The sequence below is a fragment of the Dyella sp. AtDHG13 genome, assembly GCF_003201105.1.
In the GTDB taxonomy this organism is placed as follows: domain Bacteria; phylum Pseudomonadota; class Gammaproteobacteria; order Xanthomonadales; family Rhodanobacteraceae; genus Dyella; species Dyella jiangningensis_B.
The window spans coordinates 57,672-114,388 of the sequence record NZ_QICJ01000003.1 but is presented as its reverse complement, the minus strand read 5'-3'; the positions used below and the strand labels follow the sequence as shown (position 1 = coordinate 114,388).

Below are 56,717 nucleotides of genomic sequence, written 5' to 3'. Positions count from 1 at the left end.
CCTGAACTCATGCGCAAGCTCACGTCCCTGTTTGCCAGCCTCCTGCTCACGGCAGGGCTTGTCCACGCCAAGGACACCACCGCCGACGTCGATGCCCTGATGGCCCGCTATCAAGGTGACGTGCCTGGCGCGTCGCTGCTGGTGATCAAGGACGGCAAGCCGCTGGTCGAACGCGGCTACGGCTACGCACACCTGGAAACGCACGAGGCCGCGACGCCGCAAACCAACTATCGGCTCGCCTCCGTGAGCAAGCAGTTCACCGCGGCCGCGATTCTCCTGCTGGCCGAACGCGGCAAGCTGAGCCTGGACGACCACGTGCGCCACTGGCTGCCGGAACTGCCCGCGGCTCATGAGCAGATCACCATCCGCCAGCTGCTCAGCCACGGCGGCGGCCTGATCGACTACGAAGACCTGATGCCCGCCGACCAGACCGCGCAGATCAGCGATGCGGATGTGCTGCGCATGCTGGCCGCCGAGCCGCGCAGCTATTTCGCGCCGGGCAGCTCGTATCGCTACAGCAACGGCGGCTACGTGCTGCTGGGCCTGATCGTGGAACGCGCGTCGGGGCAGACGCTGCAGGACTTCATGGCGAAGAACATCTTCCAGCCCCTGGGCATGGCGCACACCCTGCTCTACGTGCACGACCAGCACGAGGTCGCGCACCGCGCCTACGGCTACAGCGAAGAGAACGGCCATTGGGTGCGGACCGACCAGAGCCCCACCAGCGCCACGCGCGGAGACGGCGGCATCTACTCGTCCATCGATGACCTGGCCAAGTGGGATGCCGCGCTGTACGACCACCGCCTGCTGTCGGATGCCTCCCGCCAGCTCGCCTTCAGCCCGCAGAACAAGGTGAGTGGCGAAACCGACGTCGACAGCTACGGCTTCGGCTGGCGCATCCACGGCGACGTGCGGTGGCACTCCGGCGAAAGCATGGGCTTTCGCAACGTCATCATCCGCTGGCCCAAGCAGCACCTCACGGTGATCCTGCTCAGCAACCGCAACGATCCAGAGCCTTACCCCACCGCACTCGCCATCGGCCAGCTGTTTCTGCCGAAGTGAATCACGCCGCCCGGCGCCAGGGACGAAAGCCCGGCAACCGGTGCGTGTCCTGGCGATCCATCACCACGCGGGTGCCTTGCCCACTGCGGGACGCCTCGCGTTCGGCCAGATGCGTGGCGAGTTCCAGCGCGCTCACCAGCACGTAACGACGGCCGATCGGCGCGCCGTTGCGCAACACGTTCCAGCCCTCGCCCTGCTTGCGGGCCACGGCGTATTCGACGACAACAGCGGCAACCATGTGCGACCTCCGTGCCGGGCGTTGGCCAACGGCGTTGATTCGGAATGCCGACAAGGTAGTGAGCGAGGACTCGCCAAAGCATGGGAGAAATCTGAAATACAAAAGGGGGCCAACCGAGGGCCGCGATCGCTGACTCAGGGCCGATGCGGCGAGGCTGCGGGAAAGGCGAGCACCTGCGAGGTGTAGCTCTCCACCACCAGGCTGAAGGGCTGGTTCGACTGATCGAACAACACCGCGCGGTGCTGCAGCACATGGTGCGGGATGGCAAGCGCGGTGCCCGTAGCGGCAGTCAGGCTGGGCTCGTTCTCCCAGCCCTGCGGCAGCGGCGGCCACAGCAGCTCCGCCGACAGCGTCTGCCGGCGGAAGTGCAGCGCCTGCACCACCTTGCCGAACGGCGTGTCGGTGGTGTCGAGTTCGCGGTTCATCGCCTCGGTGAGGCGCGCGGGCACGTACCAGTTGTCCGCTTCGGACAGCACGTGATTGCCGCAGGCGAGCTGCACGCGGCGATAGCGCACGGGTTCGTCGGCGCCGATCTGCAACTGGCTGCGCCCGTCGGCGGGCAGCGGCTTGTCTTCGCCCTTGACGCGTTCGGCGACGATCTTCGCTTCCGGCGCCAGGTGGTGTTCGCCGCACCAGCGCTCCAAGGTCAGCGTGGCGCTGGGATGGCTGAGCAGTTCGGCGTTGAGCGTCTGCAGCAGGGCCAGGGCCTCGAGCCGGGAGGTAGCATCGTCGCGCCACGCCGGCGCCGTCTCGGGCTCGCGCGCATGCAGCGGCGTCAGCAGCAGCGTGCTGCCCAGGCCCAGGGCACAGGTCCACGTCGCGCGCCGCCGCATGCCGCCCATGTCAAAGCCCCTTGGCGGCCTGGGCTACGGCGCGGAACAGCGCGCGGCCCTTGTTCATGGTCTCTTCCCACTCCGACGCCGGATCGGAGTCGTAGACGATGCCCGCGCCCGCCTGCACGTGCAGACGTCCATCCTGGATCACGGCCGTGCGGATGGCGATGGCCGTGTCCGCGTCGCCCCACCAGCCGATCCAGCCGATGGCGCCGGCGTAGATGTTGCGCTTGTACGGCTCCAGCTCCTGGATGATCTCCAGCGCACGGATCTTGGGCGCGCCGCTGAGCGTGCCCGCCGGAAACGTGGCCTTGAGCACGTCCATGTAGCCGACGTCGGGGCGAACCTTGCCCTGCACCTGCGAGACGATGTGCATGACGTGCGAATAGCGCTCGACCACGAACGATTCGCTCACTTCCACGCTGCCGGTTTCGCTGATGCGGCCGATGTCGTTGCGGCCCAGATCGATCAGCATCACGTGCTCGGCGCGCTCCTTCGGGTCGGCCAGCAGTTCGGCTTCCAGCGCCTGGTCTTCCTCTTCGGTGGCGCCGCGCTTGCGCGTGCCGGCCAGCGGGCGCACGACGACCTTGCCGTCTTTCAGGCGCGCCAGGATCTCCGGCGAGGAACCGACGATCTGCGTCTGGCCCAGGTCCACGAAATACATGTATGGCGAAGGGTTGAGCGCACGCAACGCGCGGTACACGTCCACCGGCCGCGCATTGAAGCCCACGCTCAGGCGCTGCGAGGGCACCACCTGGAAGATGTCGCCGGCGCGGATGTATTCCTTCGCGCGCTCCACCATCGCCTCGAATTCCTCCTTGGTGAAGGAGGACTTGAAGTCGCCCTCGTCCAGCGCCGTGCCCTGGTTGAGCTGCGGGTACGACACGCCGCTCTGGCGCAGGCGGTAGACCAGCGCGTCAAGCCGGCGCTGGGCCTGGGCATAGGCGTGCGGCTGCGAGGGGTCGGCATGCACGATCAGGTAGAGGCGGCCCTTGAGGTTGTCGAACACGGCGACTTCCTCGGCCAGCATCAGCAGCACGTCGGGCGTGCCCAGCTCGTCGGGGCGATCCCACTTCGCCAGGCGCGGCTCGATGTAACCGATGGTCTCGAAGCCGAAGTAACCCACCAGGCCACCGCTGAAGGCCGGCAGTTGCGGCAGGCGCGGCACGTCGTACTGCTTGCGCAGGTTTTCGATCTCGGCCAGCGGATCGGCCACGTGGCGGCGCTCGGTCACCTCGCCGGCATCTTCCACTTCCAGCTCATGGCCGCGCAGGCGGTACACGCGCTTCGCCGGCAGGCCGATGATGGAGTAACGGCCCCAGGTCGCGCCGCCCTCGACCGATTCGAACAGGAAGGTGTACGGGCCGTCGGCCAGCTTCAGGTACACCGACAGCGGCGTGTCGAGGTCGGAAAACACCTCGCGCACCAGCGGGATGCGGGTATGACCCTGCGCTGCCAGCGCGTCGAAATCGTCTCGGGAAATCACGTGGGGGATCCGGATGGCCAAGCTTGAACGGCCATTGTAGGCGCAGGGGGCCGGCGAACCGAAGCCCAAGGCCGGCCGGCGCTAAGAAAGAGTCCGCTTGTTCGCCCGCGCCGGCGCGCCTAACCTTGCGGCATCGATGCAGTGACGGCATCCGCAGGGGAAATCGATGGGTATGGACCACCGTTGCCTGGTACTTTCCGGCCGCCTGCTCGAAGGCCAGGACGCGGCCGCCGTGCACGAGCGCATGGCCGCGGCCTTCGGCATGGAGATGGCAGGGTTCCGCGAGCGCGTGTTCGCGCGGGCGCCGCTAATCATCCGGCGCGGCCTGGATGACGCAACCGCCGACATGCAAGCCGCCCAGCTGCGCGGCATGGGCGCGGAAGCGGACGTATGGCCGGACAGCGATCGCCTGATCTGGCTGCGGCGCGACAACCAGGTGCGCGGCCCCTTGCCGGAGGACTCGCTGAGCCGCTACGCCGAAGCCGGCGACCAGTGGTGCCACGACGGCGGGCAGACCTGGTTCGCCTGGACACCCGAGCCCGATGCGGAGGAACCACCGCCGTTGCCGCCACAGGCGCACGGCACGGCCGCCGATGCAGGAACGACGGAGCCGCGAACCCACGCGCCCGCATCCCATGAACCGCCGCCGCTGCCCGTCGCTCCGGCGGCCGCGCCAGCGAAGAAATCCTTCTCCTTCGCCGCCATCTTCGCGGCCCTGGTCGCCGTGCTGGCCTTGGCGTGGCATCCCGTGGCGCCCTTCGCCCTGCTGCTGGCCGTGTGCGCGCTGGTCTACCTGAAGCCGCGTCCGGCCCTGCAGGGCCGGGCGGTGGCCGTGCTCGCGGTGATCCTCAGCGCCACGGCCCTGCTGATGTGGATGCACCGCCCGGCCCCGGCTCCCGTGGCGCAGGCCTATGTTCCCCGGCCGCTGAAGCCGTTGTCGCAAAACGCGCCCGGAGCGGCCACCGGCACCCAGTGCCTTGCCCGCACTGCCACGCCGAAGAACGACGAGGATCGCTTCCTGCTCACCGGCGAGCGCCTGCTGACCGGCCGCGCGCAGCGCAAGGGCGACACCTATGTGGCCGAAGCCGCCGTGGCTGTCGACGAGCAATGCCAGCCCAGCGCGATGCAGCTGTACGTGTTCCACAACGGCGTATTCATCGGCACCGTGCTCGACACCGCCGCCAGCATGGCCAACACGAAACTCGCGGATTTCGACCTGGTCGACGACCAGCACCTGCGCGTCACCTACGCCGCCTGCACCGACAAACCCGCCGCCTGCGCCGCAACCACCGTGCGGCAGTTCGCCGTAATGCCCGGCGGCGGTGGCTGGACGCTGGGTGAAATGAAATAGCCAGAAGTGAGTGAAGAGGAGTGAGAAGTGAGAGAAGAGCCGGCAAGCCCGACGCTCTCTCTCACTTCTCACTCCTCTTTACTCACTCCTCGCTCTAAAGCCGTTGGCGCGGCATGCCGTGCAGTTGCAGGGTGAAGGCCACGCCGCTGCCGTCTTCCAGGTTGCGCGCCATCGCCACGCCGCCGTGGCGTTCGGCAACCAGACGCACCACATACAAGCCCAGGCCAAGGTGCGGCGCATCGCCGGGCGTGGCCTTGTCGCGCAGGCTCACCAGTGAATCGAACAGGCGGCCCTGCATCGCCGCGGGTAGCGGCGGGCCCTGGTTCGCCAGTTCGATTTCCGCGCCAAAACCGGTGGCGCGCAAGGTCAGCCGCAGCCAGCCGCCGTCGGGCGTGAACGACAGGGCGTTGTCGAACAGCTTGTCCAGCGCCTGCGCGATGAGTTCCGGCGCGCAGTGCATGGTCATCGGCTCATCGGGCAGCACGGTTTCCATCCGCCGCGTGCCGGCCAGCGGGCGATACGCATCGCTGCAGCCGCGCACCACCGCGACCAGATCCACGTCTTCCGGCTCGGCGGCGGCAATGGCGCGCTCCATGCGGCTCGCCTCGCTCATCGCGCGCACCAGCATGCCCAGCCGCGCCACGCCGTCGCGCGCGCGCAGCAGGTAAGGCTGCGCGTCGGGCGGGATGGGCCGCTCGGCCTGCAAGGCGTGCTCCAGGTTGTCGAGCGAGGATTTCACGATGGCCAGCGGCGTATTGAGCTCATGCGACAGCTTGGACGCCAGCGTGCGCAGGTAGTCGGTATAGCCGCCCACTACCTCGAACAGGCGCTCGAAGCTGCGGGCCAGGTCGCCGATCTCGTCTTCGGAAGAGGTCATCGGGAACGGGCCGTCCAGACGTCCATCGTTCAATTGCGCGCGCTCGGCCGCATCGCGCAGGCGACCGAGGCGAATGCTCAGGCGAGTGGCGAAGGTCAGCAGGATCGCACCCGCCACCAGCAGTACGCCGAAGCTCGTCAGCAGCAGGCCCAGCAAGGCGCGATTGGCCAACAGCGGCACCGCGCGGCTAGCCTGCTCTAGCAGCAGCACGCCGCGCACCTGGCCATCGCGCTCGATCGGCACCGCCGCCGCGAGCACCACGCTGCCGCGCGCCTCGCCCTGCCGCCACAAGGTGGCCGGCTTGCCGGCGCTGGCTTCGCGCACTTCGGCCACATCCAGGCGAGGCACGTCCTGTGTCCACAGCTCCGCGTCGTCGACCTGGTTGGCCAGCAGCGAGCGATAGACGAGGGACGCAAACCAGCCCGGCTGATCGCCCGGCGCCGTGGCAGGCGTCGCCAGATGGCCGGTCTGTGCCAGCAGCCAGCCCTGCGGCGCGAGCACGCGCGCCTGCACGCCATCCAGCGCCAGCAGGCCCAGTTCTTTCGACAAGGCCTTCGAATACGTCACCAGCGGATGACTCTGCACCGCCTCGGGATCGCCGCCCGTCGCCGGATCGAACACGGCCAGCCCCAGGGCGTCGATCCCCTTGCGCGGCACGCGGAGCTCCACGCGATAACCGCTGCCGTCCTCCTGCCATTGCGCGGTGACGCGCGTGGGCAGGCCGTCCACCGGCGGATCGAGCGGACGAGGCGTGACCGGCCCCGGCGCCGCGCTGGCGATCAGGAAGCGGCGCGATTGCGCGCCGTTGCCCAGGCTCAGCACGAGATGATCCGCGCGCAAGGCGCCGGGGTCATCCACCTCGGCGCGGGTGCGCTGCGCGCCGCGCACCTCGGCGTACACGTAGAGCCAGTCCGCGTCGGCGGCGAGCAGCAGCTTGCCGCGCTTGTCCAGCGGCTGGCTCCACGGCGTCATCGGCGCCCAGTCGTCGCCGTAGCCGTCGATGGTGATGGGGTTGGTCGCCTCCTGCACGTACCACACGGGCCCCGCGGGCGGCAGCGGCGCATCGGTGACCACCAGGCTGCGCGCCATCGCGCGCGCGGAGGCGGTGAGCGCCTGTGCCTGCCCTTCGCGCAGCAGGGTTTCCATCTGACGCACGTACAGCCAGCCGGCCACCGGCAGGGCCAGCGTGCAGAGGGCGACGAGCAGGAGTTTGCGGCGGAGGGTCATGCGGCGACGATACCGAAAACGCGGCTCAATGCTGCGCCTTGGCGACGCCTGATTTTGCGGATTCCTGCTTGAGGTAGCGCGTTTGTTCGGAGACGTGCCGGAACAGCGCAAGCAGCTCCTGCTTCTGCGCGTCGTCGTGCGCCAACGTCATCGACCAGCTCAAGCGGATGCCGGTGGCGAGGCCAGGATCGCAGAACACCACCGCGTCGTCCTTGCGGTCGGCGCCTTCGTACAGCACGCCGCGACAAGGCATCCCCTTGTTGTCCAGCACGAAGTCGCTGACCTTGCCCTTCGCGTCGCGGTCGAGATAGTGGTGACGATCCTCCTGCATCTCGGCTTCCAGCGAGGACAGTTTGGACGGCCATACGTTGAGCACCATCACGCGATCAGGCTCGCCCGTCCACTCGCCCTTGTAAAGCACGAGGTTCACGCCGATCGCCTTGGCGTACATGCAGCAATCCTGGGTCCAACCGTCGGGCACATCCGTGCGCACCGTCCAGGCAGGAATATCGCGATCGGCTGGCCCCGAGACCGAGGCCGCCTTTTCTCCGCTTGCCGCCTGCGCGGCCGACATCACCAGCAACAGCAGCAAGCCCCAACACCAACGCTTCATCAAGGCTTCCACCGATAACCCACGCCATGCACCGTCTCGATGGCGTCGAACTCCGGCGCCACGGCGATGAACTTCTTGCGGATGCGCTTGATGTGCGAGGTGATGGTGGCGTCGTCCACCACCAGTTCCGCTTCGCGCATCAGCTGGTCGCGGTTCTTCACGTGACCGGGGAAGCGCACCAGCGTGTGCACCATCCAGAACTCGGTGACGGTGAGCGGGATCTCCTCGTTGTTCCAAGTGATGCGCATGCGCTCGGATTCGAGCTTGAGCGGGCCATGCTCGATCACCGTCTCGCTGCTGGCGGGCACCTTGAGCGATTCGATGCGGCGGAACAGGGCCGCGATGCGCGCGGCCAGCTGGTGCAGGCTGGTGTCCTTGCTGAGGTAGTCGTCCGCGCCCAGGCGCAGGCCGGAGATCACGTCGAAGTCGGAATCGCGCGCGGTGAGGAAGATGATCGGCAGCGTGGCCGACTTGGCGCGCAGTTCGCGGCACAGGTCGAAACCGCCCTCGGGCTCGTCGCCCAGGCCGATGTCGATGATGACCAGTTCGGGCAGGCGCATGGCGAAGGCGCTGGAGGCTTCCTGCCGCGAGCCGTAGCCGCGCGTTTCATAGCCGAAGCGGGTCAGTGCTTCGACGTAGTTCGCGCGGATCAGCGGTTCGTCTTCGACGATGGCGATACTGCGGCCCATGGTTCACTCCGAGTTGGCGACGGCGCAGCGTGCAGCCTGAGCCCACGCGGCGCAAGCCGTCCGCGCGCACTGCCCGCGTTTCGCCATGCCGGATCGGCGCGGCGCCACACCCGGACGTGCATGGTTCACAGGCCTGGCCGCCCGCCCGTGGACGGGCCGATCTTGCCCGCGTTTTGCCACATTCGGGCCCGGCACCCTGCCCGCCGGGCGTCGCCCAATGGAGCGGTCCAATCAGGAAACTTCGTCCATGCGTCCCACCGGCCAGCCCAACGTCGACCCCAATGCCGAACTGCGCGGCTTCGAGCCCCTGCGCGTGGTGCTGGCCCTGGGCGGTCTGCTGCTGGGGCTGGTCATGAGCCTGCACTGAGGAGACCGCACATGAACGACATCGACCTGAACGATCCTTTCCTCTCTTCCGCCGTGGAAGCCTTGGAAGCGGCCGGCGCGCACGGAAGCGTGCCGGCCGCCGGGGCGGATGAACCCGACCCCGACTGGCAGCCCGTCTGAAACAACCGCTTCATTCCTCCAGGCACGTTCCTTCCCCGCCCTTCGTGGCGGGGATTTTTTTGCGCGTTAACAAAGCGCTATCGCAAGGTGACGACGCAATAACGGGAACCATTCCGTAATTTTTCGGTCTGTTTTCCTGACGGTCGATGGTTCTTGCCGTGGATCACCGGCCGTCGTGTGGTCTCCTCACACGTCGTTCCGACGAAACTTGTCCCGGCGCTCGCGCGCCGGGATTTTCTTGTCCGGGTTTGATCAGCCGCCCACCGCGGCCAGCTGTTTGTGCATGGCCTCGATCACGGCCTGGTAGTCCGGCGCGTTGAAGATGGCGGAGCCCGCCACGAAGGTGTCCGCGCCCGCGGCGGAGATCTCGCCGATATTCGCCGCGGTGACGCCGCCGTCGATCTCCAGGCGAATGGGGCGGCCGCTCTCGTCGATGCGGCGGCGCACTTCGCGCAGCTTGTCCAGCGCGGAGGGGATGAACTTCTGCCCGCCGAAGCCCGGGTTCACCGACATCAGCAGGATCAGGTCCAGCTTGTCCATCACGTAGTCGAGCCAGGACAGCGGCGTGGCCGGGTTGAACACCAGGCCGGCCTGGCAGCCCGAATCCTTGATCAGGCCGATGGTGCGGTCCACATGTTCGCTGGCTTCCGGGTGAAAGCTGATCACGCTGGCGCCCGCCTTGGCGAAGTCCGGCACGATGCGGTCCACCGGCTTCACCATCAGGTGCACGTCGATGGGCGCGGTGATGCCGTAATCGCGCAATGCCTTGAGCACCATCGGCCCCATGGTGAGGTTGGGCACGTAGTGGTTGTCCATCACGTCGAAATGCACCCAGTCCGCGCCGGCGGCCAGAGCCTTGGCGGTGTCCTCGCCCAGGCGCGCGAAGTCGGCGGAGAGGATGGAGGGGGCGATGACGTTGGATTGCTTGCTCATGGGCGGAGGGAATCGGGAATGGAGAATAGGGAATAGCGAAAGCGTAGCACCTCGCCCTATTCCCCATTCTCGATTCCCTATTCCCTGCTCATTTGAACCCGCGCTCGGCCTTGATGCGCTCGTAGGCGGCATTGATCTCGCTGGCGCGCGCCTCGGCCTGCTTGCGCATGGCTTCGGGCAGGTCGCCCAGGCGGTCGGGATGGTGTTCGGAAATCAGCTTGCGGTAGGCGCGCTTGACCGCGCGGTCGTCGACGTCGCGCGCGATGCCCAGCACCGTGTACGGGTCGGGCCCCTGCGTGTTGCGCTGGGGCGGCACGTAGCCGCCGTTGCCGCGCGAACCATAGCCGCGCGAGCCGCCGGTGGCGTTCCAGGCGTAGCCCTTCATGGCCATCAGCGCCATCAGTTCCATGTCGCTCACGCGCAGCGCGAAGGCGAGCTGGCGCAGGATGGCCATCTTTTCCGGCGGTGGGTTGCCTTCGGCCAGCACGGTTTCGATCACCACGTCCAGCACGGGGAAGGCGTGGTCGCGGCGCAGGCCCACCCAGCGGCGCAGTTCCTCGATGGCCGGGGTCACGTTGAATTCCGGCTGCTTGCCCGCGTTGAAGGCGGTGATGGCCTGCTTGCGCTGATCGTGCTCCAGGCCCATGCGCTGCATGAGGCGCTCGGCGACGGCGATTTCCGCCTCCGACACGCGGCCATCGGATTTCGCCACTGCGCCCAGCAGGGCGAACAGCGGGCTGATGTACCCGCCCGCTTCCGGCGTGGCGCGGCGGCGCTGGCCCTGGCGCAGGCTGTCGATGATGAAGCCGGAGATGCCGCCCACCACGGCGCCGGGCAGGCCGTGGCCGAAGATCAGGCCGAGCAGGGCGAGCCAGATGGTCCAGGTGAAATTCATGGGTTGCCTTGGTTGGAGGGCACGGACAGCGTTTGCGCGCTGTACCAGCGCGCCAGTTCATCGAGGTCGGCGTCGCTCACGGGGCCGATCGCCGCGCGCATCAACGGCACGTTGCGGCGGCCATCGCGGTATTGCTTGAGCGCCTCGCGCAGGTAATCCAGCTTCTGGCCGGCGAGATTGGGCGCGCCGGGAATCTGCGCCATGCCGGTTTCGCCATGGCAGGCCGCGCACAGACCCAGCCGTGCGGGTTTGGACGGCGGCGCGGCATGCGCCGGCGCCAGCGCGCCCCACGCCAGCACAGCGGTGGCGAGGGTGCGGACTAGCCATGTGTGGCGGCGCGGCTGGACCATGACAACGACCCGGGCTCAAAAAGCGCCGATTCTAGCAGCCGCCGCCATGGCCGCCGGGGCATGCCCTCTCGCAGCAAGTCCGCGCGGGCCGGTGGCAGCCGTTACAATCGTCCGCTTGATCGCCGGCCCGTTCCGGCCCGTCTTCCCCGTTTTCCCGCCCTGCCCCGCAGGCCGGCCACCCAGGAGCGAACGACCGTGCCCACTACCCTGCTGCAATCGAACCTCCCGGGCCTGGACCTGATCCACCGCGGCAAGGTGCGCGACGTCTATGCGTTGCCCGAGAATCGCTTGCTGATCGTGGCCAGCGACCGCCTTTCGGCGTTCGACGTGGTGCTGCCCGATCCGATCCCGGGCAAGGGCGAGATGCTCACGCAGATTTCCAACTTCTGGTTCGCCAAGACGGCGCACCTGGTGCCCAACCACCTGCTCGACGTGCCGCTGGCCGACGTGCTGCCCGCCGGCACCGACCTGAAGCTGTACGAGAAGCGCGCCGTGGTCACGCGCCGCCTGAAGCCGGTGCCGGTGGAAGCCATCGCGCGCGGCTACCTCATCGGCTCGGGCTGGAAGGACTACCAGGCCACCGGCGCGCTGTGCGGCATCCAGCTGCCGGCCGGCCTGAAGCAGGCGCAGCAGCTGCCGGAGCCGATCTTCACGCCGTCGACCAAGGCCGCCGTGGGCGACCACGACGAGAACGTGAGCTTCGATGCGGTGGTGGCCGCCGTGGGTCCGGAACTCGCCGAGCAGGTGCGCGAGGCCACGCTGTCCATCTACAAGTGGGCGGCGGCGTATGCGGCCGAGCGCGGCATCATCATCGCCGACACCAAGTTCGAGTTCGGCACCGACGAGTACGGCAAGCTCTACGTGATGGACGAGATGCTCACGCCGGACTCCTCGCGTTTCTGGCCGGCCGACTCCTACCAGGTCGGCATCAGCCCGCCGAGCTACGACAAGCAGTTCGTGCGCGACTACCTGGAGACGCTGGACTGGAACAAGAAGGCGCCCGGCCCGCACGTGCCTGCCGATGTGATCGCCGCCACGTCCGCCAAGTATGCCGAGGCGCTGCAGCGCCTGGCCGACATCACGCTGGACTGAGCGCACCGGCACGCCCAGCTGTGCTGCATGACTGATCCTCAACCTTTTCGCGAAAGGCGGCGCGCACCGATGGCATCGACGCAAGGCATGCAAGGCTGGCTGGACAGTTACAGCAACGACCACCAGCACCCGACCAACCGCCTGCTGCACTGGATCTGCGTGCCGCTGATCGTGTGGTGCGCCATCGCCATGATGTGGACCATCCCCGTGCCGCCGACGATCGGCCGCCCCGGCTTCTGGTCGGTGTGCGCACTGGTGCTGGCGTTCGCCTGGTACTGGAAGCAGTCGCACCGGCTTGCCGCCGCGTTGTTCATCGCGCTGTTGCTGCTGTGCCTGTTGACCGAATTCGCCTATCGCGCGCTGGGGCCGCACGTGTTGCTGCTCACCGCCATCGGCGTGTTCGTGGTGGCCTGGGTCGGGCAGTTTATCGGCCACGCCATCGAGGGCCGGCGACCGAGCTTCCTCACCGACCTGGCGTATCTGCTGGTGGGGCCGGCGTGGTTGATGGACAAGCTGCTGCGGCGCGTGGGGATTTAGCGCACCACCTATCCGTCATTCCGGCGTACCCCGCAAAAGGGGGCAAGGGCCGGAATCCAGTAGCGACAACGGTCGGTGGTCGCGTGACGTCACACGAGCTTTGTCGTGGTCACCGCGAAAACCGCGTGGCACCGCTACTGGATTCCGGCCCTTGCCCCCTTTTGCGGGGTACGCCGGAATGACGAGCAATAAAGAACCCGGGAACCTTGTGGAATGACCACCCTGCTCACCCTTATCAGCATCCTGCTCTGGTGGGTGCTCTACAGCAGTATCGGCGCGCTGTTCGTCGCCATCGTCGCCTGGTCGGTGCTGCGCTGGGCGGAACGGTGCGCGGTGGTGTTCAATCGCACCTATCTGGCCTGCCTGATGTGGTGCATGGCGAGCATGCTGATCGGTTACGCGGTCGCCGTGCAGAGCGGCAACACCCATCCGCCCTACACCGCCATGCTCGCCTCGCCGCTGGCGCGCGGCGCGATGGTGCTCAGCATGTGCATCGGCGTCGTGGCGCTGTGGCGGCTGATCCCGCGCATCGATGCGCACCGCATCCGCCCCGCCAGCGCCTGCATGGCCGTGGCGGTGATCACCGTCATCGCCTTCGGCGTGGTGCGAAGCCTCGCCTGATCCGTTGACGGCGGGATCAATATCCCGTCTTGAGGTTGGCCGCGCGCACCGCATCGACGAAATGCGTGAACGGCCGGTCGGTGATGGCGACCAGGCCGATATGCGCATTCTCGCCGTCGATCAGGCGGCCGGTGACGGGCTGGTCGACGTACTGGAACCAGTGCACGCCGATGATGTCCGGATTGGCCACGGCATCGCCGACATAGTGCGCATAGGCTTCGCCGCGCTGCTCCTCGCTCCAGGCGGGCACGACGCCCTTGCCGAACGGACCGCGATCGTCCGAACCGAAGTGGAATTCCGAGATCAGCGCAGGCTTGCCGAGCTTGGCGAAGGCCTCCGTGTCGAAGGCATGCTCGGGCACGTCCGCATAGCCGCTGAAGCTCACCACGTCGCAGAACTGCGCGCACGACGCCACCGCTTCGGGCGTGTGCACGCCGAAGCGGCCGCCCAGGAACAGGTGATGGGGATCGTGCTTGTGGATCGCCTGCGCCACCGTGCGGAAGTACTGATCCGCATACGTGCGCAGCCAGGCGCTGTAATCGTCGGCGATGGCGGGATGCGCGTCATCCGGCGGCGGCGCGGCGAAGTTGGTGGCGTTCAAGGCGTCCCACGAATCCAGCGTGATGCCCCACGCCGCGGCGAGCTTCGCCGGCGTGCCGTACTTCGTCTTCAGCGCCGCGATGAAGGCCTGCTTGGCCGGGCTGCGGGCCTCGCCGCGCAAGGTGCCCTGCGCCAGCCCCCAGCGTCCTTGCGGGCCTTGTCCCGCCCAGGCCAGTTCGTTGTCCGCGAAATAACCGAGCATCCACGGGTCGTCGCGCACTTCCTTCGCGGCTTGCGCGGCGGCCGCGTCGGCGGCCTGCGCAAAGCGCGGATCGAACGGATCGGGCATGCGGCCCCAATAGTCGTAGCCGCTGGACACGTTGCCGAAGTTGCCGCTGATGTTCACCGAGCGCGTATACGCCATGCGATGCATCTGCGTCAGCGCATCGTCGCTCCAGTTGCCCAGCGTGTTGAAACCCCAGTGGCCGAGGCGTTCGAGGGTGCGCGTGCGCCACGCCTGCCGCCAATGGCGGCCGTCGGCCAGGAACAGGTTGGCCGAGTAGTAGTCGAACCACTTGCCCTGGTGATAGGCCAGGCCGTTCGCTGCCGCCTGGTCGCCGGTGGCCTTGCCGGTGGTGCCGTAGAACGGCGCCCAGCGGCCGCTGTCGCGCGGCAGGTCCTTGAACATGAACTCGCGGCCTTCGATGTAGGTGCGGCCACCGTCGTCGTCCACCACGTTCACGCCCAGCGAGAAGAACGCATGTCCTTCCGGCGTCACGAACTGCCAGCGGCCGTTGCGTTGTTCGGTGCGGAACCAGCCGGTGGCCTTGAACGCGGGGACGTCCGTGCGTCCGCCATAGCGATCGAAGCTCTTGTGCGGCGGCGGCTGCGTCGGCGCGGCGGTCGCCGCGACAGCGGTGCCGGACTTGGGTTTCGGCCGGGCCTTGGGATGGGGGCCGCGCAGGGCGTCGTCGGAATCCACCTTGCCCGGCCACTGGCCGCGCGTGTACTGGCCCCAGGCGTCGACGATGCCGGTATAGGCATCGCGCAGGTCGTGGTCGCCATGCGAGGTGTCGAGCTTGCCGAACAGCAGGGTCTGCGGCGCGGTCGGCGCGGTCATGCTCAGGCGCACCGACTTCACATGGGCGAGATCGAGCGAGCCTTCCACCGTCGTCGCCACGAACAGACGCTTGCCGCCCGACACATAAGGCATCGGCGGGCCGGCCTGCATGCCCATGGCGCGCGGCGAAGCGGCGTGCAGCGGGATCACCAGGGTCTGCGGCGGGCCAGCGGGAATGCCCACGGTGGCGTGCAGGTGCTCACCCGGCTTCGCGCCGTCGATATCCACGGAAAGCGTCACGGCCCAGGACATCGCGTTCTGCATGTCCACACGCAGCGAGCCCTCCTTCGACCAGTCGCCCTTGTCCAGCATCACCGTGACCTGCGGCTGCGGCGACGGCTGGAACACGTAGCGCTGCAGCGACATGCCGTCGACGGTGACGGGCTTGCCGTCGAGCGTCACGTGATCGAGCGTGGTCTGCGGCGTGGCCGGCGCGGACGCATGGCCCGTGCTGGAAGACGCCGCGGCAGGCGCGGCGGCCGCATGACTGAGGTCGGCCCGATCGGTGTCGCTGGCCTTGTGGCAGCCCGCAAGGGCGAGCAGGCAGGCGACGGCGAGGGGAGCGATCCGTTTCATCGGGGGCTCGGCACAAGGAAGTGGCGGCAGTATGCCTGCGCCGTCTGAAGGCTGCCTTGCTGGATCGCGGCCGCACGCGAACGCAATTTCATGCCGCCCTCCGCTGCCATGCGCGCCACGCGTAATACACCGGCACGCCTGCCGCGATGAGCGCGAGACTCATGCCCGCGTCGCCCGGCGAATGGATGGAGGTGACGATGATCACGCCCAGCACCGTGCAGACGAACAACAGCGGCAACACCGGATACAACGGCACGCGGTACGGTGACGGCTCGTTGCGGAAACGCCGGCGATACCAGAACAGCGTGGCGATGCCGAACGCATGCGACAGCCACTCGCCTACCGTGGTGTAGTCGACCAGTTGGCCGAAGCTGCCCGAGATCACCAGCACGATGGCCCAGCCGCCCAGCACGCTCAGCGCCACGCGCGGCGCGTGCGAGCCGGCGTGGATGCGGCCCACGGCGCGGAACAGCATGCCGTCCGCGCCCATGGTCTGCAGCACGCGCGCGCCACCGGCAATGGCGATGCTGCAATAGCCAAAGGTGGAGCAGGCAATGCCCACGGCAATGAGCGTGGCTCCGCTTTCGCCGAACAGGTGGCGCATCAGGTCGGCCGCCGGCGCCTGGCTGGCGGCCAGCCCCGCGTGGCCGAGACCCGCGAGGTAGGCGAAGTTCACCAGCACATAGCAAACCACCACGCCGCCGAGCCCCAGGCCCAGCGCACGCGGCAGCGTCCGCTGCGGCTCGCGCACTTCGCCGGCAAGGTCGTTGAGGTAATGGAAACCGCCATAGGTAAAGAGCACTGGCAGCAAGGCGCCAAGGAAAGCCCCCGGCGAGGCGTGATGCACCGTATCCGTGGCCAGCACGCTGCCGAACTGTCCGTGCGCGAGAACGACGCCGGTCACCACCACCAGCGCGATCGCCGACAGCTTGAGCAGGGTGAACAGGTTGAGCATGCGCGAGCCGGCGCGGATGCCGAAGAAATTGACGCCCACGATAAAGGCGATGGCGCCGGCCGCCACCGGCTTCACCCACAGCAGCGGCGACAGGCCCACCGCCGTACAGAAATAGTCCGCGAACGTGGTCGCCACCGCCGCCACGCTGCCGGGATAGTTGATCAGCGCCATGGTCCAGCCGAACAGGAAGGCCGGCAGCTGGCCAAACGCCTCGCGCAGATAGATGTAGACGCCGCCCGCCTGCGGCCGGCGCGCGCCGAGTTCCGCATAACAGAGCACGCCGGCCAGGGTGAGCAGGCCGCCCACCGCCCACAGCGTGAGCAACTGCGCCCCTGACGACGTGCGCTCCGCCACCGTGGACGCACTGCGGAAGATGCCGGCACCAATCACGCCACCGATCACGATGGCGGCCGCATCCCAGGTGCCGAGGCGACGCACGTACGAAGAAGATGTCTCAGCGGTCATGGGGCGGCGCAAGGTCCTGCACGGTGGGCGGAGCACCGAAGATAGCGGACTGCGCCGCGATGTACGACTGACGTCCGTTGGGGGCGCCGCGACTCGCTGATTCGTGGATCGCCAGGCCATGGCCGCACACAACGATTTCTCACGGCTATCAGTAGTTTTTCGCTTCCGGCCCGGCCGAGGCAAAGCCATAGTCCCGCCCTGCGTCACTCACGCCATCCCCGCTGAAGATCATCCGGAGGCACCATGAGCACCGTCGCAAGCGTCGTCCGCCCCGAGGACGACAAGACCCTTGGTCCCCTGCTCCAATGCGACCGCGAGCTGGTCGCGGTGGGCAAGAAGATCCGCGTGCTGAAGGCCATCGACTGGCCGCAATCGATGGAGGCGACCTTCATGGCCTCCTACGAAAAGGGCAACCCCGTACTGCCCGAGCCTCCCGTGCGCCACCCCGACCTCACCGGCGAAATGGCCGCGCTGAAGGCCATCATGGCCAAGCTCGACCGCGGCCATCCGCTGGGCGACTGGCTGTTCAAGACGGCCTGGAGCTATCTCACCGCCGCGCAGATGCTGATGGGCGTGGGCACGGAAACCTTCACGCGCTGCTCGACGGCGCTGTACGGGCGACCCGACACGATCTACCCGGGGCAGACCTCCAACGCCGTGGACGCGGCGAAGGACCTGCTCCGCATCAGCGACGACCTGGTCAGCCGCGAAGGCATCCCGCACGTGCCGGCGGACATTCCCGCCGAGGAATTCGCCCAGCGCCTGCGCGAACGGCTGGGCCCGTTCTTCGACAAGGACGAGGTGAAGGTGGTGCTCGACCCGGACCTGCCGTCCAAGGCGACGGCCGGCAGCAAGAGCATCAACCTGCGTTCGACCGCGCTGTTCTCGGCGCTGGACCTGGAGCAGCTCACCGAGCACGAAGCCTTCGTGCACACCGCCACGCTGCTCAACGGCAAGCACCAGCCGTATTTCAAATCGCTGGGCCTGGGCGCGCCACGCACCACCCGCGCGCAGGAGGGCCTGGCGACGTTCTCGGAGATCATCACCGGCGCGATCGACCTGAACCGGCTACGCCGCATCGCGCTGCGCGTGGTCGCCGTGAAAAGCGCGCTGGACGGCGCGGACTTCATCGAGGTGTTCCGCGGTTTCCTCGACGCCGGCCAGTCGCCAGTGGAGAGCTACCAGAGCGCGGCGCGCATCTTCCGCGGCGGCGACCCGCGCGGCCGCATCTGCTTCACCAAGGACGGCGCCTACCTGGAAGGCGTGATGGGCATCTACGTGTTCATCCGCAAGGTGCTGCAGGAGGGCCACGTGGAGATGCTGCCCCTGCTGTTCGCGGGCCGCGTGACCATGTCCGACGTGATCACGCTCAGCCCTTATCTGCAGGACGGCCTGATCGGACGCGCGGTATACGTGCCGCCGTGGGCGCGCAATCCGCAGCGCATCCTGTCGCTGATGGCGTTCTTTACCGCGGCGCAGCGCTTCAAGCTCGACACGTTCTATCTCGATACCTTCGTGAAGCTGGACGAGCAGCGTGTCGATGCGAGCTTGCATATGCCGTGGCAGTGATGGGTGTTGATAGCGCGCGCGTGGCGGCCCGTGCACCAGTGCTACGGAGAAACCCCGTCATTCCCGCGAAGGCGGGAATCCAGCGACTTTAGGCGAACCCAAAAGTCAAAGGCACTGGATTCCCGCCTTCGCGGGAATGACGGGCATTACGGCACGTCGTCCCGCCCCGCGCCAGCGACGCCATTTCGTGCTTGACTGTGCACCCCGTTCGCCATGCCGCCCGCTGTGCCAGCCCAGCCTCGCAAGATCATCCACGTCGACATGGACGCGTTCTACGCGTCGGTGGAGCAGCGCGACGACCCCTCGTTGCGCGGCAAGCCCGTGGTGGTGGCCTGGCGCGGCGCGCGTTCGGTGGTCTGCGCGGCCAGCTACGAGGCGCGCAAGTTCGGCGTGCGCTCGGCCATGCCCGCCGTGCGCGCGGAACGGCTGTGCCCGCAGGCGATCTTCGTGCCGCCCGACTTCAGCCGCTACAAGGCGGTGTCGCGGCAGGTGCGCGAGATCTTCGCCCGCCATACCGACCTGATAGAACCGCTGTCGCTGGACGAGGCTTATCTCGACGTCACCACCACGCACACCCGGCTGCCATCGGCCACCGCCACCGCGGAAGCCATCCGCGCCGCCATTCGCGAGGAAACATCGCTTACCGCCTCGGCTGGCGTGGCGCCCAACAAGTTCCTCGCCAAGATCGCCTCGGACTGGCGCAAGCCCGACGGCCTGTTCGTGGTGCGTCCGCATCAGGTGGAAGCCTTTCTCGCACCGCTGCCCGTCGGCCGCCTGCCTGGCGTCGGCAAGGTGATGGAGGCGAAGCTGGCGGAACTCGGCATCGCCACGGTGGCCGACCTGCGAAGGCTGGGTGCGCCGGAGTTGGAACACCGCTTCGGCCGCTGGGGCAGCCGCCTGCACGAACTGTCGCTGGGCATCGATGAGCATCCGGTGCAGCCCGATCGCCCGACGCTGCAGGTGTCGGCCGAGGACACCTTCGAAAGCGACCTGACCCTGGATGACCTCGAGCCGCACATCCGCCGGCTGGCGGAAAAGACCTGGGCGGCTCACCAGCGCGAAGCCACCGGCCCGCACGCGCGCCTCGCGCGCACCGTCGTGCTCAAGCTCAAGACCTCGGACTTCCACTCGCTGACGCGCAGCTTCACGCCATCGTCACGTCCCGAGTCGGCGCAGGAAGTTGCGGACATCGCCTGCGCGTTGCGCGATCGCGTTGATCGACCAGCGGAAACCCACTATCGCTTGGTCGGCGTTGGGCTAGCGGGATTTGTCGAAGCAGACAGTTTCGCCGCACAGAGCGATCTGTTCGGCAACATTGGTTTCAAGTGAAACCACGCGTGAAAGCTTTCGACGACGAAATAATTTGTTAAAGAGCCCTTGTCTCGATCTTCATTTCCTGAAAGAGTGGCTGCGGGGAACCCAACAAGCGGTGCAACACCTATAGACGTCCAGGCGCCTATAGCGGGGACTCTTTTGCCTACGAATTCGGGGAGATATCCATGCAGTCCAACTACAATCGTCTGTCGATAGCGGTACGTCTGGCGCTTTCCGTCGGTATCGCATCCACGGCCGCCATGGCTCAGGCACAGGACGCCACAACAAACAAGGACGCATCGAGCGCGCAAAACACGCAGGGCCAGAGCACCACCGAACAGCCCAAGCAGTCCAGCGCCAAAACGCTGACCGCCGTCTCCGTCACCGGCTCGCTGATCCGCCGCGTGGACGCCGAAACGGCCAGCCCGGTCGTCACCCTCGACCGCAGCGCCATCACCAACAACGGCAGTCCCACCCTCGGCAACGTGCTGCAGCAGTTGCCCAGCGTCGCGGGTAACGCCACCAACACGCAGAACAACAGCAACGGCGGCGGCGGCGCGAGCCCCACGCTGGAAGGCGGCGACGGCGCGGCACGCGTATCTCTGCGCGGCCTGGGCATCAACCGCACGCTGGTTCTGGTGGACGGCCAGCGCCTCGCCAACGCCGACCTCAACATGATTCCGCAGAACATGGTTGAGCGCGTGGACGTGCTGGCGGAAGGCGCTTCCACGGTCTACGGCTCCGACGCCATCGGCGGCGTGGTCAACTTCATCCTGCGCAAGGACTACAAGGGCGCGGAACTCAGCGTCAACGACGGCATCTCGGACCACGGCGATGGTCAGCGTCGCGGTGCGCAGTTCACCATTGGTGCGTCTGGCGACCAGGGCAACATCGTCGCCGGCGTCGATTACAACAAGTACAACCCGGTGCTCGCGCCACGTCGCGATTTCTCGGCCCGTCAGCTGTACCTGTACAACGGCGGCCCGCAACCGTCCGGTTCGCACACCATTCCGACTGGCCGCCTTCTCGTCCCGGCAACGAATCCGCCAGGAGACAGGACGCCCGGCGGTTGCGAGATCAACTCGCAAGGCAACGCCTATGTGACGCTGGCCAACGGTACGGGCAACAGCCTCAGCAACTATCGCTGCTTCAGCAACGCCAACGACACGTACAACTACAACGCCTACAACTACATTCAGCAGCAGCAGGAACGCACCAACGTCTTCGTGCTCGGCAACTATAAGTTCAACGACTACGTGACGTTCTTCGGTGAGGCGTTCTACAACCACACCAACTCGGCCGGCCAGGATGCACCGGCGCCGACCGGGGTGGGCGACGGTTGGCACGTGCTGGCCAGCAACCCGAACAACCCGTTCGGCGTTACCTTCAGCCAGGGCACGCTGGTCGATCCGGCCGCACCTGGCGCAGACAGCGGCTACGCCTTCAACACCCGCCTCACAGGCCTGGGCACCCGCCTGCACACGTTCACCACCACGAACGAACAGGTGAACGCCGGCCTGCGTGGCAACTTCGGTCAAAGCAGCTGGATCTGGGATGCCAGCGTCGACTACGGCCATACGCGTCGTGTACAGACCAACTACAACGAAGTGAACGTGCCGGCCTTCCAGGCCGCCATCGATGCCGGTGCCAACATCTTCGACCAGGCCAACCCTGCGGTGACGGCGCTTTTGCGCAAGGGCGTGGATGCACCGCAGTACACCCTCACCAACACCATGAAGCAGGCGCAGGCGAACGCGTCGGGCGAACTGTGGGATCTGCCCGCGGGCGCCATGCAGCTTTCGGTGGGTGCGCTGTATCGCAAGACGTCGATGTCGTACAACGTGACCGCCGACGCGGTCCTGGACCCGACCACCAACACCTGCGTCGTGCTTTCCGAAGCCTGCGGCTCGCCCGGTGGCGGCAGCGACAGCGTGAAGGAGCTCTACGCCGAAACGCTGATCCCGCTGCTGTCCGAACAGCCGTTCGCCTACTCGCTGAATGTCGACGTCGGCCTGCGCTATTCGGACTATGACAGTTCGGGCAACACGACCAACGGCAAGATCGCCATCGAGTATCGCCCGATCGCCGACCTGCTGATGCGCGGCACGGTTTCGCAGGTGTTCCGTGCGCCGAACATGGATGAACTGTACGACGGCCGCACGGTCGCGGGCCCCAACCTCACCGATCCCTGCGTGCACCTGACCACGGCGCAGCTGGCCCAACATGCCGCGGCGTGTCAGAACGTGCCTCAGAACTGGAGCGGCAACCCGATCGGCCAGGTCACCGCGTACTACTCCGGTGCCGCTGCCATTGGCAGCAAGCTGAAGCCGGAACAGGGCAAGTCCATCGATATCGGCTTGGTCTATTCGCCCAGTTGGCTGGAGGGCTTGTCGAGCAGCCTGGACTTCTGGCACATCTACCTCACCGACACGCTGACACCGATCCAGGCGCAAACGGTGGTGAACGCCTGCTTCAACAACAACAACAGTCCTTACTGCTCGTACATCAACCGCTACGACCAGACCAACAAGCTTGCCGGCGCCGTCAACTACATCAATACGCCGGTAGTGAACCTGGGCAACCTGAGCACGAGTGGCATCGACTTCACCCTGAACTACGCCATCCCGCACTTTGACATCGGCAGCGTGGACCCGGGTAACTTCAAGGCGGGCCTGAACAGCACCTACGTTTCGACGTACAAGAACGATGCCAGCCCCGGCCAGCCGGGTGCTGAAACGATCAACTATGCCGGCACGTATGGCCTGCAGTTCGGCAACATCCCCCGGTTCCGTGGCACGTTCACGCTCAATTGGGCACTGGGTCCGTGGAGCGCCCAGTGGCAGTCGCGCTTCATCAGTCGTGTGAGCAACCTCAACGCCAACCTGGACACCGGCGCCACCGCACCGATGGCGTCCGTGCTGTACCACTCCATCCAGGCCGGTTACGAGTGGTCGAAGATCCACACCCGCTTCGACCTGGGCATCGACAACCTCAGCAACAAGATTCCGCCGCTGAGCTATCAGAACGGTTCGAACTACAACGTCGATACCGCTACGTACGATGTCATGGGCCGTTACTACTGGGCTCGCGCCACGGTCAAGTTCTGACCTGACCGCAACAAGGCGCGGGGGCCGCGACGAATCCGTCGCGGCCCTCTCGCTGTTAGGATTCACGGATGACGGAGCATTCGCCATCCACCAACGATCTCGCCGCCCGCATGCTGGCCGCCTACCATCGCGGCGATCTTGCTACCGTACTGACCCTGGGCGAGCCGCTGTGCACCACCGAAGACGGTGACGAAACGGCACTGCTTGTGCTGGGCGCCGCGCAGCAATCGAGCAATCTTCTCCCTGAAGCCCTGGGTACCTTCCAGTGGCTGGTGCGACGCAACCCGCACCTTCCGGAGTACTGGAACAACCTCTCGGTCGTAGCGCGCCAACTTGGCGATCTCGACACCGCCGAACATGCCCTGCTGCAAGCGCTGGCACTGGCGCCACAGGAGACGCAGATCCACTACAACCTCGGGCTGCTATATGCCCAGCAGCAGCACTGGCTGCAGGCACGCCAGGCCCTGCTCGATGCCGTGCAGCTTGTCCCGGGCTTTGTCGATGCGCGCCTGCAGGCGGCTTACGCCTGTCATCGCTGTGGCGACAATCAGGGCGAGGAAGCCATGCTTGCCGGCGTGGAGGCATGGCCCCCTCAACCCGCCGAGCAGGCGCTACTGCTGGCAACGATGCTGTCCGCCCAGGGAAGCCATGACAACGCGTTCCGCGTGCTGTCGGAGGCTGTGATGCCGGAAGGCCAGGACGCGCAAGTCATGTCCTGGCGCATCGCCGCCTTGCGCGCGGCCATCTACGAACGCAGCAACCAGATCGAACGCGCGCAGGCGGAGCTGGATCGGTTGCCGCGCGACGTGCTGGAGTCCACCCGCGAACACGACGCCGCACTCACCGCCGCCCTCTGGCAGGCGCGCGCGGCCATTGCGTTGCGGCGCGGCCACGCGGACGTCGCCGCCGATCTGTACGAGCGCCTGCTCGCACGCAGCCATACATCCGACGAACGCGCTACGGCCGCCTTCGGGCTAGCCGGATCAAGGAGCAAGCAAGGGCGCCACCAGCAAGCCTGGGAGGCTGCCGAACTGGCCCACGCCGTCCAGTGGGACATCGCCAGGCAGCTCGTCCCGGAACTCACGGTCAAGGGCAGCCGCCCCCTGGCCATGTCGGTGCATGATGTCAGTCACCTCGAGCACGATCGCTGGACGACGCTATCGGCTCCCACCAGCGCGCAGAGCCCGGTTTTCGTGGTGGGCTTTCCGCGCTCCGGCACCACGCTGCTGGAGCAGATGCTCGACTCGCATCCGGATTTTCGCTCCATGGACGAACGTGGCTTCGTCTATGAGCTGATCGACCGCATGCAGGCCGCTGGCCAGTCCTATCCCGGCGATCTGGCCGGCATGACGCAGCCCGAGGCGGATCAGCTGCGCGCGATCTACGCTGGCATGGCCAACAGGGTCGTTCCCGATCTCGGCCAGCGTCGCCTCGTCGACAAGAACCCGCTCAACATGCTGTGCCTACCCATGATCGCGCGCCTGTTCCCGGAAGCGCGCATCATCCTGTGCCTGCGCCATCCCTGCGACGTGCTGCTCAGTTGCTACATGCTCCCCTTCCGCTCACCGCCTTTCATGGTGCTCTGCTCATCGCTGCAACGGCTTGCTGAAGGTTACGTACAGGCCTTCGAGCACTGGTACAGGCAGGTCGAGGTATTCGCGCCGCGCGTGCTGGAGTGGCGTTACGAGTCGGTGGTCAGCCGCTTCGATGAGCATGTCGCGCGACTTGGCCAGTTCCTCGATGTGGATGACACGTCGCCCATGGCTCGCTTCGCCGAGCATGCGCGGGCCAAGGGTTACATCAGCACACCGAGCTATGCGCAGGTTACTGAAGGTATTCATCGCAAGGCGGTGAACCGATGGCATGCCTATCGCGAGAAGTTCGAACCCGTGCTACCCCTGCTTCGACCGATGATGGCCCGGCTCGGCTACGACGAATAACACCCTGCACTTTCCCACCTCCATGGATGAACCGCTCATGCATTTCGAAGTACCCAAGCTGAAGATGCATTCGCTGCGCGAGTTCCTGCAGCATTACCTGATGATCGTGCTCAGCATCCTGACGGCGCTCGGGCTGGAGCAGTGGATCGAGCACGTGCACCACAAGCATGCCGCGGAGTACGCCAGTGCGCAGATCCGTACGGAGCTGGCCAATACGCTGCACGACATCCAGGCCACCATTGATCTGAACCAGAAGAAGCTCGATCCCCTGATCGCGCTGGACGCGGCCATCAGCGACGACGTGCGCAAGGGCCTGCCGGATGCGGAAATCAACCAGCACATCCGCGAACGGAGCAAGAGCTTCGCACTCGCCATCAACTGGCCGGCATTCAACAACGAAGCATGGGACGTCGCGGTCGCCAACCAGTCGGCCACCTGGATCGACTCGCAGCAACTGCACCGTTACGCCATCGCCTATGCCGCCCTGCGCGACGCGGCGAGCTGGACCACCCACAACGCCACCGTCGCGCTGAATGCGCCGCGCATGGTCGACCTGCAGACGCGCGTCAAGCTGGGCAAGGACATCGATCCCCTGGAATTCCTCAGCGTGTCGCAGCAGATGATCACCAGCGCGAAGGGAACCATCGAGTACCTGAAGGCTGCTTCGGCGCCGATCAAGGAAGCACTGGACGCGGACAGCAAGTGATGTAGCCGGGCAGCGGAGAGACACGCTCCCCTTCGCGCGCAGCGCCGCAACGCGAGCGGCGCTGCAAAATCGCGAATGGGCGCCACGCACGACGCGCCATCGACACCGCATCGATCAGCCATGATCGCAACGCGTTTCAGCGGTCGCGCATCCATTGAGAAACTTCACGAAGCGGTCACAACTTCAGCGCGCTGCGCGCATGAATTGCGAAGTGCATCACAGATATTTCGACGGCATCGAAAATGCCTATTTTCAGGCACTTTTTGAACTCGACGACCATCGCGATCGAAGCTTGCATTCGACCGCCGTGATGACGATTTTCACGCTCGTGCCTTTTTGCGATCGGCCTTGTGCGCAACGAACCGCGCAACGACAGAAGCACGGTGAGATTTTCTTTGTACTCAATGCCTCGCATCGCTTTTGTCGATGCAAGCCAATCTGTCGAACTCCTTACATGCAGCGACGCACTTTTTTTCGATTTGCAAGTGCATGACGTATGAGTTACCAAACGCTGCAGAGTGCTTGTGATCCTTGTGATTTTCAGACACTCGTGATGGGGATGTGATCGCCGCCCTTCGCCTTGCAGCAGGGGCAAATAGAGACCGCAAGAGCATCGCTGCAACCCTCCGGTTGCCGGCGTGTAGGTGAGTTGTTGTCTGTCGCCGGCCACGACATCGTTCGCGGCCGAAAAACCAAATGACTATTCGCGTACCAGGGAGAAACTCAATGCGTGCACAAACCAAGATCGCGCTTCTCGCAGGATTGATCGCCGCCACCTGTCTTCCCGCCGTCGTATCCGCCCAGACCGCCAACCGCTTCGGTACGTTGGAGGAACAGGCGCAAGCCAGCTGGCGCGAGAACATGGCGCACATCGCCACGCCGTCGGAAGGCTGTTTTGAAGCCACCTATCCCAGCGTCATCTGGCATCAGTCGGCCTGCCATCAGCTCACGCCGCGCGTCGCGCCGGTGCCGCGCTTCAAACTGTTCAACCGCGGCGCCGCGCAAACCGCCGGCAACGGCAACGACTACACGATCCAGACCAGCACCCTGATCACGCAGGCTGTCGGCACTTTCCCCTCGGTGACGGGCGTGACGTCGGAGAAGGGCGTGGGCGTGGCCGCCTATGGCGGCGGCGGCATCCTGGGCCCGAACGAGTACTCGCTGCAGATCAACTCCAGCTTTGACGACACCACCTCGGCCTGCAAGGGCCACTCCGGCTGCACCGTGTGGCAGCAGTTCGTCTATGCGCCGGACTACGAGGTGCAGGGTTCGGCGGCGGTGTTCATGCAGTACTGGCTGATCGGCTATGGCGGCTCGAGCTGCCCGAGCGGCTTCGGCAGCGACGGCGCCGGCGACTGCTACAAGAACAGCGCCGCGGCCACCGCGCCGGACGTGCCGGCCACGCAGCTGGCCAACGTCAAGCTGACCGGCACGGCCACCGCGGGCGGCAACGACACGGTGGTGTTCACCAACGGCACCAAGGCCTATAGCTCCAGCGGCAAGGACAGCGTGCTGTATCTCGCCCAGGTGTGGAAGGTCGGCGAGTTCAACGTGGTCGGCAACGCCGGCGGTTCGGAAGCGCAGTTCAACAGCGGCTCGTCCATCACGGTGAAGCTCGCCGTGACCGACGGCTCCACCGCCGTGCCCTCGTGCGTGGCCAACTCCGGCAGCACCGGCGAAAGCAACAACCTCAACTTGGGTCCCTGCACCGCCTCGGGCGGCAGCAACCCGTCGATCCAGTTCACCGAGTCGAACTGATCGCAGAAGAAAGAGCCCGGGTTTCCCCGGGCTCTTTCTTCGCGTCGCTGACCGTCGCTTACTTTTTCTTCTTCGGCATGTACAGATCGGTGATGGTGCCTTCGTAGGCTTCCGCCGCCATGCCCACCGATTCGCCCAGCGTGGGATGCGGATGGAGGGTGAGGCCGATGTCGGCCGCTTCCGCGCCCATCTCGATGGCCAGGCAGATCTCGCTGATCAGGTCGCCCGCATGCGGGCCGACGATGGCGCCGCCGACGATGCGATGGGTGTCCTCGTCGAAGATCAGCTTGGTGAAGCCCTCGGTGCGGTCGATGCCGATGGCGCGGCCGCTGGCCACCCACGGGAACTTGCCCACGCCAACCTTCAGGCCCTTCTCCTTGGCCTCGCGCTCGGTCACGCCCACCCATGCCACTTCCGGATCGGTGAAGGCGACGGAGGGGATCACGCGCGCGTCGAAGTGGCTCTTCATGCCGGCGACCACTTCCGCCGCCACGCGCGCCTCGTGCGTGGCCTTGTGCGCCAGCATGGGCTGGCCCACCAGGTCGCCGATGGCGTAGATGTGCTTCACGTTGGTGCGCATCTGCGTATCGACGTTGATGAAGCCGCGCTCGGTGACGGCCACGCCGGCCTTGTCCGCGCCGATCTTGTTGCCGTTGGGCGAGCGGCCCACGGCGACCAGTACGCGGTCGAACATGGTGGTTTCCGGAATGCTTTCGCCTTCGTAGCTGACCTCGATGCCCTTCTTGGTGGCCTTGGCGTCCACCACCTTGGTCTTGAGGTGCACGCCCTTGAGCTTCTTGGCCAGGCGCTGCGACAGCGGCTTGATCAGGTCGGCGTCGGCGCCGGGGATGATCTGGTCCATGAACTCGACCACAGTCACTTCGCTGCCGAGCGAGGAATACACGGTGGCCATTTCCAGGCCGATGATGCCGCCGCCGACCACGAGCAGCTTCTTGGGCACTTCCTTCAGTTCGAGCGCGCCGGTGGAATCCATGACGCGCTCGTCGTCCCACGGGAACGCCGGCAGCTTCACGGACTGCGAACCGGCCGCGATGATGGCGTTCTCGAAGCGGATGAGCTTGGTGCCTTCGGCCGTCTGGACTTCCATCTCGTTCGGCGAGATAAAGGTGCCCACGCCCTGCACGGTGCGCACCTTGCGCTGCTTGGCCATGCTGGACAGGCCGCCGGTGAGCTTGCCGACCACCTTGGTCTTGAAGTCGCGCAGCTTGTCGAGGTCGATCTTCGGCGCGCCGAAGCTGACGCCGTGCGCGGCCATCGCTTCCGCTTCATCGATCACCGCGGCGGCATGCAGCAGCGCCTTGGACGGGATGCAACCCACGTTGAGGCAGACGCCGCCGAGGGAGGCATAGCGCTCGACCAGCACGGTGTCCACGTCGAGGTCGGCGGCGCGGAACGCGGCAGTGTAGCCACCGGGGCCGGAGCCGAGCACGACGAGCTTGCATTCGATGTCGGGCGTGCGACCGGAGGCGCCCGCGGCCTGCGGCACCTTCACTGCCTCTCCCTTCGTCGGAGAGGATTGGGGAGCGGGGGCCGGAGTGGCGGGAGCGTTGCCAGTTGAAAAGCGAGGCGAGGTTGCGCCCTCTCCCCGGCCTTCATCCCCTTTTTGGGACTCTCCCGCAAGGGGAGAGGGAGCAGGAGCGGCGGCGGCGGCGGATGCTTCGAGCACCGCGATCAGCGCGCCTTCGGACACTTCATCGCCGACCTTGACCTTCAGTTCCTTGATCACGCCGGCGGCGCTCGACGGAATTTCCATCGTGGCCTTGTCCGATTCCAGCGTGATCAGGCTTTGTTCCTTGGCGACGGTGTCGCCGACCTTCACCAGCACCTCGATCACCGGCACGTTGTCGTGGCCGCCGATGTCGGGGACTTTGATTTCGATGGTGCTTGCCATGGGGAATCCTTTGTTCTTGTTCGCTACCTGTTGAGGCGATGCCGCGAGCACCCGCCCCTCACCCTGCCCTCTCCCCACAGGGGAGAGGGAAAAGTCACATCACAGCAGCAGGCGGCGGATGTCGCCCAGCTGCTGTGCGAGGTAGGAAGCGAAGCGCGCGGCGAGCGCGCCGTCGATCACGCGGTGGTCGTAGCTGAGCGACAGCGGCAGCATCAGGCGCGGCGCGAATTCCTTGCCGTTCCACACCGGCTTGGTCGCCGCCTTGGATACGCCGAGGATGGCCACTTCCGGCGCGTTGACGATGGGCGTGAACGCCGTGCCGCCGATGCCGCCGAGCGAGGAGATGGAGAAGCAGCCGCCGGACATCTCGCTGGGGCCGAGCTTCTTGTCGCGCGCCTTCTTGGAGATCTCGCCCAGTTCGATGGCCAGGTCCAGCAGGCCCTTCTTGTCGCAGTCGCGGATCACCGGCACCACCAGGCCATCGGGCGTGTCCACCGCAATGCCGATATGGAAGTACTTCTTGAGGATCAGCTTCTCGCCGGTTTCGTCCAGCGAGGCGTTGAACTGCGGGAACTTCTTCAGCGCCGCCACCACGGCCTTGATCTGGAACACCAGCGGGGTGATCTTCAGATCCTTGTTCTCTTCGCCGAGCTTCTTGCGGAAGGCTTCCAGCTCGGTGATGTCGGCGTCTTCGTGCTGAGTGACGTGCGGAATCATCGCCCAGTTGCGCGCCAGGTTCGCGCCCGAGATCTTCTGGATGCGCGACAGCGGCTTCTCTTCGATCTCGCCGAACTTGCTGAAGTCGACCTTCGGCCACGGCAGCAGGTTGAGGCCGCCGCCTGCGGCAACCGGCGCACCGGCCGGGCGGGCGCCGGAGGCCAGCGCGTGCTTCACGTAGCCGGTGACGTCCTCGCGCTGGATGCGGCCACCGCGACCCGAACCCTTCACCTGGCGGATGTCCACGCCCAGCTCGCGCGCGAAGGCGCGGATGGCCGGGCTGGCATACGGGGCGTCGCCCGGCATGACGATCTTGGAGTCGAACGGCGGGCGCGCCGTCGGCGCCACGTCGCCTTCCGGCGCGTTGCCGGGCAGCACGCTGCGGCCGCCGATGGGCTCGGGCTTCTCGTCGACCTTCGGCGTTTCGACCTTGGCGGCGGCCGGCGCGGGAGCCGGCGCGGCGGCAGGCGCGCCACCGGCGGCCTCGACCAGCGCGATGACGCTGCCTTCGGAGAGCTCATCGCCGAGCTTGACCTTGAGTTCCTTCACCACGCCCGCGAACGGGGCGGGCACTTCCATCGTGGCCTTGTCCGATTCCAGCGTGATCAGGCCCTGATCCTTGGCGATGGTGTCGCCTACCTTCACCAGGATCTCGATGACCGGCACGTTCTCGCTGCCGATGTCCGGCACCTTCACTTCCTGCACGCCACCACCGCCGGCGGCGGGCGCGGCGGCCGGGGCGGGAGCGGGAGCCGGCGCGGGGGCTGCCTTGGCGGGCGCCTCGGCCTTGGCCGGCGCAGCGGCTTGCTTGGGCGCGGGCGCGGCTGCTTCGCCGTCGGCCTCGATGATGGCGATCAGGGTGCCTTCGGACACCTCGTCGCCCACCTTGAGCTTGAGTTCCTTCACCGTGCCCGCGAATGGGGCCGGCACTTCCATGGTCGCCTTGTCCGACTCCAGCGTGACCAGGCCCTGCTCCTTGGCCACCTTGTCGCCGGGTTTCACCAGCACTTCGATCACCGGCACGTTTTCGCTGCCGATATCGGGGACGCGTGCTTCTTTAAGGTCGGCCATGGTTTCTCCTACGGATGGCGATGGCGAGCCGGCGGGGATGACGGCCGCGTAAGGGTTCAATCATAGCGAACGAGACCCGGTTCCGGACGCTTTTGGATCGGTTGAAGCCACCATTCGCATACGTATGCACGACTTTTGTCGAGGGTTTCAGACAGTCACTTGCCGAAACACCGAAAACGGCGGCCCAGCGGGCGTTGCCAGGGCATTCCACTTGGTCAGGTGGTCTGCTCCGGCAGGCGCGTCTGCACCACCGTCACTTCGCGCTGCGGGAACGGAATGCTGATGCCCGCGGCATCGAAGCGCTCCTTCACCGCGCGCAGGAAATCGGTCTGGGTCGCCCAGGAGTCGCCGCTGCGGGTGTGGGCGCGCATCACCAGCACCACGGCGCTGTCGCCCAGGCTGTCCAGCCACACGCCCGGCTCGGGATCGCGCAGGATGCGCGCGTCGGCGGCGAACAGTTCGCGGATCAGGTCCATCGCCTTGCCCATGTCGTCCTGGTAGCCGATGCCCACCTTCAGCTCGAAGCGGCGCGTGCCGCGGCGATTGAAATTGATGATGGCGTCCGAACCGACCTTGGCGTTCGGTATCACCGCTTCGCGGTTGTCGGGCATCACCAGCAGCGTGTACATCAGGCTCACGCCCTCCACCGTGCCCTCGACGCCGCCGGCGCGGATGTAATCGCCCACGCGCAGCGGCCGGAACAGGATCAGCAGCACGCCCCACGCCAGGTTGCTCAGCGAGCCCTGCAAGGCCAGGCCGATGGCCAGTCCGCCCGCGCCCAGCGCCGCCACCAGCGGTGCCGACGGCACGCCCGCCTGCTGCAGCGTCATCACGATCAGCACGGCAATCAGCACGCCATAGATCAGGTTGCGCAGAAAGCCGACCAGGGTTTCATCCAGATTGGCGCGCTGCATGGCGCGACGCGCGATGTTGGCCACGCGCGCCGCCAGCCACAGCCCGACCAGAAGCAACAGCAGCGCCAGGCTGAGGTTGATGATCATGGTGATGGAGTGTTCGGAAAGCGGCAGGCGCGCCAGAAGCTGATGCATGGTTCACGGGGCTCACGAGGGAAAAACCCGGCGAGCGTAACAGCCCGGCTATCAAGGTTCCGTTGTCCCTGCGCACGCAAAAACGGCCACGCCGAGGGACCGGCGTGGCCCGAAAGTCGTGCTGGGGAGCCCCGACGTTGGATCAGTGCACGGAGTCGCCTCTGCCGGCGCGTGCACCATCCGTGGCTGTGATCAGCTTCTTGTTGTTGTGCGTGCATCCATCCGCCGTGAATGGCGGAGGCGAATCACTGGTGCGGTTCGTCATCGCGGCGTGCAGCTCCCTGCGCTATGCCGTGCGTATCCCTCGCTCGTCGTCGAAGCCACGATGCGGCACAGCATGAATCCACGGCATGGGCCTGTGGTCATGCCGTGCCGTCGGTCATGGGCGACTTTCGGGCTATGACGCAGCGCGCATAGGAATGCCCTGCCGGGCACGCTAAGTTCGAGGTTCGGTAACGCAATCGCCACGGGGAGGCGGGGAATGCGGGACGGGTGCGATGTGGTCGTGGTGGGAGCCGGCCTCGCAGGGCTGGCGGCCGCCACGGAGCTGGCCGAGGCCGGCAAGCGTGTGCGGGTGCTGGATCAGGAACCGGAACAGAGCCTGGGGGGACAGGCGTTCTGGTCGTTCGGGGGACTTTTTTTCGTCGACTCGCCGGAACAGCGGCGCATGGGCGTGCGCGATACGCACGCGCTGGCGCTGGCCGACTGGATGGGCACGGCAGCGTTCGATCGCGCTGAAGACTACTGGCCGCGCCGCTGGGCGGAGGCCTATGTGGATTTCGCCGCCGGCGAAAAGCGCGCGTGGCTGCATGCGATGGGCATGCGCTGGTTTCCCGTGGTGGGCTGGGCCGAACGCGGCGGGCACGGCTCGGTCGGGCACGGCAATTCCGTGCCGCGCTTCCACGTGACCTGGGGCACCGGCCCCGGCGTGATCGAACCGTTCGTGCGTCGCGCGCGCGCGGCGGAAGCCAAGGGGCTTCTGCAGTTCGATTTTCGCCATCGCGTGGACGAACTGATCGTGGAAGGCGGCGCCGTGGTCGGCGTGCGCGGCAACGTACTCGCGCCCGACGGCATGGAGCGCGGCAAGCCCAGTTCGCGCGACGTGCTGCACGGCTTCGAGCAGCGCGCGCAGGCGGTGATCGTGGCCTCGGGCGGCATCGGCGGCAACCACGCGCTGGTCCGCCAGAATTGGCCCGAACGCCTGGGCCCGCCGCCCGCGCACATGCTCTGCGGCGTGCCCGCGCACGTGGACGGCCGCATGCTGGGCATCAGCGAAACCGCGGGCGCGCACCTGATCAACCGCGACCGCATGTGGCATTATGTGGAGGGCATCGAAAACTGGAATCCGATCTGGCCCAAGCATGCGATCCGCATACTTCCCGGCCCTTCGTCGTTCTGGTTCGACGCCACCGGCAACCGCCTGCCCGGCCCTCTGTGGCCGGGCTTCGACACGCTGGGCACGCTGGAACACCTGCGCCGCACCGGGCATGACTACAGCTGGTTCATCCTCGATCAGCAGATCATCCGCCGCGAGTTCGCGCTGTCCGGCTCGGAGCAGAACCCCGACCTCACCGGCAAGAGCTGGCGCCAGGTGGCCAAGCGCGCGGTCGGCAAGAGCGCGCCCGCGCCGGTGGAAGCGTTCAAGCAGCATGGCCGCGACTTCATCGTGCGCGACACGCTGGAGGAACTGGTCGCCGGCATGAACGCGCTCGCGGGCAACAGCCTGCTCGATGTCGCGCACATCCGCCGCGAAATCGAGGCGCGCGACCGCCAGTTCGACAACGCGTTCGCCAAGGACAGCCAGGTCATGGCCATCCACAACGCGCGTCGCTATCGCGGCGACCGGCTGGTGCGCGTGGCCAAGCCGCATCGACTGCTCGATCCGGCGAACGGGCCGCTGATCGGCGTGCGCCTGAACATCCTCACGCGCAAGACGCTGGGCGGGCTGGAAACCGATCTCGACGCACGCGTGCTCGGCCACAACGGGCAGCCCTTGCCGGGCCTCTACGCCGCCGGTGAAGCTGCCGGCTTCGGCGGCGGCGGCCTGCATGGCTATCGCGCGCTGGAAGGCAGTTTTCTCGGCGGCTGCCTGTTCTCGGGACGCATCGCCGGGCGCGCCGCGGCGAAGGCCGTCGCATGAGCGCGCATGCCCTGCCCCGCATCGCCATCTACGGCGCGGGCAGCGTGGGGGGCTACCTCGCGGCCCGGCTGCACGAACATGCGCGCATCACCTGCATCGGACGCCGCCGCGTGATCGATGCGTGGCGCATCCACGGCGGGCTGGACTGGAGCGACCTGCAAGGCGCGCACGAACACGTGGCCACGCGCGACCTGGAACTGCAGGTGGATCCCTTCGCCGCGGCCAAGGCGCATCTGGTGCTGGTCACGGTGAAATCGGCGGCCACGGAAACCGTGGCGAAGGAACTGGCGTCCGTCATCGCGCCCGGCGTGCCGGTGGTGAGCTTCCAGAACGGCCTGCATAACGCGGCCGCGCTGCGCGACGCGCTGCCGGGCCATCCGGTGCTCGCCGGCATGGTGCCGTTCAACGTGCTGCAACGCGTTCCCGGGGATTTCCACCAGGGTTCCAGCGGCGAACTGATGGTGGAGACGCACGAGGCGCTCAAGGCCTTCCTTCCCGTGTTCGAAGCCTCCGGCCTGCCGCTGATGCCGCGCGCCGACATGCCCGCCGTGCTGGCGGCCAAGCTGTTGCTCAACCTCAACAACGCCATCAATGCGCTGTCCAACGTACCGCTGAAGGAAGAGCTTTCGCAGCGCGACTGGCGGCGCTGCCTCGCCATGGCACAGCGCGAAGCGCTCGCGGTGTTCGCCGCCGCCGACATTCACCCCGCCAAGCTCACGCCGCTGCCACCGCAATGGCTGCCGCGCGTGCTGGACATGCCGGACACCTGGTTCCGCCGCCTTGCCTCGCGCCTGCTGGCGATCGATCCGGTGGCCCGCTCATCGATGTGGGAAGACCTGGAGCGCGGACGCCCCACCGAAGTCGATGCGATCAACGGCGAAGTCGTGCGCCTGGCCGAGCAACATCATGTGGCCGCACCCGTGAATGCGCGGCTCGTGGCCTTGCTGCATGAAGCCGAGCAGTCGCGGCGAAGCTGGACCGCGCAGCAACTGCTGGCCGAACTGCAGGCGGCTGGGCCGTAGCGTCTACTCGTCCGCCGCGCCGTATAGCTCGCGCCGGACGCTGCGCAGCGAAAAACTTTCCCACACGGCCACCACGAAAAGAATCGCCGTGGTCGCCGTCGCCAGCGTCATGATCGTCATGCTGCGCGCCGGCCACAGCAGCGCCACCAGCAAGCCCAGCCCGGCCAGATGCGACAAGGGCAGGTTGGTCTGGTTCACCGTCTGCTTGAACCATGCGTTGCCTAGCAGGTAGAGCGCCGGGCCGCCGAGCAGCACGGCCACCTGTGCCGTCTCGGCCACGGCATGCGGATGCGCCAGGCTCAGCTCGTCGCCCACCGCGCTCACGATGATGCCGGCGACGATCAGCAGATGCAGGTAGGTATAGGCGATGCGCGCCGTGCGTCCCGGGTCGGCCGAGTGCCGGATTGCGCGGCTGCCGCGCTCCGCGCCGATGTCGAAATAGATCCACCACATCGCCACGCAACCCACGAACGCGATGATGAAGGCGAGCCACAGATCCGGCGTGCGCGCGCTGTCGGCAAAGCTGCTGCCCATCACCACCACGGATTCGCCCAGCGCGATGATCACGAACAGGCTGCAGCGCTCCGCCATGTGGCCGCCTTCCACGTCCCACTCGCTGGTGGACGATCGCCCCAGTCCCGGCACGTAGAAGAACGCCGCCGGCCCGAGATATTCGATGCCCAGCGCCACCGCCCACCAGGCCAGCCGTACTTCGCCGTCGGCGAAGGCGCCGACGATCCACAGCACGCCCGTGACCGCCAGCCAGGTGGTGATGCGGTAGAAGTTGAATCGCGCCGCGCGGCTCGCGCGACGCAGCGCCCACACCATGAACAACGAACGCCCCACCTGCATGGATACGTAGGCCAGGGCAAAGACCTTGGCGCGTCCGTCGAAGGCCTCCGGCAGCGCCGTGGACAGCAGCAACCCGCCGAACATCAGCACCAGCACCAGCAGGCGCACGGCGAGCCGCTCGGGATCCAGCCAGTTGGTGATCCAGCCGGTGAAGATCCACACCCACCACACGGCCAGGAACAGCAGCAGCACGTGCACCGCGCCCATCACGGACAGGTCGTGCAACAAGGTGTGCGACAGCTGCGTCACCGCATAGACGAACACCAGATCGAAGAACAGCTCGATATTGGTGACCTTGCCGTGCCCACCAGGCTCGCGAGGGCGCAGCAAAGTGGGCGCGTGCGGTGGCGCCGGCGTGGTCGCTTCGGACATGGTCGATCTCCCTGACATCGCGCGTTTTATCGCACGATCGACCGGCGGCCCGCCATCTCGATCAACGGCCATCATCGCGGATGGCGGTGACCTTGCCATCCGCGACGACGATGGTCACGAGCCGGTTACCCTGACGGTACTGCCACTGCTGGCCACCGCCCGAAGAGCTCTTGCCGCCCTTCTTCCGTCCCGAAGGCTTGCCCGCATCGGACTTGGCCGAGCTGCGATACGCCGGCTTCCCGAGAAGCTCGATGACCCGAGAGGCGCTGTCGCCCACCACCAGTACCTGGCTGCCCACGCGCAGGGTTCCGCCGCCTGCATGCGCGGCGCACGCAAGCGCCAGCAGGACCATACCGAGACATCGACGCATCGCCTGTTCCCTTCCTTTGCGCATCACGCGCGGAAAGGTCACCTTACCGAGGCGACGCAGCGCGCCGCATGCGCCCCGGAGCGCGGCGACGTGTCAGCGATGCACGACGGATGGCGTCATTCGGCAAGCAGGGCCTTGCGGGCGCTCAGCGTGAGCGATCGGCGATGTCCGACACCTTGCCTTGCATGATGGTGATGATCACCACGCGCCCGTCGTCGCGCACGTACTGCCAGCGCTCGCCCTGGTAGCCGCCGTAGTCGCTTTGGACCGGCTCCTTGAAATCGGGCTTGCCCATCAGCTGCATGGCGCGCGCGGCGCTGTCGCCGACGGTGAGCACTTCGCTGCCCACGCGATACGTGCTGCCCGCATAGGCGGAGGCGCTCAAAAACAGCAGGGTGATAAGTAGATAGCGGCGCATGATGAACTCCGTGTCGTCGATAACGCTCAGAAACCGGACCCCGGCGTGGCCAGATAAGCCTGCTCCGCAGGCGTATCGGCGCGGCCGAGGATGGCGTTGCGGTGGGGAAACCTGCCGAAGCGGTCTATCACATCGTGGTGGCGGCGGGCGTAATCAAGGAAATCCTGGAAGCGTGCGCGCGCCGCGGTCGGCTGGCTCGCCACCAGGCGCTCGAACAGGCCCACGCAGTGGCGCTGCAGCACGCTGCTTTCCGCGTGTTCCAGCGGCATGTAGGCGAAGATGCGCCGCAGCGGCGGCAGTTGCAGGTCGAACCCGCGCGCGATCCCGTCCAGCGCGATCACCTGCGTCGCCGGGTCGTCCGACCAGGCGCGGGCATCGTCGCGGTAAAGATTGCGGCTGAACTGGTCGCGGACGATCAGCAGCGCCAGCCAGCCGGCGGGGTTCTGCGCCCAGTGATCCAGGTCACCGCGCCGTGCGGCTTCCAGCGTCGGGCCGAAGCGCTCGCGAACGGTGGCGTCGAACGCATCGCTGCGCTCGAACCAGTGCGCTTCGGAAGCACTGTCGAACCAGAAATCCAGCACGTCCGTGGGGGTCGACGGCACATGCGCTCCTTGTCGGTGAGACGACCGATCATCCGTGGGTGGTGCCGGCCAGGCAGTGCATATCCTTGTGGATGCCGTGCAGGCGCGACAACTGGACTCTCAGCACACGCGCCGATTCGCCCGAGGCCTGCGCCAGCTCCTGCTCGAAACAGTTCAGCAGCGCGCATTCGTTGCGGGCCAGGTAGTGCACCCAGGCCGAGTCGCGGTTGGCGGCCATGCCCGTGATCATGTCCGCCAGCACGCTGCGCACCACCCCAGCGGGCGTGCGGTGGGTGGCCGGCGTGCGGCCGGCCGCGCGTTCCTGTGCCTGCAGGTCGCTGATGAGCCTGTCCAGGGTCTGCAGATTCTCGGCCAGCAGCGCCTGCAAACCGGGCTCACGCACCTGCGACAGGGCCCGTCGGTACAGGTCCCGGTCGTCGATGCCCCGACGAATGAGGGCGTTGTAATGCGTTACCCGCGACACGAAGTCGCCTCCTGCAAGGCCTGAAAAGGATGGCGGGTGCCATCCTCATCCTTCGCCACTTAGCAGAAGGTTAATCGCGGGCGAAGGCGAGACTCATGCTCAGCCGAGGTTTTACTGCGTTACTTCAAGCAGATTCAGCGGTTGGCCACCGGCGCCGCGGATGCCCTGCTGCAATTCCGCCAGGCGCTGCACGGCCGGGCACAGGGCCTGCACCTGCGGGGAAAGCGCCTGCATGCGCCGCTCCAGGCGGGGGCGCAGCTGGGTGGCGAGATCCGCGGCGGTGTCGCGCAGGCTGGCGGCGGCCTGCAGGTCGCCAGTCATGGCGGCGTTCATGGCCTGCTGGCCCAGGTCGTTGGCGATCAGCGGCATCAGGTCGGAGGCCAGCTGGTTGGCGTACTGGTCGGCGAGATTGCCCTGCCAATCGTGCGTGCTGTTGCTGGCGGCCAGGCGCTGCTTGAGCTCGGCGGCGCGGGAAGCCACGCGCTGGTCCACCTGCGTGCGCGTAGCGGGATCCAGCGACAGGCGCGCCGTTTCGTCGTGCATGGCGGCGACCAGCATGTCCACGCCGTTGGCGGCAACGGCCTTCACGCGCGGCACCAGTGCACGCAGGTCGCGCTCGAACAGCGCGAGCCGGTCCTGGTCATCCGGGCGTACCGACACCGTGGTGCCATCGGTGCGCAAGGCGCCATCGCGCAGTTCGACCTGGCGCGGCAACGGTTGCGGCCGATCGAACAGCAGGCGATCCGGCGTCACCGTCAGGTCGTAGCTGCTGGTGGCGTGGCAGGTGGTGGCCAGATCCTGCGCGTGCAGCGCAGCGCTGGCGAGCGGAAGGATCAAGACGGCGACAAGACGGCGCAGACGCATGGAAAAACCCGGGACGGACGATGCCGCAGCGATAACCCGCCACGCGGCAACCGGACCTGAATCAACCCGCTCTCGCCGGCTCAACGCAGTTTGCGGAACTGCGAGCGTATCTGCGGACGCCCCAGCCACCACGCGAGCCACAGCAGCACCGGCGCCCCCGCGATCTTCACGCCCATGGCAATGAGGAAGCTGCGGTGCATGTGGGCCAGCGCCAGCTGCGAGGCCGTATCGAGCGACGACTGCGCATTGGTCGCCGCCACCGCCTGGCTGAATTCGCGCCACTGCCCAAACAGCATCACGCCGCCGACCAGCCCCCAGCCCACGGCCAGCAGCACGCAGGCCATCTGCAGGGCGGCGCGCGCCCAGGCCTGGCGGAGGATGGTGCCGGCGCAGATCACCACCAACGCGAAGGCGCCGATGAAATACAGCACGTCCCACGCCAGCATCTTCTGCAACTGCGCGATGTCGCCCGTGTCCGTGGCCGGCAGCGGTTTCAGCGCGCTCCAAAGTTGCGACGCGTGCGCCATGTATTGCAGGCAGCCGTAGGCGGCCAGCAACAGGATCAGCCACACGATGATGCGCCAGAAGGCGAAACCGCCGTGGCGGCCATGGTCATTGCGAAGGGTCAGCGGCATCAGGAGGCGGCCTTCAGCGAAGCGAGGTCGGCCAGCACCTGGGCCGAGTTCTTTTCCGGGTCCACGTCCGGGTAGACCTTGGCGATCCTGTCCTGCGGATCGATCAGGAAGGTGGTGCGGCGCGCGTACTTGAAGCCGAGCTTGGAGGCGAGCACGCCATAGGCCTGCGCCGTGCGGCTGTCGGCGTCGGACAGCAGCGGGAACGGCACGTGGTACTTGGCGGCGAACTCGGCATGCGACTTCACGTCGTCCAGGCTCACGCCCAGCACGTCGGCGCCTTGCTGGCGCAGCTTGGCCACGTCATCGCGGAAGGTGCAGACCTCGGTGGTGCAGCCGGGCGTGAAGTCCTTCGGATAGAAATACAACACCACCCAGCGGCCCCGGTGATCGGCCGGCACATGCCATTTGCCGTTCTGATCCTGCAGGCGGAAATCGGGGGCGGGCTGCCCGACCTTGGGCAAGGCGGCCGCGGGTTCGTCCGCAAGGGCCGGGACGCATACCCCGAGCAGAAGGCTCAGCAAGCAAAGAAACCACAGGCGACGCATCGCGACACTCCAACCAGATAACCCGCAGAGTGTACGCGTACCCAAACAAAGGGCGCCATGCGGCGCCCTTTGTGTCGTGCGGCAACGCGAGGATTACTCGCGAGTGATGGAGAACGCACCCACCGACACGCCCAGGTTCACGCCTTCGCCGCTGCCATGCAGCGCCAGCGACGTGGTGCCCTTGGACAGCACCTGCGCCTCGCCGCTCTTGACCACGCCGGCTTCGGCGCCGGCCTGCGCATAATCGCCGAACACGTCGTCGATGCTGCGAACGTGGGTAATGTCGCCCTTGCCGTTGTCGATGCGGTACTTGCCGGCCGTGATGCCGCCGCCGTTGACGGTGATCTTCACCCTGGCCTTCTGGCCGTTGCTGCACACCACCGTGCCGCTGCCCGAGGCGTGCTTGTAGATGAGCGACCAGCCGGAGATGCTGAAGCTCAGGTCGCACTTCACTTCCGCTTCGGCTGCCCGGGCCGGGGCCACGGGGGCTGCCGTCATGGCTCCCGCGCAGGCCAGCACCAGAGCCGCCATACCGAACGTACGCTTGATCATCACCGTCTCCTTGTCTCGAATGGGAACCCGGATCGCCGGCCATGCGGCGGCGGTCCTCAGTGGCGACCATCCTCGGCAGTCGCCGTGAACGCAGCGTGGATTCGGCCGAAAAGTTCCTTAACGGCCCGTCGCCCGAGCTTCGTCCAGCGCCCGGAAAAGCAAATCCCCGCAGCCAGTTGCGCCTGCCTGCAAGCATGGCGGCGAAAGGCGGTGGAACGACACGCCCCGTGGCGCATGCCCTTGGCGAGGATTACGCTGGAGGCGTCATCCGCAGGCCAGGTTCGCGGCCGGGCACCATCGAACGCCCCCTTCCGCGCCTGCCCGCCAAGAGGTCACGCATGCTCAAGTATTCGCTGGTCGGTTATGACGGTTCTCCCACCTCGCAGCGCGCGGTGCGTTTTGCCTTGGAACTGGCGCAGGCCACGGGCGGCCGCGTCCGCGTGGTGTCGGTCTTGCAGGTCACCGAGGGAAGCGCGGATACCTGCGCATTGATGATGACAGACCAGGGCGGCTCCCGCTGTTCCCGCCTGCTCGAGGAAGTGAAGCTGCTCGTGCCGAACTCGGCCGCGCTGATCGATGCGGAAGTCGTGCGCGGCAGCCCCGGCGACATCCTGCTCGAACAGGTGCGCCGGCATAACGTGGACCATGTGGTGATCGGCCACACCGAACGCGGCGCCCTTGCGCGCTGGCTGCTTGGCTCGGTCTCGGGCGAAGTGCTCGAACGCGCCCACGTGCCCGTCACCGTGGTGCGCTGAGCGCGCCGGCGCCTTACCCTGCGCAGCCTAAGTCGGCGCGGGTTAATCCCCTGGCGCCACCTCTCGTCGTATGCTGTCACATGATCGTCATGCCAGGCTGACGCCGTGCCACGCGTCGCGCCAGCCCTATGGCCCCCGCACAGGAATGCCCGCGTGAGCTATGCCCAATCGTTGCCCTGGACCTTGGAAAGCCTGGATTTCAGCCGTATCGACATCCCACGAGTGCGCCAGAACGAGGACCTCTTCTTCCTGCTGTGCAGTGCCTCGTTCGTCGAGAGCGGCTCGGACCTGTACACCCACAACCTGGTCGACCACTTCGCCGGCGACGAAACCCTGCAGACCTGGCTCAGCCAGCACTGGGAGCACGAAGAACTGCAGCACGGCCGCGCCCTCGCCGCCTACGTGAAAGCGGTGTGGCCCGAGTTCGACTGGGACAAGGGCTTCGCGTCGTTCTGGTCCGAGTACGGCGCCGTGTGCACCGCCGAACAGCTGGAATCCAGCCGCGGCCTGGAACTGGCCGCCCGCTGCGTGGTGGAAACCGGCACCGCAAGCCTCTATCGCGCGCTCAACGACATCACCGACGAACCGGTACTCAAGCAGCTCACAGGCCACATCAAGAGCGATGAAGTGCGCCACTACAAGAACTTCTACCAGCACTTCCGCCTGTATCGCGAACGCGAAGGCTTCAGCCGCTACAAGGTATTCCGCGCCATCCTGCGCCGAGTGAACGAGATCCGTAGCGAGGACAGCGACATCGCCCTGCGCCACGTGTTCAACCAGTGCTATCCGGATCAGAAGGACAACGACGCGGAATTCAAGCGTGTCACCGGCCGCGCGCAGGACCTGCTGCGGCGGAATATCCCGGCAGAGATGACGGTGAAGATGCTGCTGAAGCCGCTGGAGTTGCCGCCGCGATTGCAGAATGCGATGGAGAAGCCGCTGGCGAAGTTGGCGGAGAGGTTGTTTCTCAACTGAGTGAGGCTTGGCGGTCGCGCTGTGGGATGGCTGCCTTTGCGGCATGGCCATTTTTTGGTGGCGTTGCCACCTTACGGTGGTGGTGAGGACTCAATCTAGCCTCACGGCTTCATAAGTACCGTCATTCCTGCGAAGGCAGGAATCCAGTGACTTTGCGCTCGGTTGTCGCGTGGAGTGTGGTTCGCTCTTTTCTAGCGCTTCCGTGACCGGGCCGCCTACGCGGCGGGCGTTTCGATCGTCTGCCGACGCTCGAGTCACTTTTCTTTTGCTGGCCCAAAAGAAAAGTAACCCAAAGAAAATGGCCTTTAGAGCCAACGCCGGTAGCATTCCGTAGGGATAAGCCCGAACGCTTGAGGTGCGTTGTGGCTTGGCAACCTTCGCCGCTACACAGCGGGTACTTCGGAGCGCTTCGCAACGCGCCGTGGCGCAGAGGGCTTAAAGCAGCGTGCGCTACGCTTCCCGATCGCTGAGGCTAGGTAAAAGGGACGCTACGCTTCCCGACCCGCGAGGAGAACTCGCCATCTCGCGGCAAGCCATTCCCGTAGCGCGCCGCTCAACTTCCTCAGCACGTTCCAACGCGGCACTTCACTCCGGCCTTTGGAGCCGATTCCAATTTCGCGTGTATGCCCATTTCTCCTCACCGTCATCTCCGCGAAAGCGGGAGGCGCTTCATCAACAGCCGAATGGCTGGTCATCCAGCGACTTTATTCGCTGCGAGAAGGCTTAAAGACACTGGATCCCCGCTTTCGCGGGGATGACGGTGAGGGAACCGGTGTCGCTCCGGAGATTTTGAACAAGCTCCAAGACAGGCGCTGCGCGCCTGCCACGACGCAATGTGCCGCGCAGCGGCACGAGCCGTCGGCTCTCGCTCTTGATCTTCCGGGTCCCCGTATGAGGCGGCGGGCGGGTGGAGGAATAGCCCGCAGGGTGGCTCGCAAGGATGCGAGCCAGTTTGGCGTCAGGGCAGGATGCCCTGTCGACAAACCCCGTAACCCGACCGCGGACCTATCGGGCTTCAGCCCGATAGGCGCCGATTCCGGGGGGCCCTTCTCTTTGGTTACTTTCTCTTGGGCAAGCAAGAGAAAGTGACCCGGCCTCCGGCAGGAGGCCGGAACGCCCGCCGCGCAGGCGGCCAGGTCGCGCTAGCGCTAGAAAAAGAGCCAACCACACTTCACGCGACAACCCAGCACAAAGTCACTGATCCCGGCCTACGCCGGGATGACGGCTGAAGAATGAAACGGTGAGGCTAGATTGACCCCTCACCCCAACCCTCTCCCCAAAAGGGGAGAGGGAGCAAAAGCTGTGGCCCGCGGCGGACTGTCCGAACTCCCAACCACCTGACTTCACGGCGACTACAAAGCGGCCCCGCCACACGCGGCCCAAACCCCCATCACGACAAAACCAACCCACCCACAACCATCACTTCGCCGGCCGCGCCGCCTCCTCCACCTCACGCGGCTTGCCCTGCTGCGGCGAATCCAGCTTCTTCAAATCCACCGGCCGAATCTGCTTGATGAAGCACGGCGCATCCCCTGGCCCCGTGAGCACGCGGTCGAACTTCACCGACACCTCGCTGGCACTGGACGTCAGGCCGATGTGGTTGGTGAATTCCAGATTGCGGCAGCGGCCGTCGAGGTCGATCAGCCAGGCCTCGTTCGAGCGCGTATAGACGGCCAATTGCTGGTCGCTGAGCGGCTCCCACGACCACAGGCTGAAATAGCGGAAGCTGTTGACCGGGGCGCCGGCGGCAGCGGCATAGGCCTGCTGGCGCGCTTCCATGCGGGCGGTGTAGTCCTTGCCTACGCGCGTGCACCCGGCAAGGGCGGCGATCACCGCGACAGCGGCGAGAAGGTGTTTGACTGCCATGATCTACATCTCCGTAAGTGCTGGGCGTACCAACGCATGAGGCTCGCGTGCGTGGACGTTATTTCTTCTTGGCCGGCGACTTGGACACCGCCTGCCACTTGGACGGGTCGAAGCCGCCTGTTTCGAACAGCAGGGTCTGCTTCTTCTCGCCGTCCTGCAGGGTCACGTCCATGGTGATCTTCTTGGCCTTCTCCAACTGGGCGATGAAGCCCTTGTCGTCCTTGAACAGCAATGCGGGCTCGCCGGTGGTCGGTGCGAAGGCGGCGATCGTGCCTGGCTTGCCGTCGAACGTGGCCTTGATCGAACACACACCCTTGCACACGAAACCGTGCGGACCGCCGTTGAACAGGAAGGCGTTCTGCCCCCATTCGGTATGTCGGCGCAGCACCAGCCGCACACGCTCCTCGCCCGCGGGCTGGCTGGTGTAGATGGTGGCGGTGGACTGCGTGCCGCCGGCCATCGGCGACACCTGGTACAGCCACAAACCGGCCAGGCGGTTCTTCTCGCTGTTTTCCTTGTAGCGCTGCTCGATGGCCGGCAGGCTCTGCTGTACTTCCTTGGCCGCATCGCTGTTGGGGTAGCGGCTGAGGATTTCCTTGCCCATGGTCACCGCCATCTCGTCGTTGCCGATGCGCTGGAGCTGGCGATAGGTGTTGAGCTTGTCGGCGGAATCGTCCGCAGGCGCCTCTGCCTGCTGCGGCGCCTGCGCCTGGTCGCCGGACTGGGAACAGCCCGCGAGCGCAAGCAGAGTGGCGAGAGTGCTGGCGGCAAGGCTTAGGCGCTGTTTCATGGACGGGTTCCTGTGGCGGATAGGCGGTAAGAGTGGAACGAGGGCAAGCCGGGGCGCAACCGTCCCGCCTTTCGCTGCAACAAGGCTATGCGTTGACGGGGACATCGCCGAAGCGTTCGCGCAGCTGGTTGCGGAAGCGGCGGCTGCACGGCAGCGTGGCGCCATCGCGCATGGTGAGGCGGGCGTCGCCGGTATCCAGCGGTTCGATTTCCGCGAGATAGTCGAGGTTCACCAGATAGCTGCGATGCACGCGCACGAAGCGCGTCGGGTCCAGGCGATCTTCGATGCCGGCCATGGTGGCGCGCAGCGGGTAGTCGCGGCCGCGCACGTGCAGGTTCACGTAGTTGCCCGAGGCCTGCAGCCACTCGATCTCGCGCGCCGCCACCAGGAACTCCTTGCCCAGCTTGCGCACCAGAAAGCGCTCCGGGCGATCCACCGGCTCCACCGGCGGGCCTTCGTCCGGTTCTGCCAGCAGGCTGGCCTCGCCCTGCAGGCGCAGCACGAGCAGGCGGTAGCCGCCGATCAGGCCAAGGAACAGGAAGTAGGTGCGGACGTCCTTCAGGTACTCGTAGCCCAGCTGCCGCAGCCAGTCGTCACCGAAGTGGTACTGCCAGCCGAGAAGAACGCGGTAGGCCACGATGCGCAGCACGATCATCAGTCCCACGTGCGCCAGGCAGAACGGCACGCTGAGCGCGAGATGGATCTTCAGGTTCTGCCGCCAGTTGCCGAAGCGCAGCGTCCAGCGACGGCTGGCCCACACCACGAAGGGCACCAGCGCCAGGACGACCAGGCTGCTGGTGGCTTCCCATATCCACGGCTCGATGTTCTCGGCCCGGTGCGTGCGGTAGGTATCGTCGAACCACGCGACGACGCCGTTGAACACGGTGTTGACCGTCATCATGACGACCCAGAAGCCGATCTCGAAAGGTCGGCGCCAGCGTTGGAAACGGGCGAAGTCGAAGGCCGGCTGGGTGCTCATGCAGGGATTCTACGTGGAGCGGCGGCCGAACCCGCCCTTTTCGTCCCTGGCAGGTCGCCACTCGTCCCTGTTTCCCGTCAATCAATCACTTAGCGGGCGACCCGAGGGCTGGCGCGGCGGAGCATGCACGGCACTTTCCCACGGAGTTGCGCTCATGAACCGCCGCCACGACATCGACGCCCTGCGCGTGCTGGCCTTCGGCCTGCTGATCCTCTACCACCTGGGCATGCTTTACGTGGGGCCGGTCAGCGACTGGACCTTCCACCTCAAGAGCAGCCATATCAGCGAGTGGCTGCAGTACCCCATGCTCGCCTCCAACTTCTGGCGCATGGACCTGCTGTTCCTGATTTCCGGCATGGCGGTGCACTTCCTGCGGGGACGGCTGACCCTGCCGGCGCTGGCCTGGAAACGCACGGCGCGCCTGATGCTGCCGCTGCTGTTCGGCATGGCCGTAGTCGTTCCCATCCAGCCGTATGTCCAGGGCGTGGCGAACGGGCTGGTGCAGCCGGGCTTCGGGCATTTTCTGCTGCGCTACTACACGGGCGGGCCGTGGCCGGCCGGCGCCTTCGACGGCTGGCAGTTCGGCGTGACCTGGAACCACCTGTGGTACTTGCCGTACGTATGGATCTACACGCTGGCCTTGATCGCACTGCTGCCCGCGCTGGAATCGCCGTGGGGACAGCGCGCCATCGCCGCCGTCCATCGCCTGCGCGGCTGGCCGCTGCTGCTACTGCCCGCGCTGCCGCTATTTGCGTACAACCTGCTGCTGGCGGCGCGTTTTCCGCAGAACCACGCGCTGTTCCACGATTGGTACGCCCATGCCGGCTACGCCACGATGTTCCTCTACGGTTATGCCATCGGCACGCATCCGGGTCTGTGGCAGGAACTGGCGCGCTTGCGTCACCGTTCGCTGGGCATGGCGCTCTTCTGCTTTGGCACCTTTGTGGTGATGGATCGCCTGGGCGATGTGCTCGGCATGAGCGGCTGGCCCGCCTCCGTGCACGCGGCCTATTACCTGTGCGAGCGTGCGCTGCGCTTCTTCTATATGTGGAGCGCGATTGCCGCCGTGCTGGGCTGGGGGCACCAGTACCTCAACCGGCCGTTCCGCTGGCTCCCGTATGCGCGCGAGGCCGTGTTCCCGTGGTACATCCTGCATCAGAGCGTGATGCTCGCCTTTGCCTATTGGCTGATTCCGCTGAAGCTGGGGCCGGTACTGGAGCCGTCGCTGATGCTGCTGGGAACGGTCGTCGGCTGCGCCGTGCTGCATGAGTTCGTGATACGCCGCACGCGCAGGCTGCGGCCGCTGTTCGGGCTCGATACGGTGCTGCGTAAGGCGCGGGTCGGATCGACGTTCGCGGGACAGATCCAGCAGGCGTGAGCCTTTCGGGTCACCGGCCCCACGACGACGCACAAAATCTCGCCTAAACGCCTATATCCCTCACCGTCATTCCGGCGAAGGCCGGAATCCAGCGACTTTACGCATTGCGAAAAGGCTTAAAGGCACTGGATTCCGGCTTTCGCCGGAATGACGGTGAGGGACATAGGCGCCCGCGCGAGATTCTGGAAGGATCCTCAGGTCTCGCTGCCCAGCGTGGAATCCAGGTGCTCGACGCGATGGATGTCGCCCAGCCACACATAGCAACTCCACATGGGCGCATCGGGACGTTCCAGGCGAACCACGCCATTGATGCCCTCCCGCTCCTCGCCATCGCGAAAGACCTGCACGTTCGGCCGTTCGCAGACCACGCCGTCATAGCTGGTGCCGTCCCTGAGCTGCAGCACCACGTGGCCGTTGGTGGGCAGCTGATCGACCAGATCCTCGATGCGGCGAATGCCCGCCGCATCGGTGTAAACGCGTTCGGCAAACTGTCCCATGCTTCACCTCGTTGCCCGGTGGGATGGTTTCCACCGTAGGGCGCGCAGCGGCAAGGCGCGATCACATCCGCGTGAAGCGGCAGTGCTTTGCGTGAAGGCTTCAGCTGCCGATAATGGAGGCGTCCCTGCAAGGATCCCCACATGCCGCCCTCTCCCGCGCAAGATCCCGCGGATTCGCTGCGCTCACACCCTGCGTTCGTGCAGTTCTGGTTCGCCCGCATCTGCTCGGGCTTCGGTTTCCAGATGTTGTCGGTGGCTGTCGGCTGGCAGATCTATGCGATCACGGGCCGCGCGCTGGATCTTGGCCTGATCGGCCTCGTGCAGTTCTTTCCGTCCGTGATGCTGGCTCTGCCCGCTGGGCACGTCGCCGATCAGTTCGAGCGCCGCCGCATCGTGATGCTCGGGCAGATCGTGGACATGCTGGCCATCGCGGTGCTCGCCGCGATCAGCCTGATGCATCTGGCGCACGAGGCAATCATCCTCGCGCTGGTGTTCGTCATCGGCGTGGCCAAGGCCTTCGAATTTCCCGCACTGCAGTCGATGCTGCCGGCACTGGTGCCGACCAAGGTATTGCCGCGCGCCATGGCCGCGAGCGCCTCGGCGGGACAGGCCGCGATGATCATGGGCCCGGCCGTCGGCGGCCTGCTCTATGTCGCCGGGCCTGGCACGGTGTACACGGTGTGCGCGGTGCTGTATCTGATCGCCGTGCTGCTGATGGCGCACCTGCGCTACGAGCAGGCTCAGCCCAGGCGCGAGCCGGCGACCTTGAAGACGCTGTTCGCCGGCGTGCATTTCATCCGCCAGCGCCCCGATGTGCTCGGCGTGATTTCGCTGGACCTGTTCGCCGTGCTGCTGGGCGGCGCGACGGCGCTGCTGCCCATCTTTGCGAAAGACATCCTGCACACCGGCCCGTGGGGCCTGGGCCTGCTGCGCGCGGCGCCGGCCGTGGGCGCCTTGCTGATGTCGCTGTGGCTGGCGCGCCACAGCATGGAGCGGCGCGTGGGGCCGATCATGTTCGCCTCGGTGGCCGGTTTCGGCGTGGCCACGCTGGTGTTCGCCGTGTCCAAGGTGCTGTGGCTTTCGCTCATCGCGCTGTTCGCGCTCGGTGCCTTCGACATGGTGAGCATGGTGATCCGTGGCGCGCTGGTGCAGTTGGATACGCCCGACGACATGCGCGGCCGAGTCAGCGCGGTGAACGCCATTTTCATCAACACGTCGAACCAGCTGGGCGAGTTCGAATCCGGCCTGCTCGCGGCCTGGATGGGCGCGATCAATGCCACGCTGATCGGCGGCATCGGCACGCTGGTCGTGGTCGGGCTGTGGATGGCCATGTTCCCCTCGCTGCGCCGGCGGCAAAGCCTGCGGGCGGAGCCGCCGGTGGTCGAGCCCGCGGGCGCCGATACGATCTAGTCATCCTGGCGATGGCGCAGCCGGCGATTGACGCGCATCAAGGTCGACGGCATGGCGGCCGCTAGCATGGGGCCATTTCCCAGCGTACCCATGCCATGAACGTGGACATCGCGATCGTCGGCGCCGGCCCTGCCGGACTTTGCCTGGCCCGATCGCTCGCCGATACCGGCCTCAGCATCCTGGTGATCGAGCAGCAGGCGCAGCAGACCTTGCAGGAGCCGTCGTTCGACGGCCGCGAGATTGCGTTGACGCCTCGCTCGGTGCGCATCCTGAAGGAGCTCGGCATCTGGCAGCGGCTGGGGCCCGCTGACATCGCTCCGCTACGCAGCGCGCGCGTACTCAATGGCACCGTGGCGCGGGGTCTCCATGTCGTCCCGACACACGGCGACGAAGCGGAGCTGGGCTTCCTCGTTCCCAACGACCGGATACGGCGCGCGGCGTATGCCAGCGTCGAACAGGAACCACGCATCACCCTGGCTTGCGGCATCACGGTCGAGCAGCTCGCCCTGGACGGCCCGCTGGCGCGGCTGTCGCTGTCGAACGGCGCTGAGGTGAGCGCGCAACTGGTCATCGCGGCGGACAGCCGGTTCTCCAAGCTGCGGCGCGATGCCGGCATCGCCGCCGACATGCACGACTTCGGCAAGACCATGCTGGTCTGCCGCATGGCGCTGGAGAAGCCGCACCATGGCGAAGCCCTGGAGTGGTTCGGCCACGCGCAGACCCTGGCCGTGCTGCCGCTGCGCAACGACGAGGCGTCCATCGTGGTGACGCTGCCACCCGATGAGATGCGACGTCTCATGGCGATGGACGATGACGCCTTCAACGCTGAGATGCGCCGCCGCTTTAATCACCGCTTCGGCGACATGCGGCTCGTCTCGACGCGGCATACCTATCCGCTGGTGGGCGTGTATGCGCGGCGCTTCATGGCCCGGCGCTTCGCCCTCGTCGGCGATGCCGCGGTGGGCATGCATCCGGTGACGGCGCACGGTTTCAATCTCGGCCTGCGCGGCGTGCAGACGCTGGCCGCGCTGATCTGTCGGGCGAACAGCAGCGGGAGAGACATCGCCTCGGTCGATCTGCTGCGCAGCTATCAACGCATGCACCGCCGCGCCACTTGGCCGCTGTATGCCGCGACCGGAGCCATCGTCGCCATGTACACCGACGACCGCCCTATCGCGCGCCACGCCCGCGCGGCCTTGCTGCACGCCAGCCAGGCCCTGCCGCCGGTTCGGCATGCCATTGCGCATGCGCTTGCCGCAGACGACCACCGCCGTTTCAGACTGCGCCGACATCGCAGCTGAACAGTCCGCGCCATTATTTACGCACCGCTCACACCGCCGCTGGCAACGTGAGAACCCTTACTGCAAGGAGGACGCCATGAGCCGCCATTACGATCTAGAAAACTCCGTCAACGGCGTCCGCGACCGCGTGCGTCACTATGCCGGCGAAGCTGCCGACCGGGCGGACGAACTCATGGAACGCGGCCGCGACGCCAGCCGCCGCTTCGGCCGCAACCGCAGCACCTATGCCCGTCGCCTTGGCCACGCCGCGGAAGATTTCGCCGACGAGGCCAACTACCAGTACCGCCGCCTGCGCCGCCATGTGACCCGCCACCCCGTGGCGACCACGGCCATCGTCGCCGGCACCGTCGGTGCGTTCTTCCTGCTGCGGCACCTGTTCCGCAACCGCGACGACGATTGAGTTTTGCGTTCGACAGTACAAACCCGCCGCAAGGCGGGTTTCTTTTTGGACGTCCATCGATGCACAAAAAAACGCCGCGGATGACCGCGGCGTTTTCGTCTTCGGCATCGGGGCGAGGTTTCGCCTCAGACCGTTTCCGGGTTCGGCTTGTCCGGATCGAGCTTGTAGGTCTTGATGGCGCGGGCCACGTCCTTGGCGTTGACCTTGCCTTCCTTCGCCAGCGCCGCCAGCGCCGCCTGGGCGATCCAGTAGCGGTCGACTTCGAAGAAGCCACGCAGGTGCTCTCGCGTGTCCGAACGGCCGAAGCCGTCGGTGCCCAGCACGGTGTAGCGCATGCCGTCCGGCATGAAGGCACGGATCTGGTCGGCGTACTCGCGCACGTAGTCGGTGGCGGCCACGGCCGGGCCCTGGCGGCCCTGCAGCAGACTGGTCACGTACGGTACGCGCTGCTCGGCTTCCGGATGCAGGCGGTTCCAGCGCTCGGCGTCGAAACCGTCACGGCGCAGCTCGACGAAGCTCGGGCAGGACCAGATGTCGGCGGTGACGCCGAAATCCTTCTCCAGCAGCTCGGCCGCGGCGATGACTTCGCGCAGGATGGTGCCCGAACCCAGCAGCTGCACGCGCGGCTCGCCCTTCTTCGGCTTGCCGGCGTCCTTGAACAGGTACATGCCCTTGATGATGCCTTCCTCGACGCCTTGCGGCAGGTCGGGATGGCTGTAGTTCTCGTTCATCACGGTGATGTAGTAGTAGACGTCTTCCTGCTCCTGCACCATGCGGCGCGTGCCGTCCTGCAGGATCACCGCGACCTCATAGGAGAAGGTCGGGTCGTACGACTTCACGTTCGGAATCGCGCCGGCCATCAGGTGCGAGTGGCCGTCCTCATGCTGCAGGCCTTCGCCGTTGAGCGTGGTGCGGCCGGCGGTGCCGCCGACCAGGAAGCCGCGCGCGCGCATGTCGCCGGCGGCCCAGGCCAGGTCGCCGATGCGCTGGAAGCCGAACATCGAGTAGTAGATGAAGAACGGCAGCATCGCCTGGTTGCTGACGCTGTAGCTGGTGGCCGCCGCCATCCAGGCGGCCATGCCGCCGGCCTCGGAGATGCCTTCCTGCAGCACCTGGCCCTTCTGGTCTTCGCGGTAGTACAGCAGCTGGTCGGCGTCCTGCGGACGGTACTTCTGGCCGAACGGCGCGTAGATGCCGATCTGGCGGAACATGCCTTCCATGCCGAACGTGCGCGCTTCGTCGGCCACGATGGGCACGATGCGCTCGCCGATCTGCTTGTCGCGCAGCAGCAGGTTCATGCCGCGCACCAGGGCCATGGTGGTGGAGATTTCGCGCTCGCCGGTGCCCTTGGTGATCTGCTCGAACGCCGACAGTTCCGGCGTCTTGAGCTTGGCGTCGGCCTGGCGGCGGCGCTGCGGCAGGAAGCCGCCCAGCGCGCGGCGACGCTCGATCATGTATTCCACTTCCGGCGAGTTCTTGCCCGGGTGGAAATACGGCACGTCGGCCAGCTTGTCGTCCGTCACCGGAATGTTGAAGCGGTCGCGGAAGTGGCGCACGGCGTCGGCGTCCAGCTTCTTCTGCTGGTGGGTCGGGTTCTGCGACTCGCCGGCCGCGCCCATGCCGTAGCCCTTCACCGTCTTGGCGAGGATCACGGTGGGCATGCCCTTGGTCTTGGTCGCCTGGTCGTAGGCCGCGTACACCTTGTGCGGGTCATGGCCGCCACGGTTGAGGCGCCAGATGTCGTCGTCCGACAGGTTGGCGACCATCTCGCGGGTTTCGGGGTACTTGTTGAAGAAGTGCTCGCGCGTGTAAGCGCCGCCGAAGGCCTTGCACGCCTGGTACTCGCCGTCGACGGTTTCCATCATCAGCTTGCGCAGCACGCCCTTGGTGTCGCGGGCGAGGAGCGGATCCCAGTAGCTGCCCCAGATGACCTTGATGGCGTTCCAGCCGGCGCCGCGGAACACGCCTTCCAGTTCCTGGATGATCTTGCCGTTGCCGCGCACCGGGCCGTCCAGGCGCTGCAGGTTGCAGTTGATCACGAACACCAGGTTGTCCAGGCCTTCGCGGCCGGCCAGCGAGATGGCGCCGAGCGACTCGGGCTCGTCGGTTTCGCCGTCGCCCATGAAGCACCAGATCTTGCGGTCGGTCTTGGGCATCAGGCCGCGGTGTTCCAGGTACTTCCAGAACTGCGCCTGGTAGATGGCCTGGATCGGGCCCAGGCCCATCGACACCGTCGGCACCTGCCAGTAGTCCGGCATCAGCCACGGGTGCGGGTACGAGGACAGGCCACGGCCGTGGCCGGCCACTTCCATGCGGAACAGGTCGAGCTGCTCTTCGGAAATGCGGCCTTCAAGGAAGGAGCGCGCATAGATGCCCGGGCTGGAGTGGCCCTGGTGGAACACCAGGTCGCCCGGGTGATCGGCGCTCGGCGCGCGCCAGAAATGGTTGAAACCCACGTCGTACAGCGTGGCCGACGAGGCGAACGAAGCGATATGGCCGCCCAGCTCGCCCGGCTTGCGGTTGGCGCGCACGACCATCGCCATCGCGTTCCAGCGGATCAGGGTGCGGATGCGCCATTCCATCGCGGCGTCGCCCGGCATCTTGGCTTCGTTGCCCGGCGAAATGGTGTTGACGTATTCGGTGGTCGGGTTGAACGGCAGGTAGCCGCCGGCCCGGCGCGTCGAATCGACCATCTTCTCCAAGAGGTAATGCGCACGCTCGGTACCGTCGTGGTTGATGACGGCATTAAGCGATTCGACCCATTCCTGGGTTTCGGTCGGGTCGAGGTCTTGATGAAGGATGTCGTCGAGCTGATCCATGGGGAGCTTCTCTCCGCGGCGCCGGGGGCATGGCGCGGCTATGGGTGGATCGCCTCCGGGTGAGAGGCGGGAAACCCTCCGAGTGTAGCTCCGGCGGGGTTTTTCGCCAATTGGATCGAGACAATACGGGGGCGAATGGAGACTATGGTCGAAGGAGTACGGGCCCGCTCGGCTACGGATGGGGCATGGCCAACTTCGTGGTGGCGCGGCTGGTTTATCGGGCGATGACTAGCGATCTGGCCTCATGCCTTCAAAAGAGTCGTCATCCCGGCGCAGGCCGGGATGACGGCTAAAGAATGAGGCGGTGAGACAAGAGTGGCCCCTCGCCCCGGCCCTCTTCTCGCTCTTCAAAGGCGCAGCCATCCATGGCTGCACCCCGCGTGCTCCTCCGGGGAGAGGGAGGAAAGCGGTCTCGCCGCAGACCGCGGCTGCAACAAACCGCCCCACAACAAAAACGGAACCCTCAAGGTCCCGTTCTCGTCCAAACACTGAACCCATCGACCTCAGCTGCGCCGCTCGCTCTGCGCCTGGCGAATCTGCGCATCCACGGCGGCAATCGCCGTCATGTTCACCACGCGGCGCGGCGTGGCCGCCGGGGTGAGGATGTGCGCGGGCTTGTTGACGCCCATCAGGATCGGGCCGATGGCCACGCCGTCGGTCATCACGCGCACGATGTTGTAGGTGATGTTGGCGGCGTCGAGGTTCGGCATCACGAACAGGTTGGCGCGGCCGGTGAGCGTGGTATTGGGGAACATGCGCTGGCGCAGTGCCTCGTCCCACGCGGTGTCGGCCTGCATTTCGCCGTCCATGTCGAGCTTGGGGCCGCGCTGCAGCAGGATCTCGCGCACCTTGCGCATCTTCGCCGCGCTCGGGTTGTCGTGGCTGCCGTAGTTGGAGTGCGACAGCAGCGCGATCTTCGGTTCGATGCCGAACAGCTTCAGGCGGTAGCTCGCCTGCAGCGTGGCTTCGGCGATCTGCTCGGCGGTGGGGTCGCACTGCACGTGGGTGTCGAGGAAGAACCACGCGCCCTGGTCGTTGATCACGCCGGTCATGGCCGAGGTGCACGACACGCCCGGGTCCAGGCCGAACACGCTGCGCATGTAGCCCAGCTTCTTGTGGAAGCGGCCGACCAGGCCGCAGATCATCGCGTCGGCTTCGCCGCGTTCCACCATCAGCGAGGCGATCAGTGTGGGGCGCGAGCGCATCAGGTTCTTCGCCGCCGCCGGCGTCACGCCGCGGCGTTCGGTGAGCGCGTGGTACTGCTGCCAGTACTCGTTGAAGCGCGGATCGTCGTCGATGTTGGTGATCTCGTAATCCACGCCCTCGCGCATGCGCAGGCCCAGGCGCTGGATGCGCGTTTCGATGACGCTGGGGCGGCCGATCAGGATCGGGAACGCCAGGCGCTCGTCGATCACCGTCTGCACCGCGCGCAGTACGGTCTCTTCCTCGCCTTCGGCGTAGACCACGCGCTTGCGGTCGGCGCGCGCGCGCTCGTACACCGGCTTCATCAGCAGGCCGGTGCGGTAGATGAACTGGCCGAGCTTTTCCTTGTACGCCTCCATGTCCACGATGGGGCGCGTGGCGACGCCCGAATCCATCGCGGCCTGCGCCACGGCCGGCGCCAGCATCACCAGCAGGCGCGGATCGAACGGACGCGGGATCAGGTATTCCGGGCCGAAGGTCGGGATGTCGCCGCCATAGGCGCTGGCGAGATCGCCGGCCTCCATGCGGGCCAGCTCGGCGATGGCGCGCACGCAGGCGATCTTCATCGCCTCGTTGATGCCGGTGGCGCCCACGTCGAGCGCGCCGCGGAAGATGTACGGGAAGCACAGCGCGTTGTTGACCTGGTTCGGGTAGTCCGAACGGCCCGTGCCGATGATGCAATCCGGCCGCACCTTCTTGGCGTCTTCCGGCGAGATCTCCGGGTTGGGGTTGGCCAACGCGAAGATCACCGGCTTGTCGGCCATGGTGGCGACCATCTCCGGCTTGAGGATGCCGCCGGCGGACAGGCCCAGGAACACGTCCGCGCCCGCGACGATTTCCGCCAGCGTGCGCTTGTCGGTGTCGCGCGCGTAGCGCTGCTTGTCCGGGTCCATCTGGTCGCGGCCGGTGTAGAGCACGCCTTCGCGATCGAACGCGAGGATGTTCTCCGGCTTCAGGCCCAGCGCGACCAGCATGTCCAGGCAGGCGATGCCCGCGGCGCCCACGCCGGTGGTGGCGAGCTTGACGTCGCCGATCTTCTTGCCGACCACTTCCAGCGCGTTGACCACCGCGGCGCCGACGATGATGGCGGTGCCGTGCTGGTCGTCGTGGAACACCGGGATCTTCATGCGCTCGCGCAGCTTGCGCTCCACGATGAAGCACTCGGGCGCCTTGATGTCTTCCAGGTTGATGCCGCCGAAGGTCGGCTCCAGCGAGGCGATGATGTCGACCAGCTTGTCCGGGTCGCGCTCGTTGATCTCGATGTCGAACACGTCGATGCCGGCGAACTTCTGGAACAGCACGCCCTTGCCTTCCATCACCGGCTTGCCGGCGAGCGGGCCGATGTCGCCCAGGCCCAGCACGGCGGTGCCGTTGGTGATCACCGCGACCAGGTTGCCGC

General features: G+C 66.5%; 50 protein-coding genes (1 of these 50 only partly in view). 20 read left to right on the top strand and 30 right to left on the bottom strand.

The features are described 5' to 3' along the window. The first annotated feature begins 9 nt into the window (after positions 1-9). Complete coding sequence (locus BDW41_RS06495) at positions 10-1,062, top strand: serine hydrolase domain-containing protein (RefSeq protein ID WP_074546307.1); 1,053 nt, start codon at positions 10-12, stop codon at positions 1,060-1,062. A 1-nt stretch (position 1,063) separates the two neighbouring features. Here the strand turns inward: BDW41_RS06495 and BDW41_RS06490 are convergent, their stop codons facing one another. The 3 genes from BDW41_RS06490 to trpE all read right to left on the bottom strand — a co-directional run bounded on the left by BDW41_RS06490 (position 1,064) and on the right by trpE (position 3,619). After that, entirely contained in the window at positions 1,064-1,300 is a 237-nt protein-coding gene (locus tag BDW41_RS06490) for a hypothetical protein (protein WP_074546310.1), read from the bottom strand. 134 nt (positions 1,301-1,434) lie between these two features. After that, on the bottom strand, positions 1,435-2,142 hold the full coding sequence (locus tag BDW41_RS06485) for a hypothetical protein (RefSeq protein WP_233496796.1): 708 nt from the start codon (positions 2,140-2,142) through the stop codon (positions 1,435-1,437). A gap of 1 nt (position 2,143) precedes the next feature. Beyond that, positions 2,144-3,619, bottom strand: coding sequence for an anthranilate synthase component I (gene trpE / locus BDW41_RS06480; protein ID WP_074546312.1), 1,476 nt, complete (start codon positions 3,617-3,619; stop codon positions 2,144-2,146). A gap of 172 nt (positions 3,620-3,791) precedes the next feature. On the opposite strand from trpE, the gene BDW41_RS06475 reads away from it, so the two are divergent. After that, positions 3,792-4,970, top strand: coding sequence for an LppP/LprE family lipoprotein (locus BDW41_RS06475; RefSeq protein WP_074546314.1), 1,179 nt, complete (start codon positions 3,792-3,794; stop codon positions 4,968-4,970). Positions 4,971-5,064: 94 nt separating this feature from the next. Here the strand turns inward: BDW41_RS06475 and BDW41_RS06470 are convergent, their stop codons facing one another. From BDW41_RS06470 to pdsR, 3 genes are read right to left on the bottom strand one after another with little or no spacing between them, the layout of a single operon-like run. Then, positions 5,065-7,074, bottom strand: coding sequence for an ATP-binding protein (locus BDW41_RS06470; protein WP_074546316.1), 2,010 nt, complete (start codon positions 7,072-7,074; stop codon positions 5,065-5,067). A gap of 25 nt (positions 7,075-7,099) precedes the next feature. After that, positions 7,100-7,687 carry a hypothetical protein gene (locus BDW41_RS06465; RefSeq protein WP_074546318.1) on the bottom strand — a complete coding sequence of 196 codons (588 nt, stop codon included), beginning with the start codon at positions 7,685-7,687 and terminating at the stop codon, positions 7,100-7,102. After that, entirely contained in the window at positions 7,687-8,376 is a 690-nt protein-coding gene (gene pdsR, locus BDW41_RS06460; RefSeq protein WP_074546320.1) for a proteobacterial dedicated sortase system response regulator, read from the bottom strand. The genes BDW41_RS06465 and pdsR overlap by 1 nt, the downstream gene beginning before the upstream one ends. A 378-nt stretch (positions 8,377-8,754) precedes the next feature. Here pdsR and BDW41_RS23845 point away from each other — a divergent pair, with 378 nt between their 5' ends. Then, the gene (locus tag BDW41_RS23845; protein WP_255412961.1) at positions 8,755-8,883 is read left to right on the top strand and encodes a hypothetical protein; all 129 of its coding nucleotides are present in this window, start codon (positions 8,755-8,757) and stop codon (positions 8,881-8,883) included. A 252-nt stretch (positions 8,884-9,135) separates the two neighbouring features. Here the strand turns inward: BDW41_RS23845 and rpe are convergent, their stop codons facing one another. From rpe to BDW41_RS06445, 3 genes are all read right to left on the bottom strand, one after another. Further along, positions 9,136-9,816: a ribulose-phosphate 3-epimerase gene (gene rpe, locus BDW41_RS06455; RefSeq protein ID WP_074546322.1), complete on the bottom strand. Its 681-nt coding sequence runs from the start codon at positions 9,814-9,816 to the stop codon at positions 9,136-9,138. A gap of 88 nt (positions 9,817-9,904) precedes the next feature. Further along, positions 9,905-10,711 carry a co-chaperone DjlA gene (gene djlA, locus BDW41_RS06450; protein WP_074546323.1) on the bottom strand — a complete coding sequence of 269 codons (807 nt, stop codon included), beginning with the start codon at positions 10,709-10,711 and terminating at the stop codon, positions 9,905-9,907. After that, the gene (locus BDW41_RS06445) at positions 10,708-11,061 is read right to left on the bottom strand and encodes a c-type cytochrome (protein ID WP_083337469.1); all 354 of its coding nucleotides are present in this window, start codon (positions 11,059-11,061) and stop codon (positions 10,708-10,710) included. The genes djlA and BDW41_RS06445 overlap by 4 nt, the downstream gene beginning before the upstream one ends. Positions 11,062-11,256: 195 nt before the next feature. On the opposite strand from BDW41_RS06445, the gene BDW41_RS06440 reads away from it, so the two are divergent. The 3 genes from BDW41_RS06440 to BDW41_RS06430 all read left to right on the top strand — a co-directional run bounded on the left by BDW41_RS06440 (position 11,257) and on the right by BDW41_RS06430 (position 13,311). Then, positions 11,257-12,153, top strand: a complete 897-nt coding sequence (locus tag BDW41_RS06440; protein ID WP_074546325.1) for a phosphoribosylaminoimidazolesuccinocarboxamide synthase — start codon at positions 11,257-11,259, stop codon at positions 12,151-12,153. Positions 12,154-12,222: 69 nt separating this feature from the next. Continuing rightward, positions 12,223-12,690, top strand: coding sequence for a DUF962 domain-containing protein (locus tag BDW41_RS06435; RefSeq protein ID WP_074546327.1), 468 nt, complete (start codon positions 12,223-12,225; stop codon positions 12,688-12,690). Between the two features lie 213 nt (positions 12,691-12,903). Then, positions 12,904-13,311 carry a hypothetical protein gene (locus BDW41_RS06430; protein ID WP_074545094.1) on the top strand — a complete coding sequence of 136 codons (408 nt, stop codon included), beginning with the start codon at positions 12,904-12,906 and terminating at the stop codon, positions 13,309-13,311. Between the two features lie 16 nt (positions 13,312-13,327). Here BDW41_RS06430 and BDW41_RS06425 read toward each other — a convergent pair whose 3' ends face one another. Together BDW41_RS06425 and BDW41_RS06420 are read right to left on the bottom strand one after the other, a co-directional pair. Continuing rightward, a complete protein-coding gene (locus BDW41_RS06425; RefSeq protein WP_074545096.1) occupies positions 13,328-15,547 on the bottom strand; it encodes a beta-agarase in 2,220 nt (739 codons plus the stop codon). Between the two features lie 88 nt (positions 15,548-15,635). Continuing rightward, complete coding sequence (locus BDW41_RS06420; protein WP_074545099.1) at positions 15,636-16,967, bottom strand: amino acid permease; 1,332 nt, start codon at positions 16,965-16,967, stop codon at positions 15,636-15,638. 243 nt (positions 16,968-17,210) lie between these two features. On the opposite strand from BDW41_RS06420, the gene BDW41_RS06415 reads away from it, so the two are divergent. From BDW41_RS06415 to BDW41_RS06395, 5 genes are all read left to right on the top strand, one after another. Further along, positions 17,211-18,536 carry a flavohemoglobin expression-modulating QEGLA motif protein gene (locus tag BDW41_RS06415; protein WP_074545102.1) on the top strand — a complete coding sequence of 442 codons (1,326 nt, stop codon included), beginning with the start codon at positions 17,211-17,213 and terminating at the stop codon, positions 18,534-18,536. A gap of 225 nt (positions 18,537-18,761) precedes the next feature. Beyond that, positions 18,762-19,865, top strand: a complete 1,104-nt coding sequence (dinB, locus tag BDW41_RS06410) for a DNA polymerase IV (RefSeq protein WP_255412960.1) — start codon at positions 18,762-18,764, stop codon at positions 19,863-19,865. 170 nt (positions 19,866-20,035) lie between these two features. Further along, positions 20,036-22,957, top strand: a complete 2,922-nt coding sequence (locus BDW41_RS06405; RefSeq protein ID WP_074545107.1) for a TonB-dependent receptor — start codon at positions 20,036-20,038, stop codon at positions 22,955-22,957. A gap of 68 nt (positions 22,958-23,025) precedes the next feature. Then, positions 23,026-24,897, top strand: a complete 1,872-nt coding sequence (locus BDW41_RS06400; protein ID WP_074545114.1) for a sulfotransferase — start codon at positions 23,026-23,028, stop codon at positions 24,895-24,897. Between the two features lie 37 nt (positions 24,898-24,934). After that, a complete protein-coding gene (locus tag BDW41_RS06395) occupies positions 24,935-25,603 on the top strand; it encodes a hypothetical protein (RefSeq protein WP_146217319.1) in 669 nt (222 codons plus the stop codon). Positions 25,604-25,778: 175 nt separating this feature from the next. On the opposite strand, the gene BDW41_RS22975 is transcribed toward BDW41_RS06395, so the two are convergent. After that, a complete protein-coding gene (locus BDW41_RS22975) occupies positions 25,779-25,985 on the bottom strand; it encodes a hypothetical protein (RefSeq protein ID WP_146217318.1) in 207 nt (68 codons plus the stop codon). A gap of 344 nt (positions 25,986-26,329) precedes the next feature. On the opposite strand from BDW41_RS22975, the gene BDW41_RS06390 reads away from it, so the two are divergent. Continuing rightward, entirely contained in the window at positions 26,330-27,361 is a 1,032-nt protein-coding gene (locus BDW41_RS06390) for a hypothetical protein (protein ID WP_110301546.1), read from the top strand. Between the two features lie 58 nt (positions 27,362-27,419). Here the strand turns inward: BDW41_RS06390 and lpdA are convergent, their stop codons facing one another. The 3 genes from lpdA to BDW41_RS06375 form a co-directional block, all read right to left on the bottom strand. Next, positions 27,420-29,273, bottom strand: coding sequence for a dihydrolipoyl dehydrogenase (gene lpdA, locus BDW41_RS06385; protein ID WP_074545121.1), 1,854 nt, complete (start codon positions 29,271-29,273; stop codon positions 27,420-27,422). Positions 29,274-29,372: 99 nt separating this feature from the next. Further along, a complete protein-coding gene (aceF, locus tag BDW41_RS06380; RefSeq protein WP_074545124.1) occupies positions 29,373-31,061 on the bottom strand; it encodes a dihydrolipoyllysine-residue acetyltransferase in 1,689 nt (562 codons plus the stop codon). A gap of 215 nt (positions 31,062-31,276) precedes the next feature. Beyond that, complete coding sequence (locus tag BDW41_RS06375) at positions 31,277-32,110, bottom strand: mechanosensitive ion channel domain-containing protein (protein WP_074545128.1); 834 nt, start codon at positions 32,108-32,110, stop codon at positions 31,277-31,279. 481 nt (positions 32,111-32,591) lie between these two features. Between BDW41_RS06375 and BDW41_RS06370 the strand changes: the two genes are divergently transcribed. After that, entirely contained in the window at positions 32,592-34,250 is a 1,659-nt protein-coding gene (locus BDW41_RS06370; RefSeq protein WP_074545131.1) for an FAD-binding dehydrogenase, read from the top strand. Continuing rightward, on the top strand, positions 34,247-35,272 hold the full coding sequence (locus BDW41_RS06365; RefSeq protein WP_199535293.1) for a 2-dehydropantoate 2-reductase: 1,026 nt from the start codon (positions 34,247-34,249) through the stop codon (positions 35,270-35,272). The genes BDW41_RS06370 and BDW41_RS06365 overlap by 4 nt, the downstream gene beginning before the upstream one ends. 3 nt (positions 35,273-35,275) lie before the next feature. Here the strand turns inward: BDW41_RS06365 and BDW41_RS06360 are convergent, their stop codons facing one another. From BDW41_RS06360 to BDW41_RS06320, 9 genes are all read right to left on the bottom strand, one after another. Further along, positions 35,276-36,496 carry a low temperature requirement protein A gene (locus tag BDW41_RS06360; RefSeq protein ID WP_074545136.1) on the bottom strand — a complete coding sequence of 407 codons (1,221 nt, stop codon included), beginning with the start codon at positions 36,494-36,496 and terminating at the stop codon, positions 35,276-35,278. A gap of 61 nt (positions 36,497-36,557) precedes the next feature. Beyond that, the gene (locus tag BDW41_RS06355) at positions 36,558-36,848 is read right to left on the bottom strand and encodes a DUF2845 domain-containing protein (RefSeq protein WP_158536982.1); all 291 of its coding nucleotides are present in this window, start codon (positions 36,846-36,848) and stop codon (positions 36,558-36,560) included. Between the two features lie 163 nt (positions 36,849-37,011). Then, positions 37,012-37,284, bottom strand: coding sequence for a DUF2845 domain-containing protein (locus BDW41_RS06350; protein ID WP_074545143.1), 273 nt, complete (start codon positions 37,282-37,284; stop codon positions 37,012-37,014). A gap of 26 nt (positions 37,285-37,310) precedes the next feature. Beyond that, entirely contained in the window at positions 37,311-37,886 is a 576-nt protein-coding gene (locus tag BDW41_RS06345) for a DUF924 family protein (protein ID WP_074545148.1), read from the bottom strand. A gap of 28 nt (positions 37,887-37,914) precedes the next feature. Beyond that, positions 37,915-38,349: a DUF2383 domain-containing protein gene (locus BDW41_RS06340; RefSeq protein ID WP_074545152.1), complete on the bottom strand. Its 435-nt coding sequence runs from the start codon at positions 38,347-38,349 to the stop codon at positions 37,915-37,917. Between the two features lie 111 nt (positions 38,350-38,460). Next, entirely contained in the window at positions 38,461-39,213 is a 753-nt protein-coding gene (locus tag BDW41_RS06335; RefSeq protein ID WP_074545155.1) for a DUF2884 family protein, read from the bottom strand. An 80-nt stretch (positions 39,214-39,293) separates the two neighbouring features. Next, on the bottom strand, positions 39,294-39,848 hold the full coding sequence (locus tag BDW41_RS06330; RefSeq protein WP_074545159.1) for a hypothetical protein: 555 nt from the start codon (positions 39,846-39,848) through the stop codon (positions 39,294-39,296). Continuing rightward, positions 39,848-40,393 (bottom strand): peroxiredoxin, encoded by a 546-nt coding sequence (locus BDW41_RS06325; RefSeq protein WP_074545163.1) that lies wholly within the window; start codon positions 40,391-40,393, stop codon positions 39,848-39,850. The genes BDW41_RS06330 and BDW41_RS06325 overlap by 1 nt, the downstream gene beginning before the upstream one ends. A gap of 93 nt (positions 40,394-40,486) precedes the next feature. Next, on the bottom strand, positions 40,487-40,945 hold the full coding sequence (locus BDW41_RS06320) for a hypothetical protein (RefSeq protein ID WP_074545167.1): 459 nt from the start codon (positions 40,943-40,945) through the stop codon (positions 40,487-40,489). Positions 40,946-41,283: 338 nt separating this feature from the next. Between BDW41_RS06320 and BDW41_RS06315 the strand changes: the two genes are divergently transcribed. Beyond that, positions 41,284-41,700, top strand: coding sequence for a universal stress protein (locus BDW41_RS06315; RefSeq protein WP_074545172.1), 417 nt, complete (start codon positions 41,284-41,286; stop codon positions 41,698-41,700). A 153-nt stretch (positions 41,701-41,853) separates the two neighbouring features. Continuing rightward, complete coding sequence (locus BDW41_RS06310) at positions 41,854-42,675, top strand: ferritin-like domain-containing protein (protein WP_074545176.1); 822 nt, start codon at positions 41,854-41,856, stop codon at positions 42,673-42,675. Positions 42,676-44,094: 1,419 nt separating this feature from the next. On the opposite strand, the gene BDW41_RS06305 is transcribed toward BDW41_RS06310, so the two are convergent. The 3 genes from BDW41_RS06305 to BDW41_RS06295 all read right to left on the bottom strand — a co-directional run bounded on the left by BDW41_RS06305 (position 44,095) and on the right by BDW41_RS06295 (position 46,310). Then, positions 44,095-44,541, bottom strand: a complete 447-nt coding sequence (locus BDW41_RS06305; protein ID WP_074545180.1) for a DUF6491 family protein — start codon at positions 44,539-44,541, stop codon at positions 44,095-44,097. Positions 44,542-44,599: 58 nt separating this feature from the next. Beyond that, complete coding sequence (locus tag BDW41_RS06300) at positions 44,600-45,331, bottom strand: hypothetical protein (RefSeq protein WP_074545185.1); 732 nt, start codon at positions 45,329-45,331, stop codon at positions 44,600-44,602. Positions 45,332-45,416: 85 nt separating this feature from the next. Further along, positions 45,417-46,310, bottom strand: a complete 894-nt coding sequence (locus BDW41_RS06295; RefSeq protein WP_074545190.1) for a LytTR family DNA-binding domain-containing protein — start codon at positions 46,308-46,310, stop codon at positions 45,417-45,419. A gap of 154 nt (positions 46,311-46,464) precedes the next feature. Here BDW41_RS06295 and BDW41_RS06290 point away from each other — a divergent pair, with 154 nt between their 5' ends. Then, complete coding sequence (locus BDW41_RS06290) at positions 46,465-47,688, top strand: acyltransferase (RefSeq protein ID WP_074545194.1); 1,224 nt, start codon at positions 46,465-46,467, stop codon at positions 47,686-47,688. A 194-nt stretch (positions 47,689-47,882) separates the two neighbouring features. Here BDW41_RS06290 and BDW41_RS06285 read toward each other — a convergent pair whose 3' ends face one another. Then, on the bottom strand, positions 47,883-48,185 hold the full coding sequence (locus BDW41_RS06285; RefSeq protein ID WP_074545198.1) for a DUF3247 family protein: 303 nt from the start codon (positions 48,183-48,185) through the stop codon (positions 47,883-47,885). 141 nt (positions 48,186-48,326) lie between these two features. Here BDW41_RS06285 and BDW41_RS06280 point away from each other — a divergent pair, with 141 nt between their 5' ends. From BDW41_RS06280 to BDW41_RS06270, 3 genes are all read left to right on the top strand, one after another. After that, positions 48,327-49,595 (top strand): MFS transporter, encoded by a 1,269-nt coding sequence (locus BDW41_RS06280; protein WP_074545201.1) that lies wholly within the window; start codon positions 48,327-48,329, stop codon positions 49,593-49,595. Positions 49,596-49,690: 95 nt separating this feature from the next. Next, positions 49,691-50,896, top strand: a complete 1,206-nt coding sequence (gene ubiM / locus BDW41_RS06275) for a 5-demethoxyubiquinol-8 5-hydroxylase UbiM (protein ID WP_074545206.1) — start codon at positions 49,691-49,693, stop codon at positions 50,894-50,896. A gap of 76 nt (positions 50,897-50,972) precedes the next feature. Continuing rightward, positions 50,973-51,296, top strand: a complete 324-nt coding sequence (locus BDW41_RS06270; protein WP_074545209.1) for a hypothetical protein — start codon at positions 50,973-50,975, stop codon at positions 51,294-51,296. 125 nt (positions 51,297-51,421) lie between these two features. Here the strand turns inward: BDW41_RS06270 and aceE are convergent, their stop codons facing one another. Together aceE and BDW41_RS06260 are read right to left on the bottom strand one after the other, a co-directional pair. Then, positions 51,422-54,115 carry a pyruvate dehydrogenase (acetyl-transferring), homodimeric type gene (gene aceE, locus BDW41_RS06265; RefSeq protein WP_074545213.1) on the bottom strand — a complete coding sequence of 898 codons (2,694 nt, stop codon included), beginning with the start codon at positions 54,113-54,115 and terminating at the stop codon, positions 51,422-51,424. Positions 54,116-54,618: 503 nt separating this feature from the next. Continuing rightward, positions 54,619-56,717 carry the 3' portion of an NADP-dependent malic enzyme gene (locus BDW41_RS06260; RefSeq protein WP_074545216.1) on the bottom strand. 193 nt of this gene lie beyond the right edge of the window, so 2,099 of the gene's 2,292 nt are visible here — the last part of the coding sequence; its start codon lies beyond the right edge, outside the window — the gene reads right to left on this strand; its stop codon occupies positions 54,619-54,621.

Coding starts and splice junctions, on each gene's coding strand:
- BDW41_RS06325 (WP_074545163.1), bottom strand. CDS start 40,393: ATGCGTCGCCTGTGGTTTCTTTGCTTGCTGAGCCTTCTGCTCGGGGTA.
- djlA (WP_074546323.1), bottom strand. CDS start 10,711: ATGAATTTCACCTGGACCATCTGGCTCGCCCTGCTCGGCCTGATCTTC.
- BDW41_RS06290 (WP_074545194.1), top strand. CDS start 46,465: ATGAACCGCCGCCACGACATCGACGCCCTGCGCGTGCTGGCCTTCGGC.
- ubiM (WP_074545206.1), top strand. CDS start 49,691: ATGAACGTGGACATCGCGATCGTCGGCGCCGGCCCTGCCGGACTTTGC.
- BDW41_RS06335 (WP_074545155.1), bottom strand. CDS start 39,213: ATGCGTCTGCGCCGTCTTGTCGCCGTCTTGATCCTTCCGCTCGCCAGC.
- BDW41_RS06365 (WP_199535293.1), top strand. CDS start 34,247: ATGAGCGCGCATGCCCTGCCCCGCATCGCCATCTACGGCGCGGGCAGC.
- aceE (WP_074545213.1), bottom strand. CDS start 54,115: ATGGATCAGCTCGACGACATCCTTCATCAAGACCTCGACCCGACCGAA.
- BDW41_RS06300 (WP_074545185.1), bottom strand. CDS start 45,331: ATGAAACAGCGCCTAAGCCTTGCCGCCAGCACTCTCGCCACTCTGCTT.
- rpe (WP_074546322.1), bottom strand. CDS start 9,816: ATGAGCAAGCAATCCAACGTCATCGCCCCCTCCATCCTCTCCGCCGAC.
- BDW41_RS06355 (WP_158536982.1), bottom strand. CDS start 36,848: ATGGTCCTGCTGGCGCTTGCGTGCGCCGCGCATGCAGGCGGCGGAACC.
- BDW41_RS06350 (WP_074545143.1), bottom strand. CDS start 37,284: ATGCGCCGCTATCTACTTATCACCCTGCTGTTTTTGAGCGCCTCCGCC.
- BDW41_RS06400 (WP_074545114.1), top strand. CDS start 23,026: ATGACGGAGCATTCGCCATCCACCAACGATCTCGCCGCCCGCATGCTG.
- BDW41_RS06375 (WP_074545128.1), bottom strand. CDS start 32,110: ATGCATCAGCTTCTGGCGCGCCTGCCGCTTTCCGAACACTCCATCACC.
- BDW41_RS06430 (WP_074545094.1), top strand. CDS start 12,904: ATGACCACCCTGCTCACCCTTATCAGCATCCTGCTCTGGTGGGTGCTC.
- BDW41_RS06280 (WP_074545201.1), top strand. CDS start 48,327: ATGCCGCCCTCTCCCGCGCAAGATCCCGCGGATTCGCTGCGCTCACAC.
- BDW41_RS06415 (WP_074545102.1), top strand. CDS start 17,211: ATGAGCACCGTCGCAAGCGTCGTCCGCCCCGAGGACGACAAGACCCTT.
- pdsR (WP_074546320.1), bottom strand. CDS start 8,376: ATGGGCCGCAGTATCGCCATCGTCGAAGACGAACCGCTGATCCGCGCG.
- BDW41_RS06485 (WP_233496796.1), bottom strand. CDS start 2,142: ATGGGCGGCATGCGGCGGCGCGCGACGTGGACCTGTGCCCTGGGCCTG.
- BDW41_RS06425 (WP_074545096.1), bottom strand. CDS start 15,547: ATGAAACGGATCGCTCCCCTCGCCGTCGCCTGCCTGCTCGCCCTTGCG.
- BDW41_RS23845 (WP_255412961.1), top strand. CDS start 8,755: ATGAACGACATCGACCTGAACGATCCTTTCCTCTCTTCCGCCGTGGAA.
- BDW41_RS06495 (WP_074546307.1), top strand. CDS start 10: ATGCGCAAGCTCACGTCCCTGTTTGCCAGCCTCCTGCTCACGGCAGGG.
- BDW41_RS06435 (WP_074546327.1), top strand. CDS start 12,223: ATGGCATCGACGCAAGGCATGCAAGGCTGGCTGGACAGTTACAGCAAC.
- BDW41_RS06395 (WP_146217319.1), top strand. CDS start 24,935: ATGCATTTCGAAGTACCCAAGCTGAAGATGCATTCGCTGCGCGAGTTC.
- BDW41_RS06270 (WP_074545209.1), top strand. CDS start 50,973: ATGAGCCGCCATTACGATCTAGAAAACTCCGTCAACGGCGTCCGCGAC.
- BDW41_RS06295 (WP_074545190.1), bottom strand. CDS start 46,310: ATGAGCACCCAGCCGGCCTTCGACTTCGCCCGTTTCCAACGCTGGCGC.
- BDW41_RS06315 (WP_074545172.1), top strand. CDS start 41,284: ATGCTCAAGTATTCGCTGGTCGGTTATGACGGTTCTCCCACCTCGCAG.
- BDW41_RS06360 (WP_074545136.1), bottom strand. CDS start 36,496: ATGTCCGAAGCGACCACGCCGGCGCCACCGCACGCGCCCACTTTGCTG.
- aceF (WP_074545124.1), bottom strand. CDS start 31,061: ATGGCCGACCTTAAAGAAGCACGCGTCCCCGATATCGGCAGCGAAAAC.
- BDW41_RS06285 (WP_074545198.1), bottom strand. CDS start 48,185: ATGGGACAGTTTGCCGAACGCGTTTACACCGATGCGGCGGGCATTCGC.
- BDW41_RS06420 (WP_074545099.1), bottom strand. CDS start 16,967: ATGACCGCTGAGACATCTTCTTCGTACGTGCGTCGCCTCGGCACCTGG.
- BDW41_RS06405 (WP_074545107.1), top strand. CDS start 20,036: ATGCAGTCCAACTACAATCGTCTGTCGATAGCGGTACGTCTGGCGCTT.
- lpdA (WP_074545121.1), bottom strand. CDS start 29,273: ATGGCAAGCACCATCGAAATCAAAGTCCCCGACATCGGCGGCCACGAC.
- BDW41_RS06330 (WP_074545159.1), bottom strand. CDS start 39,848: ATGCCGCTGACCCTTCGCAATGACCATGGCCGCCACGGCGGTTTCGCC.
- BDW41_RS06465 (WP_074546318.1), bottom strand. CDS start 7,687: ATGAAGCGTTGGTGTTGGGGCTTGCTGCTGTTGCTGGTGATGTCGGCC.
- BDW41_RS06320 (WP_074545167.1), bottom strand. CDS start 40,945: ATGATCAAGCGTACGTTCGGTATGGCGGCTCTGGTGCTGGCCTGCGCG.
- BDW41_RS06445 (WP_083337469.1), bottom strand. CDS start 11,061: ATGGTCCAGCCGCGCCGCCACACATGGCTAGTCCGCACCCTCGCCACC.
- BDW41_RS06490 (WP_074546310.1), bottom strand. CDS start 1,300: ATGGTTGCCGCTGTTGTCGTCGAATACGCCGTGGCCCGCAAGCAGGGC.
- BDW41_RS06305 (WP_074545180.1), bottom strand. CDS start 44,541: ATGGCAGTCAAACACCTTCTCGCCGCTGTCGCGGTGATCGCCGCCCTT.
- BDW41_RS06370 (WP_074545131.1), top strand. CDS start 32,592: ATGCGGGACGGGTGCGATGTGGTCGTGGTGGGAGCCGGCCTCGCAGGG.
- BDW41_RS06390 (WP_110301546.1), top strand. CDS start 26,330: ATGCGTGCACAAACCAAGATCGCGCTTCTCGCAGGATTGATCGCCGCC.
- BDW41_RS06470 (WP_074546316.1), bottom strand. CDS start 7,074: ATGACCCTCCGCCGCAAACTCCTGCTCGTCGCCCTCTGCACGCTGGCC.
- BDW41_RS06475 (WP_074546314.1), top strand. CDS start 3,792: ATGGACCACCGTTGCCTGGTACTTTCCGGCCGCCTGCTCGAAGGCCAG.